At 68.6% G+C, this 56,465-nt stretch carries 49 protein-coding genes and 2 pseudogenes (1 of these 51 running past the window's edge); 17 read left to right on the top strand and 34 right to left on the bottom strand.

The features are described 5' to 3' along the window. From glmS to LIG30_RS18675, 5 genes are all read right to left on the bottom strand, one after another. Positions 1–1,038 carry the 5' portion of a glutamine--fructose-6-phosphate transaminase (isomerizing) gene (glmS, locus tag LIG30_RS18695; protein WP_038714343.1) on the bottom strand. Its footprint begins 780 nt before the window's first position, so 1,038 of the gene's 1,818 nt are visible here — the first part of the coding sequence; the start codon lies at positions 1,036–1,038; its stop codon lies beyond the left edge, outside the window. Between the two features lie 55 nt (positions 1,039–1,093). Continuing rightward, positions 1,094–2,455 carry a bifunctional UDP-N-acetylglucosamine diphosphorylase/glucosamine-1-phosphate N-acetyltransferase GlmU gene (gene glmU / locus LIG30_RS18690; RefSeq protein ID WP_038714342.1) on the bottom strand — a complete coding sequence of 454 codons (1,362 nt, stop codon included), beginning with the start codon at positions 2,453–2,455 and terminating at the stop codon, positions 1,094–1,096. A 124-nt stretch (positions 2,456–2,579) separates the two neighbouring features. After that, entirely contained in the window at positions 2,580–3,575 is a 996-nt protein-coding gene (gene ttcA / locus LIG30_RS18685; RefSeq protein WP_038714340.1) for a tRNA 2-thiocytidine(32) synthetase TtcA, read from the bottom strand. Next, the gene (locus LIG30_RS18680; protein ID WP_038714339.1) at positions 3,572–3,976 is read right to left on the bottom strand and encodes a dihydroneopterin aldolase; all 405 of its coding nucleotides are present in this window, start codon (positions 3,974–3,976) and stop codon (positions 3,572–3,574) included. The genes ttcA and LIG30_RS18680 overlap by 4 nt, the downstream gene beginning before the upstream one ends. A gap of 76 nt (positions 3,977–4,052) precedes the next feature. Further along, entirely contained in the window at positions 4,053–4,802 is a 750-nt protein-coding gene (locus tag LIG30_RS18675) for an SDR family oxidoreductase (protein ID WP_038714338.1), read from the bottom strand. Positions 4,803–4,815: 13 nt separating this feature from the next. Between LIG30_RS18675 and LIG30_RS18670 the strand changes: the two genes are divergently transcribed. Further along, the gene (locus LIG30_RS18670; RefSeq protein ID WP_038714337.1) at positions 4,816–6,006 is read left to right on the top strand and encodes a class I SAM-dependent methyltransferase; all 1,191 of its coding nucleotides are present in this window, start codon (positions 4,816–4,818) and stop codon (positions 6,004–6,006) included. A 14-nt stretch (positions 6,007–6,020) separates the two neighbouring features. Then, positions 6,021–6,215 carry a DUF2905 domain-containing protein gene (locus tag LIG30_RS18665; RefSeq protein WP_038714336.1) on the top strand — a complete coding sequence of 65 codons (195 nt, stop codon included), beginning with the start codon at positions 6,021–6,023 and terminating at the stop codon, positions 6,213–6,215. A 100-nt stretch (positions 6,216–6,315) separates the two neighbouring features. Here the strand turns inward: LIG30_RS18665 and LIG30_RS18660 are convergent, their stop codons facing one another. From LIG30_RS18660 to LIG30_RS18640, 5 genes are all read right to left on the bottom strand, one after another. Then, the gene (locus LIG30_RS18660; RefSeq protein ID WP_038714335.1) at positions 6,316–6,537 is read right to left on the bottom strand and encodes a hypothetical protein; all 222 of its coding nucleotides are present in this window, start codon (positions 6,535–6,537) and stop codon (positions 6,316–6,318) included. A gap of 33 nt (positions 6,538–6,570) precedes the next feature. Further along, positions 6,571–7,509, bottom strand: a complete 939-nt coding sequence (locus tag LIG30_RS18655) for a carbohydrate kinase family protein (protein WP_051995092.1) — start codon at positions 7,507–7,509, stop codon at positions 6,571–6,573. Beyond that, positions 7,506–8,783 (bottom strand): AGE family epimerase/isomerase, encoded by a 1,278-nt coding sequence (locus tag LIG30_RS18650; protein WP_038714332.1) that lies wholly within the window; start codon positions 8,781–8,783, stop codon positions 7,506–7,508. The genes LIG30_RS18655 and LIG30_RS18650 overlap by 4 nt, the downstream gene beginning before the upstream one ends. 81 nt (positions 8,784–8,864) lie before the next feature. Then, positions 8,865–10,712, bottom strand: coding sequence for an EAL domain-containing protein (locus LIG30_RS18645; protein WP_038714330.1), 1,848 nt, complete (start codon positions 10,710–10,712; stop codon positions 8,865–8,867). 181 nt (positions 10,713–10,893) lie between these two features. Then, on the bottom strand, positions 10,894–11,928 hold the full coding sequence (locus LIG30_RS18640) for a bile acid:sodium symporter family protein (protein ID WP_038714328.1): 1,035 nt from the start codon (positions 11,926–11,928) through the stop codon (positions 10,894–10,896). Between the two features lie 351 nt (positions 11,929–12,279). Between LIG30_RS18640 and LIG30_RS18635 the strand changes: the two genes are divergently transcribed. The 3 genes from LIG30_RS18635 (at position 12,280) to LIG30_RS18625 (ending at position 15,311) form a co-directional block, all read left to right on the top strand. After that, positions 12,280–12,756 carry a hypothetical protein gene (locus tag LIG30_RS18635; protein ID WP_038714325.1) on the top strand — a complete coding sequence of 159 codons (477 nt, stop codon included), beginning with the start codon at positions 12,280–12,282 and terminating at the stop codon, positions 12,754–12,756. A gap of 379 nt (positions 12,757–13,135) precedes the next feature. Next, positions 13,136–14,209, top strand: a complete 1,074-nt coding sequence (locus tag LIG30_RS18630) for a porin (RefSeq protein WP_038714324.1) — start codon at positions 13,136–13,138, stop codon at positions 14,207–14,209. Between the two features lie 139 nt (positions 14,210–14,348). Then, positions 14,349–15,311 (top strand): LysR family transcriptional regulator, encoded by a 963-nt coding sequence (locus tag LIG30_RS18625; protein WP_038714322.1) that lies wholly within the window; start codon positions 14,349–14,351, stop codon positions 15,309–15,311. Between the two features lie 95 nt (positions 15,312–15,406). Here LIG30_RS18625 and LIG30_RS18620 read toward each other — a convergent pair whose 3' ends face one another. After that, positions 15,407–16,366 (bottom strand): NAD(P)H-dependent flavin oxidoreductase, encoded by a 960-nt coding sequence (locus LIG30_RS18620; protein ID WP_038714320.1) that lies wholly within the window; start codon positions 16,364–16,366, stop codon positions 15,407–15,409. A gap of 356 nt (positions 16,367–16,722) precedes the next feature. On the opposite strand from LIG30_RS18620, the gene LIG30_RS18615 reads away from it, so the two are divergent. After that, positions 16,723–17,619, top strand: coding sequence for an alpha/beta fold hydrolase (locus LIG30_RS18615; RefSeq protein WP_038714318.1), 897 nt, complete (start codon positions 16,723–16,725; stop codon positions 17,617–17,619). Between the two features lie 158 nt (positions 17,620–17,777). On the opposite strand, the gene LIG30_RS18610 is transcribed toward LIG30_RS18615, so the two are convergent. The 5 genes from LIG30_RS18610 to LIG30_RS18590 are packed head-to-tail and all read right to left on the bottom strand — an operon-like array spanning position 17,778 to position 20,868. Next, the gene (locus tag LIG30_RS18610; protein WP_038714317.1) at positions 17,778–17,981 is read right to left on the bottom strand and encodes a DUF1289 domain-containing protein; all 204 of its coding nucleotides are present in this window, start codon (positions 17,979–17,981) and stop codon (positions 17,778–17,780) included. After that, positions 17,978–18,484, bottom strand: a complete 507-nt coding sequence (locus LIG30_RS18605) for a YbaK/EbsC family protein (protein ID WP_038714372.1) — start codon at positions 18,482–18,484, stop codon at positions 17,978–17,980. The genes LIG30_RS18610 and LIG30_RS18605 overlap by 4 nt, the downstream gene beginning before the upstream one ends. Before the next feature lie 35 nt (positions 18,485–18,519). Continuing rightward, positions 18,520–19,452, bottom strand: a complete 933-nt coding sequence (locus LIG30_RS18600; RefSeq protein ID WP_038714315.1) for a hydroxymethylglutaryl-CoA lyase — start codon at positions 19,450–19,452, stop codon at positions 18,520–18,522. Positions 19,453–19,483: 31 nt separating this feature from the next. After that, entirely contained in the window at positions 19,484–20,425 is a 942-nt protein-coding gene (locus tag LIG30_RS18595) for a 2-hydroxyacid dehydrogenase (protein WP_038714369.1), read from the bottom strand. Positions 20,426–20,430: 5 nt separating this feature from the next. Then, positions 20,431–20,868, bottom strand: a complete 438-nt coding sequence (locus tag LIG30_RS18590) for a VOC family protein (RefSeq protein WP_038714313.1) — start codon at positions 20,866–20,868, stop codon at positions 20,431–20,433. Between the two features lie 156 nt (positions 20,869–21,024). Here LIG30_RS18590 and LIG30_RS18585 point away from each other — a divergent pair, with 156 nt between their 5' ends. Further along, positions 21,025–21,651 (top strand): RBBP9/YdeN family alpha/beta hydrolase, encoded by a 627-nt coding sequence (locus LIG30_RS18585; RefSeq protein WP_038714312.1) that lies wholly within the window; start codon positions 21,025–21,027, stop codon positions 21,649–21,651. Between the two features lie 213 nt (positions 21,652–21,864). Here the strand turns inward: LIG30_RS18585 and dapA are convergent, their stop codons facing one another. Next, positions 21,865–22,758, bottom strand: a complete 894-nt coding sequence (dapA, locus tag LIG30_RS18580) for a 4-hydroxy-tetrahydrodipicolinate synthase (RefSeq protein WP_038714366.1) — start codon at positions 22,756–22,758, stop codon at positions 21,865–21,867. Positions 22,759–23,519: 761 nt separating this feature from the next. On the opposite strand from dapA, the gene LIG30_RS18575 reads away from it, so the two are divergent. The 5 genes and pseudogenes from LIG30_RS18575 to LIG30_RS18565 all read left to right on the top strand — a co-directional run. Beyond that, positions 23,520–23,789 carry a DUF2164 family protein gene (locus LIG30_RS18575; RefSeq protein ID WP_051995091.1) on the top strand — a complete coding sequence of 90 codons (270 nt, stop codon included), beginning with the start codon at positions 23,520–23,522 and terminating at the stop codon, positions 23,787–23,789. After that, positions 23,767–24,165, top strand: a complete 399-nt coding sequence (locus LIG30_RS26540) for a hypothetical protein (RefSeq protein WP_152986150.1) — start codon at positions 23,767–23,769, stop codon at positions 24,163–24,165. The genes LIG30_RS18575 and LIG30_RS26540 overlap by 23 nt, the downstream gene beginning before the upstream one ends. A gap of 76 nt (positions 24,166–24,241) precedes the next feature. Further along, positions 24,242–24,385 (top strand): annotated as a pseudogene (locus LIG30_RS26535) (IS5/IS1182 family transposase); the annotation flags it as partial. 151 nt (positions 24,386–24,536) lie between these two features. Beyond that, positions 24,537–25,556 carry a sulfate ABC transporter substrate-binding protein gene (locus LIG30_RS18570; protein WP_038714309.1) on the top strand — a complete coding sequence of 340 codons (1,020 nt, stop codon included), beginning with the start codon at positions 24,537–24,539 and terminating at the stop codon, positions 25,554–25,556. A 112-nt stretch (positions 25,557–25,668) separates the two neighbouring features. Beyond that, a pseudogene (locus tag LIG30_RS18565) lies at positions 25,669–26,634 on the top strand (ion channel); the annotation flags it as partial. Positions 26,635–26,824: 190 nt separating this feature from the next. On the opposite strand, the gene LIG30_RS18560 reads toward LIG30_RS18565, so the two are convergent. After that, the gene (locus tag LIG30_RS18560; RefSeq protein WP_038714362.1) at positions 26,825–27,442 is read right to left on the bottom strand and encodes a glutathione S-transferase family protein; all 618 of its coding nucleotides are present in this window, start codon (positions 27,440–27,442) and stop codon (positions 26,825–26,827) included. A gap of 350 nt (positions 27,443–27,792) precedes the next feature. On the opposite strand from LIG30_RS18560, the gene LIG30_RS18555 reads away from it, so the two are divergent. Next, positions 27,793–31,365 carry an indolepyruvate ferredoxin oxidoreductase family protein gene (locus LIG30_RS18555; RefSeq protein WP_038714307.1) on the top strand — a complete coding sequence of 1,191 codons (3,573 nt, stop codon included), beginning with the start codon at positions 27,793–27,795 and terminating at the stop codon, positions 31,363–31,365. Positions 31,366–31,480: 115 nt separating this feature from the next. Here the strand turns inward: LIG30_RS18555 and LIG30_RS18550 are convergent, their stop codons facing one another. After that, positions 31,481–33,148: a Na+/H+ antiporter gene (locus LIG30_RS18550; protein WP_038714305.1), complete on the bottom strand. Its 1,668-nt coding sequence runs from the start codon at positions 33,146–33,148 to the stop codon at positions 31,481–31,483. 286 nt (positions 33,149–33,434) lie between these two features. On the opposite strand from LIG30_RS18550, the gene LIG30_RS18545 reads away from it, so the two are divergent. After that, the gene (locus LIG30_RS18545; protein ID WP_038714304.1) at positions 33,435–34,730 is read left to right on the top strand and encodes a sensor domain-containing phosphodiesterase; all 1,296 of its coding nucleotides are present in this window, start codon (positions 33,435–33,437) and stop codon (positions 34,728–34,730) included. 150 nt (positions 34,731–34,880) lie between these two features. Here LIG30_RS18545 and bioB read toward each other — a convergent pair whose 3' ends face one another. From bioB to aceK, 9 genes are all read right to left on the bottom strand, one after another. Next, positions 34,881–35,903: a biotin synthase BioB gene (bioB, locus tag LIG30_RS18540; protein ID WP_038714303.1), complete on the bottom strand. Its 1,023-nt coding sequence runs from the start codon at positions 35,901–35,903 to the stop codon at positions 34,881–34,883. A 33-nt stretch (positions 35,904–35,936) separates the two neighbouring features. Further along, a complete protein-coding gene (gene bioD, locus LIG30_RS18535) occupies positions 35,937–36,656 on the bottom strand; it encodes a dethiobiotin synthase (protein WP_038714300.1) in 720 nt (239 codons plus the stop codon). Further along, positions 36,653–37,846: an 8-amino-7-oxononanoate synthase gene (gene bioF / locus LIG30_RS18530; RefSeq protein WP_038714296.1), complete on the bottom strand. Its 1,194-nt coding sequence runs from the start codon at positions 37,844–37,846 to the stop codon at positions 36,653–36,655. Before bioF ends, bioD begins: the two co-directional genes overlap by 4 nt. Then, positions 37,843–39,189 (bottom strand): adenosylmethionine--8-amino-7-oxononanoate transaminase, encoded by a 1,347-nt coding sequence (gene bioA, locus LIG30_RS18525; protein ID WP_038714293.1) that lies wholly within the window; start codon positions 39,187–39,189, stop codon positions 37,843–37,845. The genes bioF and bioA overlap by 4 nt, the downstream gene beginning before the upstream one ends. Before the next feature lie 735 nt (positions 39,190–39,924). After that, positions 39,925–41,181, bottom strand: a complete 1,257-nt coding sequence (locus LIG30_RS18520) for a dienelactone hydrolase family protein (RefSeq protein WP_038714291.1) — start codon at positions 41,179–41,181, stop codon at positions 39,925–39,927. A gap of 106 nt (positions 41,182–41,287) precedes the next feature. Beyond that, positions 41,288–41,725 carry a YchJ family protein gene (locus tag LIG30_RS18515; protein ID WP_038714290.1) on the bottom strand — a complete coding sequence of 146 codons (438 nt, stop codon included), beginning with the start codon at positions 41,723–41,725 and terminating at the stop codon, positions 41,288–41,290. A 29-nt stretch (positions 41,726–41,754) separates the two neighbouring features. Beyond that, positions 41,755–42,432: an SDR family oxidoreductase gene (locus LIG30_RS18510; protein ID WP_038714288.1), complete on the bottom strand. Its 678-nt coding sequence runs from the start codon at positions 42,430–42,432 to the stop codon at positions 41,755–41,757. A 35-nt stretch (positions 42,433–42,467) separates the two neighbouring features. Next, on the bottom strand, positions 42,468–43,235 hold the full coding sequence (can, locus tag LIG30_RS18505) for a carbonate dehydratase (RefSeq protein ID WP_038714287.1): 768 nt from the start codon (positions 43,233–43,235) through the stop codon (positions 42,468–42,470). Positions 43,236–43,290: 55 nt separating this feature from the next. Further along, positions 43,291–45,102, bottom strand: a complete 1,812-nt coding sequence (gene aceK, locus LIG30_RS18500; protein ID WP_038714286.1) for a bifunctional isocitrate dehydrogenase kinase/phosphatase — start codon at positions 45,100–45,102, stop codon at positions 43,291–43,293. Positions 45,103–45,396: 294 nt separating this feature from the next. Between aceK and LIG30_RS18495 the strand changes: the two genes are divergently transcribed. Beyond that, a complete protein-coding gene (locus LIG30_RS18495; RefSeq protein WP_038714283.1) occupies positions 45,397–46,473 on the top strand; it encodes an MBL fold metallo-hydrolase in 1,077 nt (358 codons plus the stop codon). Between the two features lie 115 nt (positions 46,474–46,588). Here the strand turns inward: LIG30_RS18495 and LIG30_RS18490 are convergent, their stop codons facing one another. The 5 genes from LIG30_RS18490 to argS all read right to left on the bottom strand — a co-directional run bounded on the left by LIG30_RS18490 (position 46,589) and on the right by argS (position 52,624). Next, on the bottom strand, positions 46,589–48,178 hold the full coding sequence (locus LIG30_RS18490; RefSeq protein ID WP_038714280.1) for an ABC transporter substrate-binding protein: 1,590 nt from the start codon (positions 48,176–48,178) through the stop codon (positions 46,589–46,591). A 201-nt stretch (positions 48,179–48,379) separates the two neighbouring features. Continuing rightward, on the bottom strand, positions 48,380–49,153 hold the full coding sequence (locus tag LIG30_RS18485) for an SDR family oxidoreductase (RefSeq protein WP_038714277.1): 774 nt from the start codon (positions 49,151–49,153) through the stop codon (positions 48,380–48,382). 19 nt (positions 49,154–49,172) lie between these two features. Next, on the bottom strand, positions 49,173–49,802 hold the full coding sequence (locus LIG30_RS18480; protein WP_038714276.1) for a thiol:disulfide interchange protein DsbA/DsbL: 630 nt from the start codon (positions 49,800–49,802) through the stop codon (positions 49,173–49,175). A 66-nt stretch (positions 49,803–49,868) separates the two neighbouring features. Then, positions 49,869–50,741 carry an SPOR domain-containing protein gene (locus LIG30_RS18475; protein ID WP_038714274.1) on the bottom strand — a complete coding sequence of 291 codons (873 nt, stop codon included), beginning with the start codon at positions 50,739–50,741 and terminating at the stop codon, positions 49,869–49,871. Positions 50,742–50,839: 98 nt separating this feature from the next. After that, positions 50,840–52,624 carry an arginine--tRNA ligase gene (argS, locus tag LIG30_RS18470; RefSeq protein ID WP_038714273.1) on the bottom strand — a complete coding sequence of 595 codons (1,785 nt, stop codon included), beginning with the start codon at positions 52,622–52,624 and terminating at the stop codon, positions 50,840–50,842. Between the two features lie 202 nt (positions 52,625–52,826). Here argS and LIG30_RS18465 point away from each other — a divergent pair, with 202 nt between their 5' ends. Continuing rightward, positions 52,827–53,150 (top strand): DUF1840 domain-containing protein, encoded by a 324-nt coding sequence (locus LIG30_RS18465; RefSeq protein ID WP_038714271.1) that lies wholly within the window; start codon positions 52,827–52,829, stop codon positions 53,148–53,150. Positions 53,151–53,557: 407 nt separating this feature from the next. Beyond that, entirely contained in the window at positions 53,558–53,791 is a 234-nt protein-coding gene (locus tag LIG30_RS18460) for a hypothetical protein (RefSeq protein ID WP_038714270.1), read from the top strand. Positions 53,792–53,931: 140 nt separating this feature from the next. On the opposite strand, the gene metH is transcribed toward LIG30_RS18460, so the two are convergent. Beyond that, positions 53,932–56,465 (bottom strand): methionine synthase (metH, locus tag LIG30_RS18455; RefSeq protein ID WP_038714268.1); only part of this gene is annotated, 2,534 nt, incomplete at its 5' end.

The following is a 56,465-nucleotide window of genomic DNA, read 5'->3' as shown; positions in this document are numbered from 1 at the left end:
GCCGGATTGCGAGATCACGACCACCAGCTGGCGCGGGTTCGGCACCGATTCGCGGTAGCGGTACTCGCTGGCGATCTCGACCTGGGTCGGGATCTTCGCGATCGATTCGAGCCAGTATTTCGCGGTGACGCCCGAGTAGTAGCTGGTGCCGCACGCGAGGATCAGCAGGCTGTCGATCTTCGCGAAGGTCGCGGCGGCATGCTCGCCGAACAGCGACGCGTCGAACGCGTCCGCGTTCGGGATCGTGTCGCTGATCGCGCGCGGCTGCTCGAAAATTTCCTTCTGCATGAAGTGACGGTACGGGCCCAGCTCGACCGCGCCGCCGTACGCGCTGACGACGCGCCTTTCGCGCTCGACCTTCTGGCCCTGGCGGTCGACGATCGTCACGCCGTCGAGCGACAGCTCGCAGACGTCGCCTTCCTCGAGGAACGTGAAGTGGTCGGTGCTGCCCGCGAGCGCGAGCGCATCGGACGCGAGGAAGTTCTCGCCGTTGCCGTAGCCGACGACGAGCGGCGAGCCCTGGCGCGCGCCGACGACCGTGTGCGGCTGGTCCTTGTGGATCACGGCGATCGCATACGCGCCGTGCAGCTGCTGCACCGCCTCGCGCACCGCGGCGAACAGGTCGCCGCGATACAGGCTGTGCACGAGGTGGGCGATCACTTCGGTGTCGGTCTGCGACACGAACTCGTAGCCCTTCGCGCGCAGCGCTTCGCGCAGCGGCTCGTAATTTTCGATGATGCCGTTGTGGACGAGCGCGAGCGCGTTCGACGAGAAGATCGGGTGCGCGTTGTGCGTGACGGGCGCGCCGTGCGTGGCCCAGCGCGTGTGCGCGATGCCGGTGACGCCTTCGAGGTTCGACTCGCGCACCTGCGCGTCGAGGTCGGCAACGCGTTCGACGCTGCGCGCGCGCTTCGGCGCGCCGGCTTCGAGCACGGCGACGCCGCACGAATCGTAGCCACGGTATTCAAGGCGGCGCAGCCCCTCGATCAGCACCGGAACGATATTACGTTGAGCAACTGCGCCGACAATGCCGCACATGGAGTCAATCCTCAATGGTTTGGCGGGCGCCGTTGCCGGGCGCCCGCGGAAATCTTCAGCTTTTCTTCTTGACCGGCCGCACGTAGCCGCTCTTCGCGGTCTGGGTCTTCTCGTTCAGCGCGAGGAGACCGTCGGGCACGTCCTTCCAGATCGTCGTGCCCGCCGCGATCGTCACGCCGCGGCCGATGCGCACCGGCGCGACGAGCTGCGTGTCGGAGCCGACGAACACGTCGTCCTCGATCACGGTGCGGAACTTGTTCGCGCCGTCGTAGTTGCAGGTGATCGTGCCGGCGCCGATGTTGACGCGCGCGCCGATGTCGGCGTCGCCGATATAGCTGAGGTGGTTCGCCTTCGAGCCGTGGCCGATCACCGCGTTCTTCACTTCGACGAAGTTGCCGACGTGCGCCTCGTCGGCGAGCTGCGCGCCGGGGCGCAGCCGCGCGTACGGGCCGATCACCGTCTGCGCGCCGAGCTCGGCGCCGTCGATGTGGGTGAACGCGTCGATGCGCGTGCCTGCGCCGATCGACGCGTTGCGGATCACGCAGTTCGGGCCGATCGACACGTTGTCGGCGAGCATCACGTTGCCCTCGAACACGCAATTGACGTCGATCGTCACGTCGCGGCCGCACGCGAGCGTGCCGCGCACGTCGAGCCGGGCCGGATCGGCGAGCGTCACGCCGTCGGCGAGCAGTGCGTCGGCGACGTTGCGCTGGTGGATGCGCTCCAGCTCGGCGAGCTGCGCCTTGCTGTTGACGCCGAGGGTTTCCCAGTCGGCGTCGGGCTGCGCGGTGACGACCTCGAAGCCAGCCTCGATCGCGAGCTCGACGACGTCGGTCAGGTAGTACTCGCCCTGCGCGTTGTCGTTGGTCAGCGCGCCGAGCCACATCGCGAGCTGCGCGGTGGGGGCGACGACGATGCCGGTGTTGACCTCGGCGATCTTCAGCTCGTCGGGCGTCGCGTCCTTCTGCTCGACGATGCGCGTGACGAAGCCGGCCGGGTCGCGCACGATGCGCCCGTAGCCGGTCGGATCGTCGAGTGTCACGGTCAGGATGCCGTAGCGGCCTTCGCGCGCGGCGTCGGCGAGGCGCTCGAGCGTGCTCACGCGGGTGAGCGGCACGTCGCCGTACAGCACGAGCGTCGGCTGCGCGGGATCGAGGAGCGGCAGCGCCTGGCGCACGGCATGGCCGGTGCCGAGCTGCTCGGCCTGCACCGCGAACTGTACGTCGGGCGCGGCCACGTCCGCCTGGACCCGTTCGGCCCCGTGGCCGACGACGACCACGAGCCGCGACGGCTGCAGCGCGCGTGCGGTGGCGATGACGTGGGAGAGAAGCGGCCTGCCGGCCAGAGGATGAAGCACCTTGGGCAGCGCGGAACGCATGCGCTTGCCGGTGCCTGCCGCCAAAATCACGATATTCATGGCGCCAGCGTGTCAGAAGAGTTCGAAGCTGGCCATTCTAGCACGCGCTTGTTGCGCCCCGGAGGCCGGCCCGAGAGGTCGGAGGAACCGTGGGGCCGGCGTTGCGCCGGCCCCACGGCGCGGGTCACAGATCGTCGAACTGGACGATCGAGATGGGCTTGGCGCCGGCATCGCCGTCGCCCGTCGCGCACGGCTCCTCGTCGAACGCGATGTCGCCGTTTGGATCGGCCTGGCCGGTCGCGCGCAGCCCGGCGAACGGGAACAGGGTCGTGTCCATCAGGTGCGACGGCACGACCTTCGCGAGCGCGTTGAACATGTTGTCGACGCGGCCCGGGAAGCGCTTGTCCCAGTCGCGGATCAGCGCCTTCATCTCCGCGCGCTTCAGGTTCGGCTGGCTGCCGCACAGGTTGCACGGGATGATCGGGAATTCGCGCAGCTCCGCGTACTTCTCCAGATCGGTTTCCTTCACGTACGCGAGCGGGCGGATCACGACGTTCCTGCCGTCGTCCGACTGCAGCTTCGGCGGCATGCCCTTCAGCTTGCCGCCGTAGAACATGTTCAGCAGCAGCGTCTGCACGATGTCGTCGCGATGGTGGCCGAGCGCGATCTTGGTCGCGCCCAGCTCGCCCGCGACGCGGTACAGGATGCCGCGGCGCAGCCGCGAGCACAGCGAGCAGGTGGTCTTGCCCTCGGGCACGAGGCGCTTGACGATGCTGTAGGTGTCCTGGTTCTCGATGTGGAACGGCACGCCGATTTTCGTCAGGTACTCGGGCAGCACGTGCTCGGGGAAGCCCGGCTGCTTCTGGTCGAGGTTCACGGCGACGATGTCGAAGTCGATCGGCGCGCGCTCGCGCAGCCGCATCAGGATCTCGAGCAGCGCATAGCTGTCCTTGCCGCCGGACAGGCAGACCATCACCTTGTCGCCGTGCTCGATCATGTTGTAGTCGCCGATCGCCTGGCCGACCTGGCGCACGATGCGCTTGTACAGCTTGTTGTTCTCGTAGGCTTCCTTCTGCTCGCGGCGCGTCAGCGCGGGGCGGCCGGTGTCGGCTTCGCCTGCGCCGGGCGCGGCGGCATCGGCCGCGGCGTCATTGAGATTGGGGGTATGGGGCGCATTCATGCTCGCTCCTCGTCCTTGATGCGAAAGACCTCGACGCCGACGGCGTCGCAGTCCGGATAGGCGTCCGGTTTTTCGGTGGAAACGCGCACCGCGCGCACGCTGTCGTGCGCCAGCAGGTGCGCGGCGATCGCGTCGCACAGCGTTTCCTGCAGGTGGATGTGGCCGCGCGCCACGCATAGCGCGACGCTCTGCTTCATCAGATCGTAGTCGACGACCTCGTGCAGCCGGTCGTCGACGGGGGTGCTTTGCGCGAGCGGCACGAACAGGTCGACGTTGATGACGACGCGCTGCTCGCCACGCTTCTCGTGTTCGAAGGCCCCGATGTTGATGTGCACCTCGTAGTCGCGCAGGTAGAGCCTGCGGCAGTCCGCGAGGCGGGGGTGCAGGAGGGCGGAAAACATGGTCGTTCCAGTCAAATTGGCGTGCTCGCACGCAAAGCGGCGCGGGCGGCGGCGGTAAACGCGCGCGCCCGCGCGGTTAATTCGGGCCGGCGGACGGCCGCGCCAGATGCTCGCCGCCGTCGACGGTCAGCGTCGCGCCGGTGATGCCGGGCGCATCCGCCAGGTAACAGGCCGCCGCCGCGAGATCGTCGGCGTGCGGCGCGCGTCCGCGCACCAGGCCCGCGACGCGCACCTTCGGTGCGAGCGCGAGCGCGAGCGCCGAGGTCGCGCGGTTCAGCGCCGCCTGCATCAGCGCATGCGACAGCTGCTCGGGCGCCGGATGAAACAGCGCCTGGTCCAGCATGTGAATCAGGCACGCGCGCAGCGTCTCGTCCGCGCATGCGGCGTCGGGCGTCGCATCGGCGAGCGCGCGCGCGATCGCGAGCGGCGCGGCGACGTTGCGCGCGAGCGCGCCGGCGAGCGTCGCGTGGCACACGGTGCGCGCGTCGTCGCTGCCTGCCGGCGCGCTCTGGAACACGACGCACGCCGGGCGGCCGAGCGCCGCGCCGCATGCGGCGACGAGCCCGGCCGCCTGTACTTCGAGGGTCAGATCGGCATCGAGCAGGACCGCGCGGCGCCCGTGCGCGTCGACCTCGGCCACGAGCGCGTCGGCGGCCTCGCGCGGCGCGCCGGGGCCGCACTGCAGCGCGACGTCCCAGCCGCGCCGGGCGAAGCCGGTGGCGAGCGCGCGCCCGAGGGACGCGGCGTCGCCGGCGCAGCCCAGTGCGCCCGCGATCAGCACCACGCGTGCGGCGCGGCTGCTCGACGTATCGGCGGATGCGGTCATTTACAATGCCGGGATGAACCCGAAATCTCACGAACCCGCTAGTTTACCTGCTCCCGGCCCCGACGCGCTCGCGCAGTCCGAAACCCTCGCGGCGCGCCTGCGTGACGAGATCGCGGCGGCTGGCGGCTGGCTGCCGTTTTCCCGTTTCATGGAACAGTCGCTGTACGCGCCGGGCCTCGGCTATTACAGCGGCGGCGCGCGCAAGTTCGGCCGCCGCGCCGAGGACGGCAGCGATTTCGTCACCGCGCCCGAGCTGTCGCCGCTGTTCGCGCACACGCTCGCGCGGCCGGTGGCCGAGGCGCTCGCGGCGAGCGGCACGCGCCGCGTGATGGAGTTCGGCGCGGGCACGGGCAAGCTCGCGGCGGGGCTGCTCGAGGCGCTCGACGCGCTGCAGGTCGAGCTCGACGAGTATGCGATCGTCGACCTGTCCGGCGAATTGCGCGAGCGGCAGCGCGCGACGATCGAGGCGGCAGCGCCCGGCCTCGCGGCCCGCGTGCGCTGGCTCGACGCGCTGCCCGAGCGGTTCGAGGGCGTGGTGGTCGGCAACGAGGTGCTCGACGCGATGCCGGTGCGGCTGTTCGCGAAGGCGGACGGCGCGTGGCGCGAGCGCGGCGTCGCGCTCGACGCGCAGCAGGCGTTCGTGTTCGCCGACCGGCCGGCCGCGCCGGGCGATACGCCGGCCCTGCTGACGGAGATCGACGCCGGCGACGGCTACGTGACCGAGACGCACGAGGCGGCGCTCGCCTTCACCCGCACCGTCTGCGCGATGCTCGCGCGCGGCGCGGTATTCCTGATCGACTACGGGTTCCCCGAGCACGAGTATTACCACCCGCAGCGCGAGCGCGGCACGCTGATGTGCCACTACCGCCATCGCGCGCATGACGATCCGTTCCTTTATCCGGGCCTGCAGGACATCACCGCGCACGTCGAGTTCACCGGCATCTACGAGGCGGGCGTCGAGACCGGCGCGGACCTGCTCGGCTACACGTCGCAGGCGCGCTTCCTGCTGAACGCGGGCATCACCGACGCGCTCGCCGCGATCGATCCGTCCGACGTCACGCAGTTCCTGCCCGCCGCGAACGCGGTGCAGAAGCTGATCTCGGAGGCGGAGATGGGCGAGCTGTTCAAGGTGATCGCGTTCTCGCGGGGCATCGACGGCACGCTCGACGCGTTCGCGCGCGGCGACCGCTCGCATACCCTCTGACGGGCGCGCCGCCGATGCTGCGCTGGCTGATGGCGTCGTTCGTCGCGGCGATGATCCTGACGCGCTGCTGGCCGTGGCTCGGCAAGCTCGGCGTTGGCCGGCTGCCGGGCGACGTGACGCTCAGGCTCGGCGCGCGGCGCTACCCGTTTCCGTTCATGTCGACGCTCGTGATCACGCTGCTGGTGTCGATGCTCGCGCGGCTCGCCTGACGCGGCGCCGCGCCACGGCGCACCGCGCGCGCGAAGCGCGCGGAACGAAGCCGTGGGGCAGCGGGGCGGGGAAAGCGGGGAAAAGCGCGGCGGCGCGCGGTTACAGCTCGATTTCGCCGAGGATGCGGTGCGCGAGCGCTTTCGCCTCGTTGAACGCTTCCTCTTCGTTCGGGCTGGTCGAGCCGACGTCGTACACGGTGTTGTCGGGGGCTTCCCCTTCGTCGCGCGTCAGGATCACGTAGCCCTCGAACTGCCCGTTCGCGGTTTGACGGGTGTGCGCCTTGGCCGTGTAGATGCCTTTGGTGAAGATGTTCGTGTCCACGATGCTTCTCCCGCAATAGGACACCCCATCGTATCACTGCGCCGCAGCATGTACAGCGGTTCGTGCGTCGGCCGGCAGCAGCGCGAGCACCTCGTCGAGCGCCGGCGCGTGCGCGCCGGTGCGGCGGCACGCGGCGGCGCCCGCCGCGAGCGCGAACGCCAGATGCACGCGCCAGCCGCGCTGCGGCGACGACATCAGGCTGAACAGCAGCCCGCCGATCGATGCGTCGCCCGCGCCGACCGTATCGGCGACGTCCACGCGCGGCGGAAGCGCGTCGTGGATCTCGCCGTCGGCGTACAGCGTCGCCGCCTGCGCGCCGCGCGTGACGAGCAGCGCCGCGCGCGGATTGAAGCCGCGCAGCGTCGCGATCGCGTCCGCCTCGCTGCCGTCGAACAGGTGCCGCAGGTCCTCGTCGGATACCTTGACGAGATCGGCGAGGCCCGCCATCTTCTCCAGCGTCGGCCGGTACGCGGCCGTCATCAGGTTGCGGCAGTTCGGGTCGAAGCTGATCTTCACGCCGTGCGCGCGCAGCGCGGCGGCGAGGCCGACCAGCGTGCCGGCGAGCGGCTCGCGCACGAGGCTGATGCAGCCGAAGTGCGCCCAGCGCACGTGCCCGATCCAGTCGGCCGGCAGCCGGGCCGGATCGAACGCGAGATCGGCGCTGTGCTCGCCGATGAAGAAATATGCGGGCGGGTGGGTTTCGTGGACGATCGCGAGCAGCGGCGGCCGCGCGACGCGCTGCAGGAACCGCAGGTCGAGCCCCGCCGCGTCGCTCGCCTGCCACAGCGCGTCCGAGAAGCAGTCCTCGCCGATCGCGCCCGCGTGCGCGCTCGCGACGCCGAGCCTCGCGACCGCGCGCGCGACGTTCCAGCCCGCGCCGCCCGGCACCGAGGTCCACTGCGTGCCGGCGGTGCGGACCATGTCGGTCAGGATGTCGCCGGCGGACACGAACCACGGGAACGCGGCGTTCATTGCGCGCCTCCGTCCGCGGCCGCGCGCGCCAGCGTCGCGAGCACGTCGTAGCACGCGCCCATCGTGTGATAGTCGGTCTTGCCGGCGGGGCTTTTCTCGTTGCTGTACTTGCGGTTGTCGCAGGTGAGGATCCGGTACCACGCGCCGTAACGGTGATCGACGAAATGCTTCCAGCTGTAGCGCCAGATTTCGTCGTACCAGTCCCAGAAGCGCTCGCTGCCGGTGCGCGCGCCGAGCATCGCGGCGGCCGCGAAGGTTTCCGCCTGTACCCAGAAATGCTTGTCGTGATCGCAGACCGTGTAGTCGGGGCCGAAACCGTAGCAGAGGCCGCCGTGGTCGGCGTCCCACGCGTGCGCGAGCGCCGCGTCGAACAGCTCGGCCGCGCGCGGCGCCAGCCAGCCGAGCGGCCGGTGCCGCTCGAGCAGCAGCAGCAGCTTCGCCCATTCGGCCTGATGGCCCGGCTGGAAGCCCCACGGCCGGAACATGTTCGTGCTGTCGTCGCGGTTGTATGCCCAGTCGACCGACCAGTCCGCGTGATAGTGCTCCCACACGAGCCCGTTCGTCAGCGCCGCCTGCCGCTGCGCGATGTGGGTCGCGATCTTCTCGGCGCGGTCGAGATAGGTGAGGTGGCCCGTCGCCTCGTACGCGGCGAGGAGCGCCTCGGTCATGTGCATGTTCGCGTTCTGGCCGCGGTAGCTCGACACGATCCAGTTCGGCGTCGCGTCGTCCGCGTAGAGGCCGGCGGCAGGGTCCCAGAAGCGGTGCTCGGCCAGCTCGAAGGTCGCGGCGACGAGCGGCCTGGCCTCGTCGACGCCCGCCATCGTCGCGTGCGCGGCCGCGAGCAGCACGAACGCGAGGCCGTAGCAGTGCCGCGTGCCGTCGAGCGTCGCGTGCTTCGCGCCGTCGCGCCAGTCGATTTCCCAGTCGTAGCCGTGCAGCGCGTCGTCCCAGTGCGCGTCGCGCAGGAAGCGCAGCCCGTGGCGCGTGTAGTCCTGGTGGCGCGGATCGCCGAAATGCCGGTACGCCATCGCATGGTTGAAGACGAACCGGCAGCTGCTCACCAGATGCCGCGTCGTGCGGTTGTACACCGTGCCGTCGTCGCGGAAGTAATGGTAGAAGCCGCCCGTCGGATCGAGCGCGTTCGGCGCGTAGAAGCGCAGCGTGGCCTCGACGTGCGACAGCAGGAACGACGGATCGCGGAAGTTCTCGACGGCCGGCGCCGGATGGGCGGCCGTGGCCGGCGTCGCGGAGGCGGGGGGAACCGGAGTGTTCATGATTCGGTGACGGCAGTGGTGTCGGGCGCCGGTGTGGCGGCGCGCGCGTCGACCGTTTCCGGCTCGGTCAATTGTATAGCATCAGCGTCCCGTGGACGGTGACGGCACGCCGCGTGCGCGCAGCGACGCGCCGCCGGCGTCGAGATCGACGACCGCGAGCCCGCCCGGCTGCCGCTTCGCGCGTCGTTTCGCGAGCGCCGCGACCGATGCGATCTCGTCGCTGCCGTAGCGGATCGTGTCGCGCAGGCCGGGCGGCACGCCGACCGCGCCGATCGCCATCGTGACGAAGCCGAAGAACGCCGGGTTGCCGTGGCGGTCCTCGCCGTGCAGGCCGCCCGCGTCCTGGTCCGCCTGCGTGTAGAAGCGCAGCGCGCCCTGGTTGAAGCGGCGGATCGCGGTGGCGGCGCGGGTTTCCCAGTCGTCGCTCTGGAACAGCACCAGGAAATCGTCGCCGCCGACGTGCCCGAGGAAATCCCGCTTCGGGTCGCAGGCGTCGGCGAGCACGCTCGCCGCGAACTTCAGCACCTCGTCGCCCTGCCAGTAGCCGTACTGGTCGTTGAACGGCTTGAACTGGTTGAGATCGACATAGCACGCGTGGAACCCCGCGTCGCGTTCGAGCAGCCGGTCGATGTGCGCGCTGATCGGGATGTTGCCGGGCAGCGACGTCAGCGGATTCGCGTAGCGCGCCGCCTCGATGCGCGCTTCCGTGACCGCGCGCACCAGGTTCTCGCCGGTGCCGAGCCCGAGATAGCGGCCATGCTCGGTGATCACGAAGCCGTCGGCGAGATAGCGCTGATCGTGGTTCGCGAGCAGCCGCACGAGCTGCTCGACCGGCGTCGCGTTCTCGATCAGCAGCGGCGCGTCGTTCGCGAACTGCAGGCACGGCTTCCTGCCGAACACTTCGCTGTGGTACGGCAGCGCGTGGCGATCCATGAAGTGGCGCCGGTTGACGAGCGCGATCGGCCGCGCGTCGTCGTCGACGAGCGCGACCGCGTGCAGCTCCGGCATCCGGTTGAACAGGTCGAGAACGTCGTTATTGGTCGCGTCGCGCGGCAGCGCGGGCGCCGCGACCAGCATCCGCGCGGCGACCGTGCCGCTCGAGTGCGATGTGCGGGCCGCGCGCGGCGTGCCCGGAAACACCGCGATGTGCGGCGTGCGGAGCGCGTCGCGCGCCGCGTGCTCGACGTCGCGCGCCGGCTGCGCGGCCGGGCGCCCGATCAGGAATCCCTGCACGCAGCTGATGCCCATGTCGCGCACGACGATCAGGTCGGCCTCGTTCTCGATGCCCTCGGCGATCAGCCGCGCGCCGCTCGCGTGTGCGAAGTGCTGCATCGCCTTGACCGCCTCGAATTTCAGCGGATCGCGCGCGATGTCGTGGATGAAGAAGCGGTCGATCTTCACGACGTCGGGATGCAGTCGCAGCCACAGGTTCATGCTGGCGTTCGCGGTGCCGTAGTCGTCGAGCGCGAACTGGACGCCCGCTTCGCGCACCGACGCGATCGCCGGCACGAAATCCTCGATGTCGTGAATCGCGTTCTGTTCGGTCAGCTCGATCACGATGCGCTCGACGGCGAACTGCGCGCGAGCGAGCAGCGCGCGGGCGCGCCCGCGTTCGCGCGTGAGCGCGAGGATTGCGGCCGCGCTGAAGTTCAGGAACAGCTTGCCGTCGCAGCCGAGCGCCGCGAACGCGTCGATGCAGGTCGCGGCGGCCGCATGTTCGAGCGCGACAGTTGCGCCTTCGCGCGCGGCCTGCGCGAACAGCGCGGCGGGCGTCTCGAGCGTGCTGCCGCGCGGGCCGCGGATCAGCCCTTCGTAGCCGAAGATGGCGCCCGCGCCAAGATCGACGATCGGCTGAAAGACGGCGGCGAGCGCGCGATCCGCGATCAATCGGGCGATGGTCGCGGGTTCGGGGGCGGCGGTCGAGGACATGGGCGGAGCGGCTGAAACGACGAATCGTCTAGCTTAACGGCCGCGCCGAGCGGGACTTGAATGAACTTTTCGTGAAGCGATGCACCGCCGCGATGCACCGCCGCGATGCACCGCCGCGATGCGTCGCGCGGCGGCGCCGCATGGGGGCAGCGCTTGGCCTGTGCCGAGCGCTGCAGGCGGGTCAGTGCTTGCCTGCGTTGAGCGCCGCGCGCGGGCCGGCGGTGGCGCCGTTCGCGTCGCGCTCGCGGCCCGGGGCGCGCGAGCCCCAGCGCTGCGCGAGCGCCGCGCAGGTCATCAGCTGGATCTGGTGGAACAGCATCAGCGGCAGCACGATCGCGCCGACCGCATGTGCGGAGAAAATCACCTTCGCCATCGGCACGCCGGAGGCCAGGCTCTTCTTCGAGCCGCAGAAGACGATCGTGATCTGGTCGGCGCGACTGAAGCCGAGCCGCTTGCTGACGAACGCGGTGAGCACGAGCGCGATCGCCAGCAGCGTCACGTTGACGACCAGCAGCCCGCCGAGCGCGCGCGGCGGAATCTGGTGCCAGAGCCCCTGGTTGACCGCCTCGCTGAACGCGACGTAGACGACGAGCAGGATCGATCCCTGGTCGACGAAGCGCAGCACGCCTCGATTGCGGTCGATCCACGCGCCGATCACGGGCCGCAGCAGCTGCCCGGCGATGAACGGCACGAGCAGCTGCATCACGATGCTGCCGACCGTGCTCCACGGCGACGCGGACGCGGCGGATTGCGACGTGATCATCAGCCCGACCAGCGCCGGCGTGATGAAGATCCCGAGCAGGCTCGACGCCGATGCCGAGCAGACGGCGGCGGGCACGTTGCCCTTCGCGATCGACGTGAACGCGATCGACGACTGCACGGTGGACGGCAGCGTGCAGAGGAACAGCACGCCCGCGTACAGCGCCGGCGTGACGAGCGGCTGCAGCACCGGCTTCAGCGCGAGGCCGAGCAGCGGGAACAGCGCAAAGGTGCTCGCCAGCACGACCGCGTGCAGGCGCCAGTGCGTCGCGCCGGCGACGACCGCTTCGCGCGACAGCTTCGCGCCGTGCAGGAAGAACAGCAGGCCGACCGCGATGTTGGTCGCCCAGTTGAACGCGTGCGCGGCGGCGCCGTGGCACGGCAGCAGGCTCGCGAGCACGACGGTGCCGACGAGGGCGAGCGTGAAGTTGTCGGGGAGGAAACGGGGACGGGCCATCGGAATCTCGTTCGATACGACAGGGAACGCGTGCCGGGCACGCGACGAATGGGCGTATTGTCCCGGTTGCTCATTCAATAGGCAAATTCATTGTATGAATCGATTGATGAGTTTGTTGCATGTTCCGGCCCGGAATTCCCGGCTGCGCGGCGGCGAAAAAAGGCCCCGGAACGGACGTCCGCGATCGGTCTCCGTCATGGAAAAAGTCAGCGGTAACACGGTGTTACACCGGTGCCCGCGGCCTAACACTTTTCGGCTCGACACACTTTCGCCCCGCTCATACATTACTGCTGGACGGCTTGCGCCCCTCTCGGGGGGCGCGCGCCGAGGCGTGCAATCAGGCATGGAACGATGACGGAACGGGTGAAGCGGAAGATCGGACGATGGGTGGCGGGCGCGCTGGGCGTGCTGCTGATGCCGCTCGCGCTCGCGCAGCCCCCGCACGGCGGGCACGGCGGCGGTGGCGCGCATGCGTACGGTTCCGAGCCCGGCGGCCATGCGGGCTGGCGCCGCGATCCTTTCGCGGGCGGCGGCCGCGAGCGCGGCGGCGCGCGGCTCGGCATGAACGGCTACGGCTCGCGCTGGGGGCTGCGGCCGACGCCATCGTACGGCCATTACGCCACGCGGAGCCCGTACCGTCCGATCAGCGCCGATGCGCGCCAGATGCCGCATCCGCCGGGCAGCGCGAACGTACCGGTACGCAACGGTTCGATCCGCGCGGACGTCGCGCGCTACAACGAGGAGCGCGGCGGCCGACCGATGCCGCCGCCCCGCTCGCAGGAAGAGCCCGCGCGCTCGCCATTCTTTTCGCCGTTCTACCGAAACTGAGCGCGACGCGGGCCCCGTGCCCGCCGGTTGATGCGATTTCGCCACAGTCGCGCGCAGATTTTCGCCGTTTCCCCGTCACATTGCGCTATCTTTCGCGCCCGGCTCGCGCGGCTTGCGTCGTGCGAGCCGAAGTGCCGTCGATGCCGGCGCGCCGCCGCCGCGCATGACGCGCCGTGCGCGGCCGCCGCCTGCGCGCCTGCCTGTCCCCGTATCACCACCGCGAAGTCGATGCCGCCGCTCTACCCGCAATAAAAGCCGTCGTTTCCGACTGGCTTCGTGATCCGAAAAGATGGCCGCGCCCCGGCCCGACGCACGCACTGACCTCATAACAACGACGCGTGCGCCGCTCGCTTCGATTTCGACAATACCTGGAGATCCCATGCATTCATTCGCTGGCCGTGCGCAGGGCGCGGCCGTCATGCTGATCGCGGCCGCCGCGTGCGCCGTCGCCGTTCCCGCCCGCGCGCAATCGAGCGTGTCGCTCTATGGTCAGGTGGACGAATGGATCGGCGCGCAGAAGTTTCCGGGCAGCGAGCGCGCATGGGGCATCCAGGGCGGCGGCATGTCGACGTCCTACTGGGGCGTACACGGCTCCGAGGATCTCGGCGGCGGCTATCAGGCGATCTTCACGATCGAGAGCTTCTTTCGCGCGGAGAACGGCCATTACGGCCGCTTCGACGGCGACACGTATTTCGCGCGCAACGCGTACGTCGGCATCAATTCGCCATACGGCACCGTGACCGCCGGCCGCCTGACGACGCACCTGTTCCTGTCGACGATCCTGTTCAATCCGTTCTTCGACTCGTACGAATTCTCGCCGATGGTCTATCACGCGTTCCTCGGGCTCGGCACGTATCCGGCCTATCCGAGCGATCAGGGCGCGGTCGGCGACTCGGGCTGGAACAACGCGGTGTCGTACACGTCGCCGAACCTCGCGGGCTTCACCGCGGGCGCGATGTACGCGTTCGGCAACCAGGCCGGCGGAAACGGCGCGAAGAAGTGGAGCGCACAGTTCAACTACGCGAGCGGGCCGTTCGCCGCGACTGCCGTCTACCAGTACGTGAACTTCAACAACAACGCGCAGGATCTCGGCGCGCTGGTCGCGGGGATGAAGGGGCAGGGCATCGCACAAGTCGGGATGACTTACGATCTGAAATACGCGAAGCTGTTCGGCCAGTACATGTACACGAAGAACGACCAGGCCAGCGGCGGCTGGCACGTCAACACCGCGCAAGGCGGCATGACGGTGCCGCTCGGCGCGGGGTGCGCGATGGCGTCGTATGCGTACTCGCGCGATGCGGGCGGCCTGAACCAGACCCGCCAGACCTGGGCCGTCGGCTACGACTATCCGCTGTCGAAACGCACCGACGTCTATGCCGCGTACATGAACGATCACCTGAGCGGCCTGTCGAACGGCAATAGCTTCGGCGGTGGCCTGCGGGCGAAATTCTGACGTGCGGCGCCGCGCATTTTCGTGGTGAACGCGCGTCGTCCGCGCCGTGCTGTTTTGCTTTTGTTGACCTTTCGATCACACAGCTTTTGCTAAAGTTGTCCGGAATTGAATCATCCGTTGGGATTGCGAGCCTGGATCGATGGATACCCTCGTCAGCATGAATGTGTTTCGCTACGTCGTCGAAGTGGGCAGCTTCGTCGGCGCGGCGGAGCGCATGCAGATGTCGGCGGCGATGGCGAGCAAGCACGTGATGCATCTCGAGCAGCAGCTCGGCGCGCGGCTGCTTCACCGCACGACGCGCCGCGTCGCGCCGACCGAGGCGGGGCGCGAATATTACGAGCGCCTCGTGCAGGCGCTGTCCGAGCTGGACGAAGCGGGCCAGGCGGTCAGCGCCGCGAGCGTCGTGCCGCAAGGTCGGCTGCGCGTGACGTCGCTGTCCGCGTTCGGGCTGCGGCACGTGATGCAGGCCGTGACCGACTACGCCGCGCACTATCCCGAGGTCACGGTCGAGATCACGCTGTCCGACCGTGTCGTCGAATTGATCGACGAAGGCTATGACGTCGCGGTGCGGGCCGCGCCGGGCGGCCTCAAGTCGTCGTCGCTGGTCGCACGGCAGATCGCCACCGCGCACATCCTGCTTGTCGCGTCGCCCGACTACCTCGCGAAGCGCGGCACGCCGGAGACGATCGCCGATCTGGCCCGGCACAACTATTTGCGCCGCGAGCCGAACGCGTCGTCGCTCGATTCGATGGTGCTCGACGCGGCCGCCGCGTCGCGCGTGAGCCTCGCCGGCAACCTGATCGTCAACCACCTCGAAGGCTTGCGCGAGGCCGTGCTCGGCGGTGCGGGCATCGCGCTGCTCGGCACCGAAGTCGCCGGCGACGACATCGAGGCGGGCCGCCTCGTGCCGGTGCTGCTCGACGCGGTGCCGCCGCGCGAGCTGCCGATCTACGCGGTGTATGCGAGCCGCCGTCACGTGTCGGCGAAGGTGCGCTCGTTCGTCGATTTCCTCGTCGCGCGCTTCGAAGGGCAGTCGCTGTGCCCGTCGATCGAGGCGCGGCTGCGCGTGCGGCCGATCACGCGGATCAAGCGCGCCGGTTGATCGCCGCGTCGCCCACCGCACCGCACCACCGCACCACCGCACCACCGCACCACCGCACCACCGCACCACCGCACCACCGCACCACCGCGCGCGTATTAGCGCGCGATCCCGAGCCGCGCGCGCGTCTCGTCGTATTCGCGCTTCAGGCGCGCGACGAGCGTCGCGACGCTGGGCAGGTCGTCCATCAGGCCGACGCCCTGGCCCGCGCCCCAGATATCCTTCCACGCCTTCGCCTTGTCGCTGCCGAAGTTCATCTTCGACTTGTCGGATTCCGGCAGCGCGTCCGGATCGAGCCCCGCCTTCTCGATGCTCTCGCGGATGTAGTTGCCGTGCACGCCGGTGAACAGATTCGTGTAGACGATGTCGGCGGCCGTCGCGCCGAGGATCGCGCGCTTGTAGTCGTCGATCGCGTGCGCTTCCTGCGTCGCGATGAAGCGCGTGCCCATGTAGGCGAGATCGGCGCCCATCGCCTGCGCGGCGAGGATCGAGCCGCCGTTCGCGATCGCGCCGGACAGCACGATCGGACCGTCGAAGATCCTGCGCACTTCACCGACCAGCGCGAACGGCGACGTGGTGCCTGCGTGGCCGCCCGCGCCGGCCGCGACGAGGATCAGCCCGTCGACGCCCGCGTCGAGCGCCTTTTGCGCGTGGCGCAGGTTGATCACGTCGTGCAGCACGATGCCGCCGTAGCTGTGCACCGCGTCGACGATCTCGCGCGCGGGCGCGCGCAGGCTCGTGATGAAGATCGGCACCTTGTGGTCGACGCACACGCGGACGTCGTGCTCGAGCCGCGCGTTCGACTGGTGGACGATCTGGTTGACCGCGATCGGGCCGATCACCGCATCCGGATGCTTCGCCCGGTGGTCGGCGAGTTCCGCCTGGATCTGCGTGAGCCACTCGTCGAGCAGCTCGGCGGGGCGTGCGTTGAGCGCCGGAAACGAGCCGACGATGCCGGCCTTGCATTGCGCGAGGACGAGTTCCGGATAGCTGACGATGAACATCGGCGACGCGATGACGGGCAGCGTCAGATGCTGCAGGACGGCGGGCAGTGCCATGTTGTGTCTCCATTGTCGACCAGGGTTGGCGCTTTGGCGCTTGTGTCGGCCCGGCCCAAAGTGCATCGGCACTTGTCGCGGGTCCGTGCTTCGCACACTGGCCTCATGCAAAGCGGATCGTGCCGGCCGCGGCCGCGCGAACGGCGCCGTGAATGCAGCCGATGCGCGGCGGCCGGACAGCCGGTGAAGCATGGTGTTGCGAACGACCGTTCGATTATAGGCGAGCTTCGCGGCGCGCGTGGCGCGCGGGCAATCGAGCGAGTCCTCGGTTTCCCTGATTCCGGCCGCGGGCACGCTGTGCGGCGGCGCGCACGCGCCTACAATGGCCGCACGACAAACCAACGAGAAACCACACCATGTCGTTCGAGGCATTCGCACCGTTTCGCGTAGCGGTGCAGGACACCGACATCTTCGGCGTCAAAGGAGGCGCGGGGCCGCCGCTGCTGCTGCTGCACGGCCATCCGCAGACCCACATGATCTGGCATCGCGTTGCGGCGACCCTCGCGCGCCACTTCACGGTGATCGCGACCGACCTGCGCGGCTACGGCGCGTCGGGCAAGCCGACGAGCGATCCTCAGCACACACCTTACTCGAAGCGCGCGATGGCCACCGATCAGGTCGCGGTGATGCGGCATTTCGGCTTCACGCGCTTTTACGTGTGCGCGCACGATCGCGGCGCGCGCGTCGCGCACCGGATGGCGCTCGATCATCCGGACGCCGTCGAGCGCATGCTGCTGCTCGACATCGCGCCGACGCTCGCGATGTACGAGAAAACCGATCGCGCGTTCGCGACCGCGTATTTCCACTGGTTTTTCCTGATCCAGCCCGAGCCGTTGCCGGAGACGCTGATCGGCGGCAACACCGATGCGTACATCGAGCGCGTGATGGGAAACCGCTCGGCCGGCCTCGCGCCGTTCGAGCCCGAGGCGCTGCGCGCGTATCGCGATGCGCTCGCGCAGCCGGGGGCGGTGCATGCGATGTGCGAGGACTACCGCGCATCGGCGACGATCGACCTCGAGCACGACCGTGCGGATCTCGAACGCGGCAACAAGGTTGCGTGCCCGCTGCGCGTGCTGTGGGGCGAGAACGGCATCGTCGCGCGCTGTTTCGATCCGCTCGACGAGTGGCGGCAGGTCGCCCGCGACGTCAGCGGCCGCGCCATCGAATGCGGGCACTACATTCCCGAGGAAGCGCCGGTGCCGTTGATCGAGGAAGTGCTCGCGTTCTTCGAGGCGCGCGACCCGTCGCGCTGACGCGCGGCGGCGTGTCAGCGTGCCGCAGGAATCCGTAGGGAAAGACCTGATGCGATGCCGCACGCGCCGACCGTATGATTCGTCCTGTGACGTTGATCACGTTCACGGGATTCCGAAATCCAGATTGCCGTTCGACCGTCAGGCTGAACGGCATTTTTTTATGCGTCGCTGCTGCTGGCCGCGCCTGTGCGCCGGCCGGCGAGCACCGCCAGCACCGCGCGCTTCGCGTCGTCGTCCGACGCGCGCCATCCCTTGATTTCCTCGCGCGTGCGCAGGCAGCCCGCGCACCAGCCGGTGCCCGGATCGATCCGGCACACGCCGGTGCACGGCGACGCGACCGTGACGACCGACGCGTCGCTCATGCGGTTTCCCGCAGCGCGACGTCGGCGACCGGCGCGCCGGTCAACGCGACGAGCTCCTGCGGCGACAGGTTGAACACCGCATGCGGATGGCCGGCGGCGGCCCACAGGCTGTCGAGTTCGAGCAGGTCGGCATCGATCAGCGTGACCGGTTCGACCGCGTGCCCGATCGGGCACACGCCGCCGATCGCGTAGCCGGTGTTGTCGCGCACGAATTTCGCGTCCGCTCGGCCGATCTCGCCGACCTGCGCGGCGACCTTCTTCTCGTCGACACGGTTCGCGCCGCTCGCGACCACCAGCACCGGCGCGTCGTCGGCGCGGCGCCGGAACAGGATCGACTTCGCGATCTGCGCGACCGAGCAGCCGAGGCCGGCCGCCGCCTCGGCGGACGTCTTGCCCGTTTCGGCAAGCATCACGATGCCTTTCGCATGGCCGCGCTCGCGCAGCAGCAGCGCGACGCGGCGCGCGGAATCGGGGAGGGAATCGAATGGAGCGGGTGTTGCCATGTTCTGGTATCCGTTGAAAGTGCGATGCGCGAGCGTCAGACGCAAGGCTGTGCGTCGGCCGCGCTTTGCGCTTTCGCGATCAGCGCGCGGCCCGCACGCGACGCGTTCGCGCGGCCGATCGCGTTCGAGATGAACTCGCCGGCCGCGACGACCTGCGCGAGATCGACGCCGGTGTCGATGCCGAGCCCCTGCAGCAGGTACAGCACGTCCTCGGTCGCGACGTTGCCGGTCGCGCCCTTCGCGTACGGGCAGCCGCCGAGGCCCGCGACCGACGCGTGGAAGATCTCGATGCCTTCGAACAGCGCCGCGTAGATGTTCGCGAGCGCCTGCCCGTAGGTGTCGTGGAAGTGCCCGGACAGCCGCTCGCGCGGAAACACGCGCGTGACGGCGGCGAGCACTTCGCGCGTGCGGCGCGGCGTGCCGACGCCGATCGTGTCGGCGATGTCGATCTCGTCGCAGCCGAGCGCCGCGAAGCGCTCGACGACGTCGACCACCGACGCGACCGGCACTTCGCCCTGGTACGGGCAGCCGAGCGCGCACGACACGCTGCCGCGCAGCCGCAGGCCCGCGTCCTTCGCGGCCTTCGCGACCGGCTCGAAGCGCGCGATGCTCTCGGCGATGCCGCAGTTGATGTTGCGCTGCGAGAACGCTTCGCTCGCCGCGCCGAAGATCACGACTTCGTCCGCGCGCGCGGCGAGCGCATTCTCGAAGCCTTTCAGGTTCGGCGTGAGCACCGAGTAGATCGTCCCCTCGCGCCGTTCGATGCCGGCCATCACGTCGGCGCCGTCGGCCATCTGCGGCACCCATTTCGGCGACACGAACGATGCCGCCTCGATGTTGCGGAAGCCGGCGCGCGACAGGCGGTCGACCAGCGCGATCTTCACGTCGGTCGGCACGAAGGTCTTCTCGTTCTGCAGGCCGTCGCGCGGGCCGACTTCGACAATCTTCACGGCTGAGGGGAACGTCATGGTTGTCTCCTGTTTTTGGAATGCATGGAATTCAGTAGCCGCGCGCGATGTCGACGACGCCGCTGACCGGCTCGCCGCGCTCGAGCGCGCGAATCTTGCCCGCGATCTGCTCGATCGCCTCGGCGCGCAGCGTTTCCGCCGAGCAGTGCGGCGTGATCGTGATGCGCGGCGTGCGCCAGAACGGATGATCGTCCGGCAGCGGCTCGTGCCGGAACACGTCGAGCGTCGCGGCGGCGATGCGGCCGCTCGCGAGCGCGTCGAGCAGGTCGGCGTCGACGAGATGTGCGCCGCGCGCGACGTTGATCAGGTACGCGCCCGGTGCGAGACGCGCGAAGGTGCGCGCGTCGAGCAGGCCGTCGGTGTCGGGCGTGCTCGGCAGCAGGTTGACGAGCACCTTCACGCCGTCGACGAATGCGTCGAATTCCGCGTCGCCCGCATAGGTCGCGATGCCGTCGATCCGTTTCGGGCTGCGGCTGTAGCCGCGCACCGGCAGGCCGAGTGCGGCGAGCGCGCGCGCGACCTGCGCGCCGAGCACGCCGAGACCGAGTACGCCGACGGTGAAGGTCGCGCGCGGATGCGGCTCCAGCACCTGCCAGCGGCGCGCGCGCTGCAGCGCTTCGTATTCGTCGAAGCGGCGCAGGTAGCGCAGCACTGCGTGCGTCACATATTCGACCATTTGCTGCGCCATGCCGGAATCTTCGAGGCGCACCAGCGGCACGCGCGGCGGCAGCGTGCCGGGATGCGCGCGTTCGAGCGCGAGCAGCGCGTCGACGCCCGCGCCGAGATTGAATATCGCGCGCAGGCCGTCGCGCGGCGCGAACAGTTCACGCGGCGCGCGCCACACGAGCGCGTAATCGGCGGCGGCCGCGTCGCCCGGCTGCCAGGCGCGCAGCTCGGCGTCGGGCAGCGCCTGCGCGAGCTCGGCGCGCCATGCGTCGGCTTCCTGGTAAGGCGAGTAGAACAGGACCTTCATGCCGGTCACTTCGCGAACAGCTGGCCGATATCGGCGAAGGCCTTGAATTCGAGTGCGTTGCCGCACGGATCGAGGAAGAACATCGTCGCCTGCTCGCCGACTTCGCCCTTGAAGCGGAGGTGCGGCTCGATCACGAAGCGGATCTGCGCGGCCTTCAGCTTGTCGGCGAGCGCGTGCCATTCGTCCATCGACAGCACGACGCCGAAATGGCGCACCGGCACGTCGTCGCCGTCGACCGGGTTGACCGCGCTCCTGCCGGTTTCGTCCGGCGCGAGGTGCGCGACGAGCTGGTGCCCGAAGAAGTCGAAATCGACCCAGTGAGAGGAACTGCGCCCTTCGGGGCACCCGAGCAGCTCGCCGTAGAACGCGCGCGCGTCGGCGAGGCTCGACACGGGGAAGGCGAGATGGAACGGGCGCAGCGCGCCGGTGGGCATAGCGGGCATCGGGCGTCTCCTGAATGAAGACCTCATTCTACGGGTTTACGGTGCCGTGGCGGATTGCCCCGTCGCCCGCCGAAATGCAAAGCACAATAAATTGGTTCGGCCGCCGCGCGCCGCGCGTCACAATCGTTCCCAGTCATCCTGGTAGCGAGGGCAATCATGCGCGCATGCAGCAAATCGGCCTGGCCGCCGCGGCTTGTGACCGTCCCCGGCCTGCACGGCAGCGAGGGGGCGCACTGGCAAAGCTGGCTCGAGCGGCAGTATTCGCGCTCGCTGCGTGTCGAGCAGGACGATTGGGATGCACCGCACCTGGCGCGCTGGGCGCAGTCGGTGCGCGCGCTCGTCGAACGCGAGCGCGGGCCGTTCGTGCTCGCCGCGCACAGCTTCGGCTGCCTCGCTGCCGCGCACGCGCTCGCGCAGTGGCCGCACGCGGGCGACATCGTCGGCGTGCTGTTCGTCGCGCCGGCCAGTCCGGCCAAGTTCACGTTCGCCGGGCCGTTCGACGCGCGGCGTCTGGGCGTGCCGTCGATCCTGATCGGCAGTGAAAGCGATCCGTGGATGCCGCTCGCCGACGCGCGCACGCTCGCGCAGCGGCTCGGCAGCGCGTTCGTCAACCTCGGCGACGCGGGACACATCAACACCGCGGCCGGCTTCGGGCCGTGGCCGCGTGCGAAGTATTTCGTCGATACGCTCGTCCATTGCGCGGCGCCGCTGCGGTTTCGCGACGACGCGGAGGAATGGGGCGGCGTGTCGGGGCCTCTTCAGGCGCTCACGGCGGTGATCTGAACGCGGGGAGTGGGTCGCCGCGGTGCCCCATCGGGCAGCCGCGTGGCCGCGCTTGTCCCTTGCCGGATTCGCGCCTCCAGCGTGCTCGCGGGATGCCGCGTCAGCGTTACGCGCATGAGGCCGCGGCAGCGTCCTGCGTGTGAGGCAGGCGTTGCAGCGGGCCGAACGAACCGATCGAATCGTCCGGTTCGCGCAACCCGTCCGCCGCGCCGCTCAGGCCGGCGTGCCGCTGTCTTCCTCACGCCGCAGCGCGGCAACGTGCGCGACGAGCCGCGCGCGCAGCGCATCGCTCGCCGGCACGAACGGCAGGCGCAGGCCATCGTCGAACCAGCCTTGCGCGGCGAGCAGCGCCTTGACGGGCGCGGGGTTCGGCTCCGCGAACAGATCCGCGACGAGCGGCTGCAACGCCGCGGCGAGACGCCGCGCGGCTGCAAACTCGCCATCGCGCAGCAACGCGTAGATGCGCACGTGCCACTCCGGCAGCACGTGCGCGCTGCTCGCGATCGTGCCGTGCGCGCCCGCGCACAGGGCGGCGAAGTTCTGGTTGTCGTCGCCGGAGAACACCCGCAGCGGCGTGTCGTGGACGAGCCGCATCATCCGGTCGATGCTCCCGCCGCACTCCTTGACGCCCGCGACGCGCGGGTCGCGCGCGAGCGCGCCGAGCGTGTCCAGTTCGACGTTCACGCCGGTGCGGTACGGGATGTTGTAGACGATGAGCGGCAGGTCCGACGCTTCGACGATCGCTTCGATGTGCCGCCGGATGCCGTCCTGCGTCGGACGCACGTAGACCGGCGGAGTCGCGAGCAGGCCGTCGGGGCGCAGCGCGGCGAGCTCGCGCGCACGCGCGGCGGCCATGTGCGTCGCGCTGGCCGTCAGCCCGAGCACGATCGGGTGATCCGGCACCGCGTCGCGCAGCGTCGCGAAGACCGCGTCCTGTTCGTGCGGATCGAGCAGCGCGCCTTCGCCCGTCGTCGCGCCGGCGATGAAGCCGGCGATGCCGACCTGCGCGTAGTGGCGCGCGAGCCGGGCGAGCGCCGCGTGGTCGACTTCGCCGTGATGGAACGGCGTGACGATCGGCAGCCAGATTCCTTCGAAACGTGTATGCATGTTGAGCCTCATGGTGGATACGGATGGTGGGAAACCGTTCCGCCGGCGGATTGCCGGAGCGAGGCGTGCGAGCGAGGAAGAAAAAACGAACCTGCGTGCATCCCGTCCGGCGATCGCCTGACGGGACGCGACATCCCCGTCAGTCGAGGAGCCGTTTTTTGAGTTTCAGCCCGGCCGCGCGCGCGCCTGCCGCGACGGCGGCAATGAGCGGGAGCGAGCGCAGGTGAGCGGACATGGATGAACCGGGAAAGGGGCTGAACGGGGATCTTAGCATTCCCGGCGGCAGTGTGTGAGATGAGATGACGGGATGGCACGCGACCGGCGGCGCATGGCGTGAGCAGCACGTGAGGCGCGGGCGAACCGTTCGAGCCGAACGAATTCGACTCACCACGTGTATGCCAACCGCCTAGCTCACAAGCGTTGAATCCTCATGACGTTTCACGTGAACGCTCTATGCTAATTCCGCAGCGCCGCAATTTTCGTACTTTTCTTATAGACGCACCAGTATTGTCATTACACCATTGATTTGTATTGAATAATGAATGACTTTGTCGCCAATTTTTGGAGGCGATCCGCAACTCCTGAGTCGGCAGAAGAGGGGGGTGGCAAGGGTGGGTTATTCCTGAAATTATTTGCCGGGCGATGCTGCGTGGTTGCGCAGTCGTAATCGATCAATGTGAGCTTTTCTTTTATGTCATAAAAGACCTTATTTAAGAAGTGGGTGGGGGCTGTGTTGCGTATGGGTGAGTCTTCATCGGAGGATGCAAAAATTTTATTTTCTAAACATCGGGGGTTATGTGGCTTCTGAAAAATTTGACATGGTTAAGTTCTCGTCGAAGGTTCGCGATCTTCTTTCGAGTGAGATAGACGTTGTTGTTGGAAATATGGAGGTCATACCTCTCGCCGAGAAGTTATATAAATTGGTTCGGGCTCAAGCGTACAACGAAGGACTGGCAGCAGCAAAGGCGGTCATCGAGCAAAAGATGCTTAACTTGTCTGACGAGTTGGATGTTCTGGCGCAATATGAATAATGAGTATTCGCTGCTGGATGTAAGGGCGGTCTGGATCGATTCTTATCGGAAGGGGTTGCTTGACTGGCTCTCGTATCTTGAGTCTCCTTTCTTTTTTGTGAGAAGAGGGGATAAGGTAATGTCGAGGCGTGAGCAATTGGCGGTCATGGAGAGAAGTCGATCGGCCTCATTATTTGGATTGGCTGGTGACCTTGATTTTAATGAGTCTATAGAGGAAATTCGTGATTTTTCGGGTTGGTCAACCGTGTTTGGGTCGGCTACGTTTTCCAGAAAGGGAGAGGTCGTAGGAAAGTATCGATTCTTCGAGCTGTGGCTTATTTCAGAGGGGCGGTGGCAGATTGCATCGCTTTGTTATGATGATATTCCATTGGGCTAGGGAAGCTAGCCCGTTGGAATTCCAGGAAGGTGCCATCCCATTGGATGAGTTATTGGGCTTTGGTGGAAAATATCGACGCACTGGGTGCATCGAGCGTGCCTTCGGCTGGATGGTTCGCTGGCGTCGTCTGGTGCGCGACTATGAGCAACGCGCCGATGTGTCCGAGGCCACGACCCATGTCGTGATGGGTAGGTTGCTACGCAGAACCGCTCATCCTTGAATTTTCAAACGGGCCCTAAGCAGATTTCCTCCTTTGCTTTCCACGACAGATTGGAAGGCCCGGCCCGATCGGCCGCTAGAATTTCCGCTTACGTTTGCATGACACGGCGCACCGCCGTCACGAATCCATCACTCTAGGCAGGACATATCAGATGAAACATACGAAGGGGATCGGCCGCCGTCTGCTGACGGGCGCGGCGGCCGCGCTGCTGGTCGCGGCCGGGGCCGCGCGGGCCGACACGTCGCTGCTGAACGTCTCGTACGACGTGACGCGCGAGCTGTACAAGGACATCAACGCGAGCTTCGTCGCCGCGTACAAGCAGAAGACGAGCGAGACCGTGACGGTCAGGCAGTCGCACGGCGCGTCGAGCGCGCAGGCGCTGTCGGTGCTGCAGGGGCTGCAGGCCGACGTCGTGACGATGAACCAGCCGAACGACATCGACCTGCTCGCCGAGCGCGGCCAGCTGCTGCCGAAGGACTGGCGCGCGCGGCTGCCGGACAACAGCTCGCCGTACTCGACGACGATGGTGTTCCTCGTCCGAAAGGGCAACCCGAAGCAGATCAGGGACTGGAGCGATCTCGCGAAGCCGGGCGTGCAGGTGATCATCGCCAACCCGAAGACGTCGGGCAATGGCCGCTACGCGTACCTGGCCGCGTGGGGCTACCAGAAGCTGAAGGGCGCGACCGACCAGCAGGCGCTCGATTTCGAGAAGGCGATCCTGCGCAACGTGCCGGTGCTCGACTCCGGCGGCCGCGGCGCGACGACGACGTTCACGCAGCGCGGCATCGGCGACGTGCTCGTCACGTTCGAAAACGAGGTCGCGCTGATGGACACCGGCGCGTCGGGCGCGCAGTTCGACGCGGTGTATCCGTCGGCGAGCATTCTCGCCGAGCCGCCGGTGGCGGTCGTCGACAAGGTGGTCGACAAGAAGGGCACGCGGAAGGTCGCGCAGGCGTACCTCGAGTATCTGTACACGCCGGCCGCGCAGGAGATCATCGCGCAGCACCATCTGCGTCCGCGCGATCCGAACGTGCTGAAGAAGCATGCGGCGGAGTTCAAGCCGCTGAAGACGTTCAGCGTCGAACAGGTGTTCGGCAGCTGGGCGAACGCGCAGAAGACGCACTTCGCGGATGGCGGGACGTTCGACCGGGTGGTCGTCGACCGGAAGTGACACGCCGAAGGCCGGCGGCGCGCGCCGTCGGCCTTTCATCGCGCGCCTCGGCGCATTCCCGCCCCGCATCCCCCGTGCTACGCTCGTCGCTTCCCGTCTGCAGCGATGCGCGATGAACGTCGATCCTTCCCCCCTTCCACCCCGAGGCCGAGGCCGCACGATCTGGTCGGGCACCCGCCACGTGGTCGCGTACGGCATGCCGCCGCTCGGCTGGCGCGACCTGTACCACCATGCGCTGACGGTCAGCTGGCCGGCGTTCTTCCTGTCGCTCGCGGTGATGTTCCTCGTCATCAACGGACTCTTCGCGAGCCTGTACATGCTCGGCACCGCGCCGATCGCGAACCTGGCGCCGGGCGGGTTCGGCGGCGCGTTCTTCTTCAGCGTCGAGACGCTCGCCACCGTCGGCTACGGCGACATGCACCCGCAGACGGTGTACGCGCACCTGGTCGCGACGTTCGAGATCTTCATCGGGATGTCGGGGATCGCGCTGGCCACGGGGCTCGTGTTCGCGCGCTTCTCGCGGCCGCGCGCGAAGTTCCTGTTCGCGCGCAGTGCGATCGTTCGGCCGCTGAACGGCCGGATGACGCTGATGGTGCGGGTCGCGAACGCGCGCCAGAACGTGATCGCCGAGGCGCGCGCGAAGCTGCGGCTGATGCGCGTCGAGGGCACGCGGGAAGGCTATACGCTGCGCAAGATCCATGACCTTGCGCTCGTACGCAGCGAGCATCCGGTCTTCCTGCTCGGCTGGAACCTGATGCACGTGATCGACGAAACGAGCCCGCTGGCCGGCGACACCGCCGAATCGCTCGCCGCGTGCGACGCGCAGTTGCTGATCACGATCGAAGGCTCGGACGAGACGACGTCGCAGGTGATGCAGGCGCGCTACACATGGGCGCACGGCGACATTCGCTGGTCTCACCGCTACGTCGATCTGATGCACGAAGAAGACGGCGTCGCGCACATCGACTACACGCGCTTTCACGACATCGAGCCGGTCGGGGACGATGCAGATACCGGCGTGCCGGGCGCGACCGCGCCCGACACCGCGCCCTCGTGCGACACGCCGGCTCCGGTCGCGACCGCAGCCACCGCAGCCACCGCAGCCACCGCAGCCACCGCAGCCACCGCAGCCACCGCAGCCACCGCAGCCGGTGCGGCCACCGCAGCCGGTGCGGCCACCGCAGCCGGTGCGGCCACCGCAGCCGGTGCGGCCACCGCACCCGGCACGCACCACGAAAGCGGCCCTCACGCGTGACGCAGCCGCCTCCTCACGCGTGATGCAGCAACCGCTCCGCTTCGCGCCGCTCGATCTCCATCGCGCGGCGGTAGCCGTCGCGGTCCTCCGCGCGCGCGACGTACTCGCCAAGCACGCCCTCGTGCGGCAGCAGGTGCGCGTCGAACGCGACCTTCAGCGTGCTCGCGAGCAGCAGGTCGGCGGCGGTGAAATGGCCGCCGACGAGCCACGGCGTATCGGCGAGGGTCTGAACGAGCGCGCGCTGCACGCGCGCGATGTCGCCCCAGCCGAACGCGACCGGGTTGCCTGACGCGCCGGTGAATTTCTCCGCCATCGCCGGCTCGACGCACGACGGTGTGAAGAACAGCCATTGCAGGAACCGGCCGCGCAGCGGATCGCCGGGCGCAATGCCGAGGCGTGTGCCGGGAAAGCGGTCGGCGAGATACAGCAGCACCGCGCCGGATTCGGCGAACGGCACGCCGCCGTCGTCGAGCGCGGGCAGCTTCGCCATCGGATTGACGCGCGTGAACGCGTCGCTGCCTTGTTCGTTCGCACGCAGGTCGATCGGCACCAGTTCGTACTGCGTGCCGATCTCCTCCAGCATCCAGAGCGCCCGGAACGCCCGGGTCTTCGGCCAGTAATAGAGTTTCATCACGCCTCCGCACGGTCGAGTGATCTTCCAGCGTACTCGATGCGCCGCCGCGCGGACAGGGGCGCCGACCCTCGTGCGATGACGTGCGCCGATTCGTCGCGCGGCGGCCAGGGCGTCGTGCGCCCGATCGACGATGCGCCGCCGGGGTGCGCGAAATTCTCCTCAATCCGGCCGTAAACGCTGCATGGTTCTTCTCGCTGGCCGCGCATTCGAGCAAGATAAGAAAAAAACATTCTCCGCGCGGCGCTAAAAAATAGAGACCATCCGGCTGCCCCCGCAAAGGGCGCGCAGCGGCGCACCGCGCCGCCCGCCACGGCAGCCCCAGAACAGCATAATCAGGAGACTTCCCCATGACCGCCCGCCTGCCCGTCGACGGCACGCCCGCTCTATCCGCCTATCGTCTGACCGACAACCTCACCGCGACGCGCGGCCGGATCTTCCTCACCGGCACGCAAGCGCTGGTGCGCCTGCTGCTGATGCAGCGCGCGGCCGATGCCGCGCAGGGCCTGAACACGGCCGGCTTCGTCAGCGGCTATCGCGGCTCGCCGCTCGGCATGGTCGACCAGCAGCTGTGGAAGGCGAAGAAGCTGCTCGATGCCGGCGGCGTGCGCTTCATGCCGGCGATCAACGAGGAACTGGGCGGCACCGCGGTGCTCGGCACGCAGCGTGTCGAGGCCGATCCGGAGCGCACCGTCGATGGCGTGTACGCGATGTGGTACGGCAAGGGGCCGGGCGTCGATCGCGCGGCCGACGCGCTGAAGCACGGCAACGCCTACGGCTCGTCGCAGCACGGCGGCGTGCTGGTCGTCGCGGGCGACGATCACGGCTGCGTGTCGTCGTCGATGCCGCATCAGAGCGACTTCGCGATGATGGCGTGGCACATGCCGGTCGTGAATCCGTCGAACATCGCCGACATGCTCGAATTCGGCCTGTACGGCTGGGCGCTGTCGCGCTTCTCGGGCGCGTGGGTCGGCTTCAAGGCGATCTCCGAGACGGTCGAATCCGGCTCGACCGTCGATCTCGACGCGTTGCAGACGCAGTGGCCCGCGCCGGCCGGCTATACGCCGCCTGCGGGCGGCCTGCACAACCGCTGGCCCGATCTGCCGAGCCTGTCGATCGAAGCGCGCCTCGCGGCGAAGCTCGACGCGGTGCGCCACTTCGCGCGCACCCACAGCATCGACAAGTGGATCGCGCCCGCCGCGCACGCGAACGTCGGCATCGTCACCTGCGGCAAGGCGCACCTCGACCTGATGGAAGCGCTGCGCCGCCTCGATCTCACCGTCGCCGATCTCGAAGCGGCCGGCGTGCGGATCTACAAGGTCGGCCTGTCGTATCCGCTCGAGATGACGCGCATCGAAACCTTCGTCGACGGTCTCTCCGAAGTGCTCGTGATCGAAGAGAAAGGCCCGGTGATCGAGCAGCAGATCAAGGACTACCTGTACAACCGCGCCGACGGCGCACGCCCACGCGTGCTCGGCAAGCACGACGCCGACGGCGCGTGCCTGCTGTCCGATCTCGGCGAGCTGCGGCCGTCGCGGATCCTGCCGGTGTTCGCCGCGTGGCTCGCGCGCCACAAGCCGGCGCTCGACCGCCGCGCGCGCGTCGTCGATCTGGTCGCGCCGCAGATCCTGTCGAACGAGGCGGACGCGGTGCGCCGCACGCCGTATTTCTGCTCGGGCTGCCCGCACAACACGTCGACGAAGGTGCCGGAAGGCTCGATCGCGCAGGCCGGCATCGGCTGCCACTTCATGGCGTCGTGGATGGAGCGCGACACCACCGGCCTGATCCAGATGGGTGGCGAAGGCGTCGACTGGGCCGCGCATTCGATGTTCACGAACATGCGCCACGTGTTCCAGAACCTCGGCGACGGCACCTATTTCCACTCGGGCATCCTCGCGATCCGCCAGGCGGTGGCCGCGAAGGCGAACATCACCTACAAGATCCTGTACAACGACGCGGTCGCGATGACGGGCGGCCAGCCGGTCGACGGCAGCATCTCGGTGCCGCAGATCGCGCGGCAGGTCGAGGCGGAAGGCGTGTCGCGCTTCGTCGTGGTGTCCGACGAGCCGCAGAAGTACGACGGCCATCACGACCTGTTTCCGAAGGGCACGACGTTCCACCACCGCAGCGAGCTCGATGCTGTGCAGCGCGAGTTGCGCGAAACGCCGGGTGTCACCGTGCTGATCTACGACCAGACCTGCGCGGCGGAGAAGCGCCGCCGCCGCAAGAAGGGCGAGTTCCCCGACCCGGACAAGCGCCTGTTCATCAACGACGCGGTGTGCGAGGGCTGCGGCGACTGCGGCGTGCAGTCGAACTGCCTGTCGGTCGAGCCGCTCGAGACGCCGCTCGGGCGCAAGCGCCGGATCGACCAGTCGTCGTGCAACAAGGATTTCTCGTGCGTGAACGGCTTCTGCCCGAGCTTCGTGACGGTGGAAGGCGCGGCGCTGAAGAAGGCCGCGGGCGCGGCGTTCGACGAGGCGGCGCTCGCCGCGCGCGTCGGCGCGCTGCCGCTGCCGGCCACGCATCTCGACGCGGCGCCGTTCGACATGCTGGTGACGGGCGTCGGCGGCACGGGCGTCGTGACGGTCGGCGCGCTGATCAGCATGGCCGCGCACCTCGAAGGCAAGAGCGCGTCGGTGCTCGACTTCATGGGCTTCGCGCAGAAGGGCGGCTCGGTGCTGTCGTTCGTGCGGGTCGCCGCGCGCGACGAATGGCTCAATCAGGTGCGGATCGACACGCAGCAGGCGGACGTGCTGCTCGCGTGCGACATGGTCGTCGGCGCGAGCGCGGATGCGCTGCAGACGGTGCGCCACGAACGCACGCGGATCGTCGTCAACACGCACGCGATCCCGAACGCGTCGTTCGTGCAGAACCCGGATGCGAACCTGCACGCGGATGCGCTGCTCGCGAAGATGCGACACGCGGCGGGCGAGCGCTTCCTGTCGAGTTGCGACGCGCAGGCGCTCGCCGCGAAGTACCTCGGCGACACGATCGGCGCGAACATCCTGATGCTCGGTTTCGCATGGCAGCTCGGCCTCGTGCCGGTGTCGCTCGAGGCGATGATGCGCGCGATCGAGCTGAACAACGTCGCGGTGCCGATGAACAAGCTCGCGTTTTCGATCGGCCGGATGGCCGCGGGCGACCCGGCGGCGCTCGACGCGCTCTGGAACGCGCGCCATGCGGCGCCTGCGGCGGTGGCGGCCGAGACGCTCGGCGAGCTGATCGCCGACCGCGAGGCGCGTCTTGCCGAATACGGCGGCGCGCGCTACGCAGCGCGCTACCGCGCGCTGGTGTCGGCGGCGCGCGCGAAGGGCGACGATGCACTCACGCGCGCGGTCGCGGCGACGTTCTACCGGCTGCTCGCGGTCAAGGACGAATACGAAGTCGCGCGCCTGTACAGCGACGGCGCGTTCCGCACCGCGCTCGAAGCGCAATTCGAGGGCACGCCCGGCCAGGATTACCGCGTGAAGTTCAATCTGGCGCCGCCCGCGCTCGCGAAGGCGGGCCGCGACGGCGGCGCGCCGAAGAAGCGCGTGTTCGGCCAGTGGATGTGGCCGGTGTTCGGGGTGCTGGCGCGCGTGCGCGGCCTGCGCGGCACCTGGCTCGATCCGTTCGGCGGTACCGTCGAGCGCAAGATGGAGCGCGCGCTCGCCGACGACTACGAGGCGACCCTGGGCCGCGCGCTGGCGGTGCTGACGGCGGACAACGCGGCACGCGTCGCGCAGCTCGCCGAGCTGCATGCGCGCGTGCGCGGCTTCGGCCACGTGAAGCTGCGCAACCTCGCGGGCGTGAAGCGCGCGGAGCGCGAGCTGGCGATGCAGCTCGGCATCGACGCTGCGACGAGTGCGGCGGTGCAGCATGCGCTCGACGAGGTGAAGGGCGCGGGGACGCTGAAGGGCATCCCGGTCGTCGTCGCGAAGTAGCGCGGCGGCCAGCACAAGCCCGTTGCCGGCGTGAACGGGCACTGGCACCCGAATGGAAAACGGCGGCGCTCGCTTCGGCGGGCGTCGCCGTTTTCACATGCGCGCGCGCCGCGCGTCAGACCAGCCCTTTCTTGCGCGTGGACAGCGCCGTTTCCGACAGGTCGATCTCGCGGATCAGCTTGGTGAGGGTCTCGTCGCTGATCTTGTGCTCGCCGCGCATCCGGTACAGCACCGTGCGCTCCGCGCGCAGCGCGGCGATCCGCATCTGCAGCTCCATCGACTCCGCCAGCTTCGCCTGCGTGCGCGGCGTCGCGCCGCCGTCGGCGAGCGCGGCGAGGCGGCGGCGGTACAGGTCCATCACGCGCGCGGCGACGTCCGCGCAGCGCGCGGCGCCCGTTTCGTCGAGATCGGTGGCGATCGCGTCGTGCGCCGAATCGACCGCGCGGATCGCCGACTGCGCGGCGGCCGCGCGCGCGGCGCGCTCTTCCTCGGCGAGCGGATTGCGCGTCGAGCGCACGCCGCGCAGCAGCATCGGCAGGCCGACGACGGCCACCAGCAGCGAGCCGACGATCACGCCCGACGCGACGAAGATCGCGGTGTCGCGCCCGGCGAGCGGCGCGCCGTCGCTCAGCGCGACCGGGATTGACAGCACGCCGGCGAGCGTCACCGCGCCGCGCACGCCGCCGACCGTCATCACCGCGATCGTGCGCACCCCGGCCATCGTGCCGGCCAGCCCCTGGCGCGCCGCGCGGCGGCTCGCGAACCAGCGCAGCAGCCATACCCAGACGAAGCGGATCGCATAGAGCGCGCTCATGATCGCGAGCACGTGGACGATCATCATGCCGACCAGCGCGTCGCTCGTGTGATGCGCGTCGACGAGCGCGCGGCCGATGATGTGCGGCAGCTGCAGCCCGAGCATGATGAACACCATGCCGTTGAACACGAACTCGATCATCGCCCACGTGCTCTCCGCGCGCACCCGCGCGGCGACGGTGCTTTTGCGGGAGAAGCTGGTGTAATTCATCATCATCCCGGCCGACACCGCGGCCAGCACGCCGGACAGGTCCAGATGCTCGGCGAACAGGTACGCGGCGAACGGCACGAGCAGCGTCATCACGATACCGGGCGCCGGGTCGCCTTCCTGCTCGGCGTTCAGGAAGCGCGTCGACAGCGCGCTGAACAGCCACGCGACCGCCGCGCCCGTCGCGAGCCCGCCCGCGGCGACGATCAGGAACGTCACCGATGCGTCGCGTATCGAGAACATGCCGGTGAGCGCGGCCGCGACCGCGAACTTCAGCGCGACGAGGCCGGACGCGTCGTTCATCAGCGCCTCGCCTTCGAGGATGTGCATCAGCTGCGGCGGGATCCGCCCCTTTCCGGCGATGCCCGACAGCGCGACCGCGTCGGTCGGCGACAGCACCGCGGCCAGCGCGAACGCGACGGACAGCGGCAACTCGGGAATCAGCCAATGCGCGAAGTAGCCGACCGCGAGTACCGTGATGAACACGAGACCGAACGCGAGCATCAGGATCGCGCGGCGCTGCAGGTACAGCTCGCGCTTCGGAATCCGCCAGCCGTCCGCGAACAGCAGCGGCGGAATGAACAGCAGCATGAAGATCTCGGGGTCGAACGCCACGTGCAGGTTGAACTTCGGCCACGCGAGGATCGCGCCGAACGCGATCTGCATCAGCGGCAGCGGCGGCTGCCACGGCAGCACGCGGGTCAGCGCTCCCGACAGCGCGACGGTGAGCAGCAGGATCAGGACAGTGAAGACGATTTCCATCGATACGGCGGTCGGCAAATGAAACGATCGGACGAGTTTAGCGTGCTGTGCCGATGCATGACGCCAAGCGCCGCGGTGCGTCTGCACCGAAGTGGTGCGCGCGGCGTGCCCGACGACGGTGCGCAGGCCACGCGCGGGCCGCGCACGGCCGTGCCTCGACCGCGCACGGAGCTTGCTTAACCCTGACGGCAACGAAGATGAAAAGACCGAGGGTAGATCAATGAAACACTGCGAGACGCCTTGTTCGTCAGCCGCCGCGTCCGCCGGTATCAGGAGGAGGGCCGTTATGACGACCGCGCAACACGAGCGTCCCGTCACCGCGTCGCCGTATCGATTCGAGCGCGAGGTGACGTCCGGGTTCGAGCGCCTCGCGACGCAGCACCACGACCTGACGCTCACGAGCGTGTTCCAGCCGATTTTCAGCTTGTCGCACCAGCGTGCGGTCGGCTACGAAGCGCTGCTGCGCGCGCACGACACGCTCGACCGGCCGGTGTCGCCGCTCGACGTGTTCGGCGAGGCCGCGCGCCACGGCGAGCTGCTGCAGCTCGACCGGCTCGCGCAGGCGCTGCATCTCGAGAATTTCGCGCTGCTCGGCGCGGAGCGCGAGTGGCTGTTCCTCAACGTGCATCCGGGCGTGCTGACCGATCCGTTCCAGGCGGCGGCACTGATGGCGAACCTGAAGCGGCTCGGCATGCCGCCGCGACGGATCGTGCTCGAAGTGCTGGAGCAGCGCGCCGACGATATCGAGCGGCTGGCCGACGCGGTGCGCGAATTCCGCGCACAGGGCTTTCTGATCGCGCTCGACGATTTCGGCGCCGGTCACTCGAACATCGAGCGGGTCTGGCACCTGAATCCGGACATCGTGAAGCTCGACCGGATCATGCTGTCGCAGGCCGCGCACCGCGACGGGCTGACGGCGATCCTGCACGGGCTGGTCACGCTGCTGCACGAGGCGGGCAAGCTGGTGCTGCTCGAAGGGATCGAGACCGAGCACGAGGCGCAGATCGCGCTGTCGTGCGAGGCCGATTTCGTGCAGGGCTATTTCTTCGGCCGTCCGGCGCCGGGCCTGCCGGATGGCGCGGCGGCGAGCACCAGCATCGGCGAGCTGACCGAGCGGTTCCGCGTGCAGGCGGAAGCGCGCGAGCGGCGCGACGCGCAACGTCTCGCGCCGTATCTGCGCGCGTTCCAGCGCGCGGCGGAGCGGCTCGCGGCCGGCGAGGCGCTCGACGAGGTGTGCTGGAATTTCCTTGCGCTCGACGACGCGGCGCGCTGCTTCCTGCTCGACGCGCACGGGCGGCAGGCGGGCCGCAACGTCGTGCTGCGCGCCGATCGCGCAGTGCGCGAGGCACGCTTCCTGCCGCTCGCGGACGCGCAGGGCGCGAACTGGCTGCGGCGGCCGTATTTCCGCGGGGCGATCAGCGAGCCGGGCCGCGTGCAGGTGACCCGGCCCTATCTGTCGATCAACGAGGCGCAGCCGTGCGTGACGCTGTCGATCGCGTTGCGGATCGGCGATTCGCTGCGCGTGCTGTGCGGCGACATCGATTGGCCGGATACCGACGCGATGCCGAACGCGGCCGCATGACCGGCCACCGCGAGCGACGGTGAGCCCGCCGATGCGGGCGACGCGCACGGCGCCGGGCAGGCATCGGGCTGGCCATCCCGCGGGGCCGGGTGCGTCCCGGCCCTGGCGGGAAAGCGGCGTGCGCAGGGGGATGCGCGCGCCGCGCGGGCATTACGACGCCGCGCCGGGCTGCTCCGACTGGCTCGCGTTGATGCCGAGCCGCGCGAACAGGTTGCGGTCGCGCTCGGTCTGCGGGTTGCTGGTCGTCAGCAGCTGGTCGCCGTAGAACATCGAGTTCGCGCCGGCGAGGAAGCACAGCGCCTGCATCGCGTCGTCGAGCTGCTCGCGGCCGGCGGACAGCCGCACCATCGCCTTCGGCATCGTGATCCGCGCGACAGCGATCGTGCGGACGAACTCGAACGGATCGAGCGGCTCGACGTTCTCGAGCGGCGTGCCTTCGATTGCAACCAGGTTGTTGATCGGCACCGAGTCCGGATACGGATTCAGGTTCGCGAGCTGCGCGATCAGGCCGGCGCGTTCGCGGCGCGATTCGCCCATGCCGATGATGCCGCCGCAGCACACGTTGATGCCCGCGTCACGCACGCGGTCGAGCGTGTCGAGGCGTTCCTGGTAGCTGCGCGTCGAGATGATCTGGCCGTAGAACTCGGGCGACGTGTCGAGGTTGTGGTTGTAGTAGTCGAGGCCGGCGTCGGCGAGCTGCTGCGCTTGCGCGTCTTCCAGCATGCCGAGCGTCATGCAGGTCTCGAGACCCATTTCCTTCACGCCGCGAACCATCGCGGCGAGCGGCTCCATGTGCCGTTCCTTTGGGTTGCGCCAGGCGGCGCCCATGCAGAATCGGCTCGCGCCGCTCGCCTTCGCGGCGCGCGCGGCGTCGAGCACCGCGTCGACGTCCATCAGCTTCTCCGCCTTCAGGCCGGTGTCGTGATGCGACGATTGGGAGCAGTAGCCGCAGTCTTCCTCGCAGCCGCCCGTCTTGATCGACAGCAGCGTCGACAGCTGCACGGCGTTCGCGTCGAAGTGCTCGCGGTGCACTTGCTGCGCGCGGAACAGCAGATCGTTGAACGGCAGGGCGAAGAGCGCCACCACGTCGGCGACGCGCCAGCGCGGCGCGGTGGGCGCGGCGACCGGCGTGGCGTCGGGCGTCGTCGTGGCGGCATTCTGGGCTTGGGTCATAGCGGTCATCCTGGATACGGGAAAGCGGTGAAATCAACGCCGCGCGGCGCGCAGCGTGTTGACGAGGGCGGCGATGTCGAGCATCGCCGCGGCGGATTCGGGCGCGGGCGGCGTCATGTGCGCGATGCGGCCGATGAGCGGCGCGCGGTGCTCGCGCGCGAGCCAGTCGCGGATGGTGTCGACGTTCTCGTCGGCGAACGACATCGCCGGATCGACGTGGTTCGCGATCCAGCCGGCGAGCGGCAGGCCGCGCGCGGCGATCGCGTCGGCGGTCAGCAGCGCGTGGCTGATGCAGCCGAGCCGCACGCCGACCACGAGCACCACGGGCAGGCCGAGCGCGACCGCGAGATCGGCGGTGTCGCGGGTGCCGTCGAGCGGCACGCGGAAGCCGCCGACGCCTTCGACGACCACGACGTCCGCGCGCCGCATCGCGTCGCGGTGGCACGCGACGATCGTGTCGATGTCGAGCGCGACGCCGTCCTGCGCGGCGGCGAGGTGCGGTGCGGCCGGCGCCTTGAGCAGGAACGGCGTGCGCACCTCGGGCGGCAGCGCGACGTTGGCGGCGGCGTCGAGCTGGTCGGCGTCTTCGTTGTGCCACACGCCGTCGCGCAGGAATGCGCCGGCAGCGATGGGTTTCATCGCGGCGGCGCGCAGGCCGGCGTGTGCGAAGCCGTGCAGCAGCGCGGCGGACACGAAGGTCTTGCCGATCTCGGTGTCGGTGCCGGTGACGAACAGCGAAAGCGGCGCGCTCATCGGGCGGCCTCGCTGGTTTCGCTGGCCTCGATCAGCGCGGCTTCGAGCCGCGCGAGATCGTCGAACGAATGCGCGGCCGACAGCGAGATCCGCAGCCGCGACGTGCCGGCCGGCACCGTCGGCGGCCGGATCGCGGGCACCCACAGGCCGTGCGCGTCGAGCGCGCGCATCGCGGCGAGCGTCGCGTCGTTGCTGCCGATCACGAGCGGCTGCACGGCGGTGTGCGAATCGACCGGCTGCCAGCGCGTCTTGCGCAGCAGCGCGCGGGTGCGCTCGATCAGTGCGGCCAGATGCGCGCGGCGCGCGTCGCCTTCGTCGCCGCCGATGACGGCGAGGCTCGCCGACACCGCATGCGCGACCGCCGGCGGCGACGCCGTCGTGAAGATGTAGCTGCGCGCGCGCTGGATCAGCCATTCGATCACGGTCTCGTGCGCGACGACGAACGCGCCCGAGACGCCCGCCGCCTTGCCGAGCGTGCCGACGTAGACGAGATGCGGCGAGCGCAGCGCGGCGGCCGCGAGCGCGCCGCGCCCTTGCGGGCCGAGCACGCCGAAGCCGTGCGCGTCGTCGACGACGAGCCACGCGCCGTGGCGTTCCGCGAGCGCGACCAGCTCGGCGAGCGGCGCGAGGTCGCCGTCCATGCTGAACACGGTGTCGCTGACGATCAGCTTGGTGCGCGCGTCGGAGGCGTCGAGCAGCGCGCCGAGCGCCGCGATGTCCGCGTGCGGATAGACCTGCACGTTCGCGCGCGACAGGCGCGCGCCGTCGATCAGCGACGCGTGGTTGAGCGCATCGGAGAAGATCGTCGCGTCCTTGCCGGTGAGCGCGGTGAGCGCGGCGAGGTTCGCCATGTAGCCGGTGCTGAAGTACAGCGCGCGCGGCGCGTCGGAGAAGCCGCCCGCGAACGCGGCGAGTTCGTCCTCGAGCCGTGCGTGCGCGCGCGAATGGCCGCCGAGCAAGTGCGAGCCGCCGCTGCCGGAGCCGTAGCGCTGCGCGCCGTCGGCGAACGCGGCGACGAGCGCCGGATGCGCGGCCAGGCCAAGGTAGTCGTTGCTCGCGAAGCCGACGATCTCGCGGCCGTCGACCGTCATGTGCGCGTCGCACGCGGTGTCGGCGGTGCGGCGCACGCGGCGCAGGCCGTGCGCGTCGAGCTCTGCGAGGCCGCGCTGCAGGGTGTCGAGCAGGTTCATCGGCCAACCTCCGCGAGCGTCGCGTCGAGGGTGTCGCGCGTGCGGGCCGCGAGCCACGCAATCTCCGTATCGTCGAGGATGTAGGGTGGCATCAGGTAGACGGTGGTGCCGATCGGGCGCAGCAGCAGCTCGCGTTCGAGCGCGTGCTCGAAGAAGCGGCGCGAGAAGCCGCGCGCGGCGTCGCCGTCGAGCGCGACGTCGAACGCGAACAGCGTGCCGCGCTCGCGCAGATGGCGCACCTGGGGGTGCCCGGCGAGCGGCGCGAGCGCGTCGCGCATCCGCGCCGACTTGCGCGCGTTGCTCGCGAGCACGTCGTCGCGCGCGAACAGGTCGAGCGTCGCGAGCGCCGCGCGGCACGCGAGCGGGTTGCCGGTGTACGAGTGCGAATGCAGGAAGCCGCGCGCGGTGTCGTCGTCGTAGAACGCGGCGAAGATGTCGTCGCGCGACAGCACGAGCGACAGCGGCAGGTAGCCGCCGCTGATGCCCTTCGACAGGCACAGGAAGTCCGGCCACACGCCGGCCTGCTCGCATGCGAAGAACGTGCCGGTGCGGCCGCAGCCGACCGCGATCTCGTCGGCGATCAGGTGCACGCCGAATTCGTCGCACAGCGCGCGCAGGCCGCGCACATACGACGGATCGTGCATCGCCATGCCGGCCGCGCACTGCACGAGCGGCTCGACGATCAGCGCGGCGATGTGCGCGGCGCGCTCGGCGAACAGGCGACGCACATCGGCAAGCGCGCGGCCCGCGACGTCGGCCGCCGTCTCGCCGGGCAGCGCCTGGCGCGCATCGGGCGACGCGACCACGTGCGCGTGGCGGATCAGCGGATCGTAGGCATCCTTGAACAGCGCGACGTCGGTGACGCCGAGCGCGCCGATCGTCTCGCCGTGGTAGCCGTTCGCGACGCAGACGAATTCGCGCTTGTCCGCGTGGCCGCGATTGCGCCATGCGTGAAAGCTCATCTTCAGCGCGATCTCGACGGCGGATGCGCCGTCCGACGCGAAGAACGCATGACCGAGCGTGTGCGCGGTGAGCGCGGACAGCCGCTCGGCCAGCTCGACCGCCGGCGCGTGCGTGCAGCCGGCGAGCATCGCGTGCTCGAGCGTGTCGAGCTGGTCCTTCAGCGCCGCGTTGATGTCCGGGTTCGCATGGCCGAACAGGTTGACCCACCACGAGCTGATCGCGTCGAGGTAGCGGCGGCCGTCGCTGTCGTACAGCCACGGGCCTTTGCCGCGCGCGACCGGGATCAGCGGCAGCCGCTCGTGATGCTTCATCTGGGTGCAGGGGTGCCAGACCGCGCGCAGGCTGCGCGCAACCCAGGCGTCGGTTGCTTGCGTACTCAAAACGGCTCCGGAACGTAACGCGCGGCGCGGCATCGTGTGCGGTGCGCTCGCGCGAGGGGAATGCGGTCGTGTCCGCCGGCATGCGGACACGCGAAACACAAAAACGCGCTGAGATTAGCGTGTTCCGCGCGCCGATGCACTAGGGGTTACAAGCGCCGCAAAGCCTTGCCGGACGGGAGTTCGGCGCAGATCGGCGCGGCTCGGAACGGTTCGGTTCGAATGCCCGGAAATGCCCGCAGATGACGACGTCCGAGTCATGCACCCCAGTAGAAAAAATCGTGCGGCGTGCGGGGCGGCCGGCGATGAAAACGGGGGTGACGAGCGACGATCGACGAGCGGCAGACGGCAGACGGCAGACGGCAGACGGCAGACGGCAGACGGCAGACGGCAGACGGCAGACGGCAGACATGCGGCGTGGCTTGCCGCGCGCGCAACGGTCAGGAAAGCGGCGGGGGCGCGACGCGATGTCGCGGCGGTGGCATGCCGTCTTTCGGCGGGCGGACGACGTGGATGAACGGGCGTGCGCAAGGGCGCATGGGCGCAGCGTGAGCCGGCGCGCGAACGGGGGCGATGCGGGAGTCAGGCCAGGACGAACGGACAACCGCGCGGCTTGCCGCCGCGCGATCGGTTATGAGCGAAAGGGAAAACGGTGAAAGGTGAAGAGTGGACAGCGAACATTGAGCGTGAGCGGGAGAAAGCCGTGGACAGTGAACGGCGAACGCGAGAAAGCCCCGCTCAGCGTGCCGCGAGCGCGCGTGCGTCGCCGTTTTGCTCTGCGTCGCTGTTCGCCGTTTGGGCATCCTGCGCGTTCCACACCACGCGCTCGTTGACCGCATACAGCCGGCACGGTCCCGTGCCTTGCTTCGCGCAGTTGTCGAGCGCGAGCGCCATCGGATCGTCGCCGCCCTCGGCCCACGACCACGCGCCTTCCGCCGACACCGCGAACGCGCGGCTCGGGTGCTGGTTCAGGAACCGGCGATAGCCTTCGCGGCCGGCTTCGTCGAGGAACGGCACCGAGCTGACCGCGTCGATCGATGCGTAGCCGGATGCCTTCGGCTCGTGCGGATTCGCCACTGCGTAGCGCACCGCGGTCGGCAGGTTCAGCTCGGCGAGGAACGCGTTGACGGCCGGCCACCAGACCGACACGGCGTCGCGGTCGACGATCAGCCGGTGCGCGTCGTCCTTGTAGCTGCCGAAGTCGACGAACTGGGCGCGCGTGCCGTGCGCCACGTAGGCGTCGTGCATTTGCGCGACGAGCGACGGCGTCCAGACGGAGTCGTTGTCGCCGTAGAGCCAGAGCGACGGCACGGCGGTGTGCGCGCCGTACTGGCCGAACGCGTCGACGAGGTTGTGCTGCCAGCCGTCGCACAGATCCTGACGCAGGCCGCCGGAGATGTTGATGATGCCGCGCACGCCGCGCGTCGCCTCGGTGCCGTACGCGAGCGACGCGAGCCCGCCGTGTGATGTGCCCGCGACGACGATGCGCGATGTGTCGACGTACGACTGATGCGACATGTAGCGGACCGTCGCACCGATGTCGTCTGCCTGCGCGATGCCGTTCTTCGCGACGTTGCAGCCTTCCTGCCGATACGCGCCGCCGGAGCCGGCGAAGCCCTGGCGGTTCGGCGCGATCACCGCATAGCCACGGCGCACGAATTCGCGTGCGAACGCGAGCGGCCGGCTGCGCGGCTGCAGATGCAGGTCGCCCTGGTTCTTGCCATGATTGAACACGACGAGCGGGAACGGGCCGGGGCCGTCCGGCTTGAACAGCGTCGCCTCGAGCGTGACCGCACCCGACGCATCGGTCGGAATGCGAATGATCTGCTCATTCAGGTTTGCCGCGACTTGCGGCAGGCCCGAGTCGCCGTAGTCGAAGCGCTCGGCGCGGGCGAGCGGGCCGCCAGCGGTATTGGCGCCCGGCAGCGTATCGGCCAGAGCGGCCGACAGCGCACACGCCGCCATCCATCCCACCAATACCTTGCTGAACGCCATACGTTGCACCTGTCTTGCTTACGACTGAACTGAGGCTCATCGTAGCCTGACAATTTTGGGTAGTGCAATGCAGGAATAACCCTGCGTATGACACAGCAAGTATTTGTCAGCGTTCGCTTACATCGCCGTCGATATAGCGCCAGAAACCCTGCTCGTCGCGCTCGAAGCGGCTGACCTCGTGCAGCCGGTGCGCGCGTCCGCCGACCTTGTAGCGGGCGACGAACTCGACCTCTGCGTGCCGTTCGTCGAGGGGTGTATGGCGCTTGATCGACAGGCCGAGCCAGCGCGGCGCGCCGGGCGCGGCCGGCGCGTCGTCGAGATCGGCGGGACAGGTGCGCGCGTCCCACGTCGCGCGCAGGTAGCTGGTCGCGCCGAGCACGTACGCGCTGTACCGCGAACGCATCAGTTCGAGCGCGGTCGGGGCGGCCTCGCCGCCGTCGATGAAGCGGCCGCAGCAGGCCGCATACGCGGGCGCACGCGCCTGGCCGGTCGCGTCGGGCGACGCGCCGCCGCACGGGCAGGTGTCGGGTCGTGTCGAATTCATGCGAAATGTGAATTAACGACGGCGCGTTCTTACCAGCTCAGCTCGACGCCGTCGTATTGGAAAAAGCGGCCGTTCGCGAGCGCGACGTCCGCGGCGGCCTCGGCGATCACGTGCCGCATGCCGGTCACGCTCGTCTCCGGGTCGATCGCCGCCTGCGCGCCGCCCATGTCGGTGCGCACCCAGCCGGGATGCAGCGAGATGCACGCGGCATGGCGGGTCTGCAGCGACGCGATGCGCAGCACGTCGTTCAGCGCGGCCTTGCTCGCGCGATACAGCCAGCCGGTCGTGCCGCTCGCCTCCGCGATGCTGCCCATGCGGCTCGACACGACCGCGAGCACGCCGCGGGTGTCCTCGACGAGCGGCAGCAGGATCGGCAGCAGTTGCATCGGCCCGCGCACGTTGGTGTGCATCACCGCGTCGAACTCGTCGGCGGTGACGGTTTCGACCCCTTCGGTGTGCGGCCCGTAGACGCCCGACACGACGACGGCGGCATCGAGCCGCTCGCCGTCGATCGCCGCGCCGAGCGCGGCGATCTGCCCGGGCTGCGCGACGTCGAGCGGGTGCGCGTGCGCGCCGAGGGCGCGCAGTGCGGCGAGCGACGCATCGTCGCGCGCGGTGGCGATCACGTTCCAGCCGTCACGCCGGTATTGTCGGACGAATTCGCGGCCGAGGCCGCGCGACGCGCCGACGATCAGTACGGTCTTCATGTTCGCACTCCTTGCGGTGATGCCGTTGCCGGCGCTCAGCAGCCGTCGTGGCCCGTCGTCTTCAGCGTCTGAGTGACGGATTGCGCGACGTCGTTGAGTTCCTTCGCATCGGCGGCGACCATGTCGTTGGGCGCGTGCGTGCCGTGCGCGGTGAGCGCGGCGACGCAGCGCCGGTAGGTCGCGTCGAGCGCGTCCGCGGATGACACCGACATGCCGAGGTTGCGGATCCGGCCGTCATGCACGCCGTACACGAGCCCGTGCACGGTGAGCGCCTGGCCGCGCGCCCATGCGTCGTTGACGATCGTGGTCCGGCACACGTTGACCACCTGCTCGATCGCGTTGAGCTCGATCAGGCGGCGGTAGCGCGCCTCGCCGAGCGGCCATTCCTCGAGCAGCGCTGCGTGCTTCGCGCGCACGTCCTGCACGTGGTGCAGCCAGTTGTCCGCGAGGCCGACGCGGCGGTTGTGCAGCGCGGCGTTCACGCCCGAGCAGCCGTAGTGGCCGACCACCATGATGTGCTTCACGCGCAGCAGGTCGACCGCGAACTGGATCACCGACAGGCAGTTCAGGTCGGTGTGCACGACGACGTTCGCGATGTTGCGGTGAACGAACACTTCGCCAGGCGGCAGGCCGATGATCTGGTTCGCGGGCACGCGCGAATCCGAGCAGCCGATCCACAGATATTCCGGCGCCTGCTGGTCGGCGAGACGCGAGAAGTACTGCGGGTCGTCTTCGAGCTTGCGCTTGACCCAGGCGTCGTTGTTGTCGAACAGGTGAGTGAGCGGGTTGTCTTGAGTGTTCATCGGTGTGGGATTCCGTGAGCGGAAAACGGGTCAATAGGCCGGCGGCACGCCGGATTCACGCGGCACGCTGGGCGTCGCCGTCTGCCTCCAGTTCCGTGCCGAAGCGGTCGGGATAGCGCACGCAAAAACGCAGCGACGCGTCGTACGCGAAGAAATCGGGCAGTTCGCCCTGCAGCAGCTTGTCCTTGCTGGACTGCCACAGCTCCGGCCCGAAGAAATCCGCGTGATGCCGGAGAAATGCGTCGCGCACGCGCGGATCGCCGAGCAGGAACGGGCCGTAGGTTTCGGGAAAGATGTCGTGCGGGCCGACGGTATACCACGGCTCGCCGGACAGTTCATCCTCTTCGTTGCGCGGCGACGGCACGCGGCGGATGTTGCAGTCGGTCAGGTACTCGATTTCATCATAGTCGTAGAACACGACGCGGCCGTGGCGCGTGACGCCGAAGTTCTTGTACAGCATGTCGCCGGGGAAGATGTTCGCCTTCATCAGCTCCTTTACCGCGTTGCCGTACTCCTTCACGCCGTGCTCGATCTCGTCGTCGGTGCCGTTCTGCAGGTACAGGTTGAGCGGGGTCATCCGGCGCTCGATGTACAGATGCTTGATGACGAGGTTGTCGCCCTCGTATTCGAGCAGCGACGGCACCTCCTTTTCCAGCTCGCGCACGAGCGCGTGGTCGAGCCGCGCGAGCGGCAGCGCGACGCTCGAGTATTCGAGCGTGTCGGCCATCCGCCCGAGGCGGTCGTGGCGCTTCACGAGCTGGTACTTCTCCATGATCTGCGCGCGCGTGGTGTCCTTCGGCGGCGGGAACTGGTCCTTGATGATCTTGAACACGTACGGGAACGACGGCAGCGTGAACACGAGCATCACGAGGCCGCGGATGCCGGGCGCGATGATGAAGCGGTCGCTCGAATGCGACAGGTGATGCAGCAGGTCGCGGTAGAACAGGTTCTTGCCCTGCTTCTGCAGCCCGACCGACGTGTAGATCTCCGCCTTCGGCTTGCCCGGCAGGATCGAGCACAGGAATTCGACGTACGCCGACGGCACGTTCATGTCGACGAGGAAGTACGAATGCGAGAAGCTGAAGATGACCTGCAGCGGCTCGCGGCGCAGCAGCACCGCGTCGAGCGCGAGCAGGCCCGGGCGCGTGTGGCGGATCGGCACCGCGAACGGCGCCACGCGGTCGCCGTTGATGATGCGGCCGATGATGTACGCGGTCTTGTTGCGGTAGAACAGCGACGACAGCACGTGGATCTGGAAATTCGCCGCTTCGCTGAACGTGCCGAATTCGTCGCGTATCGCCTGCATGATGCACGCGATGTCGCGTTCGAGATCCTCGAACGGCGGGTGCAGCTGGAAATTCGTGACGATGCGCTCGAGCGCCACCGCGAGCCCTTCGGTGCCGGGGTAGTACGCGCGATAGGTCGGCTTCCCGGCCGGCTCGTCGTTCTCGATGTATTCGGTCGAGATCGCCGGGCGCACGAACAGGAAGTCGTTGTTGAAGTACGACCGGTGCAGGATCTTGCAGCACACCGAGTTGAAGAACGTCTCCGCGCACTCCGGCTGGCGGTGCGACGTCAGCAGGCCGATGTAGTGCAGCTTGATCTGCTGCCAGACCTCGTCGTCGATGTTCTCCGCGTCGTACTCGTCCTCCAGCAGCTCGACGCACTCCTTCACGCGATCGTCGTACGACGCGATGCGCTCGCGCGCGAGCCGCTGCAATCCGTGCCAGTCGGCGCGCTCGAACAGCGTCTTCGCGGCGACCGCCGCGTCGCGGAAGATCCGGTAGTGGCGGTCGAAGTTCTCGAGCATGGTCTGCGCGACATCGAAGCCGATCTGCGACGACAGCAGTTTGGGAAAGTGATTCATTGGCGTGCAGGCTCAGGAGCGGGAGGCACTCGACATTTTAGCGCCGGGACGCCGCCAGCGGCGTTCGCGGCGGTGCCTGCACGGGGCGCGAGGCGCCACGTTGGACGGCGTTCGATGATGTTCGGTGCATCTTCACGTAAAGATGCGCGTACGCAAACGATTGTGACATGAACTTTTTTTGCGGCGCCGGCGGGCCGGATCACGCGCGCCGCGCGTGCGCGATAGAATCGTCGGCACGCTGGCGGCCGCGTGGGCCGGCCGCACACCACACCATAACGACGAGACACCCCGCCGATGAACGCACTCGAACACCAGCTCGACTATCCCTTCGCCGACACGCTGCCCGCCGCGGGCGACACGTTCGAGGTCGCGCCCGGCGTGCGGTGGCTGCGCATGCCGCTGCCGTTCTCGCTCGATCACATCAATCTCTGGTTGCTGCGCGACGAGATCGACGGGCAGGCGGGCTGGACGGTCGTCGATTGCGGGATCGCGACGGACGTGATCCGCACCCACTGGGAGCAGATCTTCGACACGCATCTCGACGGTCTGCCGGTGCTGCGCGTGATCGTCACGCACTGCCACCCGGATCACTTCGGGCTCGCGAACTGGATCTGCGAAGGCGGCGACCATGCGCGCTGGAAGGTGCGGCTCTGGATGACGCTCGGCGAATACATGTTCGGCTGCCTGATGGCCGCCGGCAACGGCTCGAACGCCGGCGGCCCCGGCGCCGCCGCGCATTTCGCGCGGCACGGCCTCACCGATCCCGCCGCGCTCGACACGCTGCGCAATCGCCGCAGCTACTACTCGGATCTGGTGCCCGCGGTGCCGCCGCGCTACCGCCGCCTGCGCGAGGGCGACACGCTGACGATCGGCGCGCGCATCTGGCGGGTCGTGACGGGCTATGGCCATTCGCCCGAGCATTGCGCGCTCCACTGCGACGCGGACGGCGTGCTGATCTCCGGCGACATGGTGCTGCCGCGCATCTCGACGAACGTGTCGGTGTTCGATCTGGAGCCGGAAGCGAATCCGCTCGCGCTGTATCTGGAGTCGCTCGGCCGCTACGAGACGATGGCGGACGACACGCTGGTGTTGCCGTCGCACGGCAAGCCGTTTCGCGGGCTGCGCACCCGCGTCGCGCAGCTGCGCGCGCATCACGACGCGCGGCTTGACGAGGTGCGCGCCGCCTGCGCGGAGCGGCCGATGAGCGCGGCCGACGTGGTGCCGATCATGTTCCGGCGCCGCGAACTGGACATTCACCAGATGACGTTCGCGCTCGGCGAGGCGATCGCGCACCTGAACCTGCTGTGGCTGGCGGGGGAATTGAAGCGCGCCGAGGCGGCGGACGGCGTGATCCGCTTCTCGCCGGCTTGAGCGGGGCGGCGGGCGCGCCGCGCGCAGCGGCGCGCGACCGGCAACGCGCGCGGCAATCCGGTGGCGCGCGTGCCGCGCAGGCGGCGCCGGGCAGGGCGCCCGGCGTGCCGCCGCGTCACTGCACCGACACCGCCGCGAAGTTCTGCCGTCCGAACGGGCTCACGCGATAGCCGCTGACGTTCGTGCGCGTGAGCGCTGCCGCGGTCGGATGACCGAGCGGAATCCACAGCGCCTGATCGTGGATGATCTTCTGCGCCGCCTCGTACAGCTTCGTGCGCTTCTGCAGGTCGGCGGTTTCCTTGCCGTCGGCAATCAGCTTGTCCAGCTTCGGGTCGCAGTAGCGCGCGAAGTTGATGCCCGATTTCACCGCATTGCAGCTGAATTGCGGGGTCAGATAGTTGTCCGGGTCGCCGTTGTCGCCCGCCCAGCCCATGAACAGGATGTCGTGCTGGCCGAGCTTCGCCTGCTTGATCAGCTCGCCCCATTCGATCACCTTCACGTCGGCCTTCACGCCGATCTTCGCGAGATCCGCCTGCAGCAGTTCCGCGCCCGCCTTCGGGTTCGGGTTCAGCACGCTGCCCGTCGGGCGCACCCAGATCGTCGTCGAGAAGCCGTTCGGGAAACCCGCCGCCGCGAGCAGCTGCTTCGCCTTCGCCGGATCGTACGCGTACGGCGCGACGTTCTTCGCATAGCTCCACGTATTCGGCGGATACGGGTTGTTCGCCGCCGTCGCGGTGTTGTCGAACACCACGCGCAGGTAGGTCGCGCGGTCGAACGCGAGGTTCAGCGCCTGACGCACCTTGTCGTTGTCGAGCGGCTTCTTCTGCGTGTTGAGCGCGACGAACGCGGTCATGAACGCGGGCGTCTGCACGACCTTCAACGCGCCGTCGCCCTTCGCCGCGAGCACGTCCTGCGGCTTCGGCGACAGTGCGATCTGGCATTCGCCCGCCTTCACCTTCTGCGCGCGCACCGACGGATCGGGCGTGATCGCGTAGATCAGCCGCTCGACCTTCGGCTTCGGCCCCCAATAGGACGGGTTCGCGTCGTAGCGGATCACCGCGTCCTTCGTGTAGCTCTTCAGCACGAACGGGCCGGTGCCGACCGGTTTCGCGTTCAGGTCCGCCTGCCTGCCGGCCTTCAGCAGCTGGTCCGCATACTCGGCCGAATAGATCGACGCGAAGCCCATCGTCAGGATCGGCACGAAGGTCGCGTTCGGCTCGTTCAGCACGAATTTCACCGTGCTGTCGTCGACCTTCACGATCGCCTTCACGAGCTTCGTCAGCCCCATCGACTGCGCGTGCGGGAAGCCGCTCGCGCCGGCGACCTTGTGCCACGGGTTGCCGTCGTCGAGCATCCGGTTGAAGGTGAACACGACGTCGTCGGCGTTCAGCGCGCGGGTCGGCTTGAACGCGTCGGTGGTCTGGAACGCGACGTTCGGGCGCAGATGGAACGTGTAGATCAGGCCGTCGGCGCTGGCTTCCCACTTGTCTGCGAGCGCCGGCACGACCTTCTTCGCGGCTTCGTCGTACGAGACGAGCGTGTTGAAGATGACGTCGGCCGATGCGTTGGTGGTGACGAGCGAGTTGTATTGCACGACGTCGAAGCCGTCCGGGCTCGACTCGGTGCAGACGGTGAGCGGCTTGGCGGCTGCGATGGCCGGCGCGGCGGCGAGCAGCGCGGCCGTGGCGAACAGCTTGAGGCGCATGAGATCTCCCACGTGGTGTGTGTTTTTTTGCTGGATGACGGAATGCGAGAACCCCGCCCGAGGGCGGCGAACCTGACGAATAGCATACCGTCAAAGCGCGGGCCGCGCGGAAAAAGGCGCCGGAACGGGGGCGCGGAACGCGGAGACGGATGCGATAACGGAAGAACCGCCGTTCGGGCGGCGGGGCGGGCTGCCCGTCGCTTACCTGGACGGCGCCCGCGGCTTGCGCGGCGCCTTTTCGAACAGGCGGTCGTAGAGCCAGCGCGGCATCACGTGCAGCAGCCTCGCGACGATGCCCATCTGCCACGGAATCACGCGGAATGCGCGGCGCTGCGCGATCGCACGGGCGGCGCGGGCCGCGAAGCGGCTGGCGTCCATCAGGAACGGCATCGGATACGGATTGTGCTCCGTCATCGGCGTGCGGATGTAGCCGGGCGCGATCGTCACGACGCTGACGTGCTGCGGGCGCAATTCGACGCGCAGCGATTCGAGGTACTTGGTCGCCGCCGATTTCGACGCGCTGTACGCGCCGGAGCCGGGCAGGCCGCGCACGCCGGCGACGCTCGCGATGCCGACGAGCGTGCCGTGCCGGGCGGCCGTCATCGGGCCGACGAACGGCTCGAACGTCGCGACCATCCCGAAGTAATTGATGTCCATCACGTTGCGGAACGTGGCGAGGTCGCCGTGGCCGGTGACCGCGCCCTGGCTGATGCCGGCGTTCGCGATCACGACGTCCGGACAGCCGTGCGCCGCGATGAACGACTCGGCCGCGCCCGCGAGCGCGGCGGCGTCGCGCACGTCGACGGAATAGACCGAGATGGACAGGGCGGGAAAGCGCCGCGCGAACGCGGCGAGCGAATCGCCGCGCCGCGCGACGAGGCCGAGCGTCGCGCCCTGGCGGGCGTATTCCTCGGCCAGCGCGAGGCCGAGACCGCTCGACGCGCCGGTGATGAAGACCTTGAGCGGGGATGTCATGCCGGCGCCTGGACGGGACTCAGAGCTTCTTGTCCTGGACCTGCTTCACGAGATAGTCGAGCGTCTGCGCGGTGCCCTCGAGGCTGTTCGTGTAGGCCGGGCCGGTCTTGTACTTGCCCTGCACGACGATCGTCGGCACGCCGTCGATGTTGTATTTCTTCAGGAGCTCGGCCGACTGCTTGACCTGGCCCTGCACGCTGAACGAGTTGTACGCGTCCATGAACTTCTTCTTGTCGACACCCTGGGTCGCGAGGAAGTCGGCCTGCGCCTGCGGCGTCAGCAGATAGTTCTTCTGCTTGTGGATCGCGTCGAACACGGCCGGCGTGACCTTCTCCGACACGCCGAGCGCGGCCAGCGCATAGAACAGCTTCGAGTGCGGCACGAAGTCGTCGCGGAACGCGACCGGGACCCGCTTGAAGTCGATCTTGTCGCCCTGCTTCTTCACCCAGGCCTCGATCGTCGGCTCGAACTCGTAGCAGTGCGGGCAGCCGTACCAGAAGAACTCGATCACCTCGACCTTGCCGGCCGGCGCGGACACCGGCTGCGGCGACTTCATCACTTCGAAATCCTTGCCGGAGGCCGGCGCGGCCTGCGCGAAACCGGCGACGAGGCTCAGGGACAAAAGGAGCGTGCTAAACAGTTTTTTCATATTGTGAACGTCGGTCAGTTGCTTGTGGAGCAATAGGTAACGGGATCTGCGCGAGCGCGGCCGGTCTTACTGCTTGGTGAAGCGGATCACCGCCGTGTCGACACCAGCGTCGGACAGACGCTGGCGCGCCGAGTTCATATCCTCGAATTTCGAGAACGGACCCACGCGCACGCGGTAGTAGGTCACGCCGCTGACGTCGCGCTTCGACACCTTCGACTCGAAACCCTGGAAGCCGAGGCGTGCGCGCTGCTGCTCCGCGTCGGTTTCCGTCTTGTACGCGCCGACCTGCAGGAAGTAGCCGCTGTTCGCGTCGGCTGCCGGCGGCTTCGCCGCGTTGTTGGCGGCGCTGGCCGACGACGTGGCCTTCGGCGCGGCGGCCTGGGCCGGCTGCTGCTCAGGCTTCTGTGCGGTCTGGGCCGGCGCCGGTTTTTGCACGGGCTTCGGCGCGGCCGTGCGCGGCGCTTCCTCGCCGTCGTCACTCGGCTGCGGCTGCGCCTTCTTCTGCGGCGCGGGCTTCGGCGCGGGCTTCGGGGCGGGCGTCGGCGCGATGTCGGCCGGGGCCGGCGGGGCCGTCACGCCGTTGTTCGCCGGCGAGCCGGGCACCTCGACGATCTGCGGCTCGGGCAGCAGGCCCGGCTGGCTCGGGCTCGCGGACTGGCCCGGCGCGGTGTTCTGCGGCTCTGGCTGCGCGGCCTGCGGCACCGCCACGCCGGGCGTCTTGCCCTGCAGTGCGCGGTTCGGGTCGAACTGCTGCGGCTGGCTTGCCGCGTTCTCCGCCGGCGGCGGCGCGACCTTCGCCACGAACGGCGACGGCGAGTGCGTGATGTAGAGCGCCACCACCACCGCGATCGCCAGGCCGACGATCAGGCCCAGCACGATTCCGAGAAACGTTCCCCCGGCTTGTTTCGACTGTTTCGAAGTGCGGCGTGGTTGTGCCATTGCTTGAGTCACCTGCAAAAAGAATCGTGAAAAGGTCGCGGCGGGCATCCGACGGCGGGCGCGGCCGCGGCCTGTCGATGCCCGGCTCGGGCGGTGTCTTACATCTTGGCGGGCGCGGATACGCCGAGCATCGCCAGGCCGTTCTCGAGCACCTGGCGGGTTGCGGCAAGCAGCGCGACGCGCGCATTGCGCGGCGCTTCGTCGTCGACCAGCACGCGCTCCGCATTGTAGAACGAGTGAAACTCGCCAGCGAGGTCGCGCAGGTAGAACGCAACCGCGTGCGGCGCCAGCTCGTTCGCCGCGTGCGTGAGCATGTCCGGATACTCGGCGAGCTTCTGCATCAGCGACTCGGCCTGCTTGCTCGACAGCTGCGACAGGTCGGCGCCCGGCAGTTGCGCGGCGTCGCCGCCGTGGCGCGACTTCCATTCGTTGAGCACCGAGCAGATCCGCGCATGCGCGTACTGCACGTAATAGACCGGGTTCTCGTCGTTCTGTTTCAGCGCGAGGTCGATGTCGAACACGAATTCGGTGTCCGCCTTACGCGAGATCAGGAAGAAGCGCACCGCGTCGCGGCCGCGCGTGATCATCGCTTCGTCGAGCTGGTCCGGCGACACTTCCGAGCCCGGCGCCGCGCCGCCCGACCATTCGATCAGGTCGCGCACCGTCACGTAGCTGCCCGCGCGCTTCGAGATCTTCACTTCCTGGCCGTCGCGCATCACCGTGACCATCTTGTGCAGCACGTAGTCGGGGTAGCCCTTCGGAATGCCGATGTGCAGCCCCTGCAGGCCCGCGCGCACCCGCGCGATCGTGCCGTGGTGGTCCGAGCCCTGGATGTTGATGACCTTCGTGAAGCCGCGCTCCCACTTGGTCACGTGATACGCGACGTCCGGCACGAAGTACGTGTAGGTGCCGTCGGACTTGCGCATCACGCGGTCCTTGTCGTCGCCTTCGTCGGTCGTGCGCAGCCACAGCGCGCCTTCCTGCTCGTAAGTCATGCCGGCCTTGACCAGCGCGTCGACCGTCTTCTCGACCCGGCCTTCCGTGTACAGCGACGATTCGAGGTAGTAGCGGTCGAACTTCACGCCGAACGCCTGCAGATCCATGTCCTGCTCGTGGCGCAGGTACGCGACCGCGAACTTGCGGATCGCCTCCAGATCCTCGACGTCGCCCCGGCCCTTGACCGGCTCGCCGTCCTTCGCGGCGACCGTCTCGCCGTTCAGGTAGTCGCGCGCGATGTCGGCGATGTATTCGCCGTTGTACGCGGCTTCCGGCCAGCCCGCGTCGCCCGGCTTCAGGCCGCGCGCGCGCGCCTGCGTCGAGATCGCGAGATTGCCGATCTGCACGCCGGCGTCGTTGTAGTAGAACTCGCGGTGCACCGCGTAGCCCTGGCTGCCGAGCACGTTCGACAGCGCGTCGCCGAGCGCCGCCTGGCGGCCGTGGCCGACGTGCAGCGGGCCGGTCGGGTTCGCCGACACGAATTCGACCAGCACGCGCTTGCCTTGCTCGCGGGTGGACGCGCCGAACGCGCTGCCCTGTGCGAGCACCGCGCCGATCACCGCCTGCTTCGCGGCGGCCGTCAGGCGCAGGTTGATGAAGCCGGGGCCGGCGATCTCGGCGGCGTCGACGAGGCCCTGCGCGGCCGGATGCGCGGAAATCGCCGCGACGATCTTTTCGGCGAGCTGACGGGGATTCGACCCGAGCGGCTTGGCGAGCTGCATCGCGACGTTGCACGCGACGTCGCCGTGCGCGGCGACCTTCGGACGCTCCAGCGTGATCGCGGGTGCGACGAACGCCGCGTCGGCATCGCCCTTCAGGGCTTGTGCCACCTGCTTGACGCAATCGGCGAGCAGGGTTTCGAGAGTCAGTTTGTGTGCTGGCAGCATGCTGGTAGAAGGCTTCGTTGGTGGCCCGCGGCGAAGGCCGGCGCGCCGGCGCGCTTTCGGGCGCGCGTTTCAGGGATCGCAGAATTTTAACAGGGTGCTAAACTGCCGCTCAGGTGCCCCGCGCGCATGCGGCCGGACGCCCGCCTGCCGGCGTCCTCGCAACGGCGTCTGGCGAGCACAACAAGATGAAAAGGGATTTGTCATGATTACGTTCAAGAGCAAGGCGGCACAGGATCTCGACGTGCTGAAGGATTTCGCCGTATATGTGCTGGGCCTCGTCGGCAAGCAGCTGGGCGAGCGCGGCGTGATTACGTCGGAGGAACTGGAGGGCGCGATCGCCCGCCTGGAAAGCGCCGTCACGCAGGCGAAGCAGGAGCGTGCCGAGCACGCCGGCCACTTCCATGAGCACGAGGAAGATCACGCGCACCACGAAGTGCCGGCGAGCCTCGCGCAGCGTGTTGCGCCGTTCCTGTTGATGCTGCGTGAGGCGAAGGCGCAGAACGCCGACATCCACTGGGGCTTCTGATCCCGATACGCGGCCGAATCCGCCTGCGATAGCCCGCCTTTGAGCGGGCTTTTTTGTCTGATGAAAGGCGGGGTTCCGGCCGCCATCCTCTCCGATTCTCCGAAATATGCCCGCACCGTCTTGTCTTGTTCGGACGGGTGGAATTTTCGGTCTTGTCTGATATCGCCCAGCACCCGCCGTTGATAAGTTGTCCGGCTTGCCGTTCCGGTGCTCGCGCATGCGATGCCTCCCCGCCGTTTCCCACCTTTGGCGCCGGCCGCTCACGCGAGCCGCATCAGGTGTCGTGGTCTCGGCCGGGCGCGCCCGGACGGCCTGTCGAACTTCGGCCGGACGATCATCCGGCACGAAGTACCCGGACCGGCCAGGTGCCGCGTCCGTTTTTCAAATGGCTACAAGGAGTATCAAACATGCGTGATCTGAACATGATCGAAAGACAAACCGTGTCGGGCGGCGCGCTCATCATCGGCGGCGGCCTCAACGGCAACACCGGAAGCGGCAGCGGCGTCGTGATCAACTTCGGCAGGCCGGGCGACAGCAGCAACGGCGGCAAGGGCGGCAACGGCTTCGGCGTGGTGATCAAGGGCGCCGGCGGGAAGCTCCCCGGCAACGGCTCGTCGTGGCTGTCGAAGTTCTTCAAGTAAGGTGAGCGTTCACGCCGGCAGCAGGCCGGCGTGACTCGGCGCGTCGTGCGACGCGCGCGCCGGTCGGCCGCACGCCCGTTGGCCGGGCGCGCGGCGGAGCAGGATGGAAGGGGGTGCGTGAAGCCGCGCGAAGCGGCGGATCAGAGCTGCGGCGCGAGCGCGCGCCGCGCGTCGTCGAGCGACAGCGACATTCGCTTCGCGTAGTCCTCCAGCTGGTCCTGGCCGATTTTCCCGACCGAGAAGTACGTGCTGTCCGGGTGCGCGAGATAGAAGCCCGACACGCTCGCGGCCGGCAGCATCGCCAGCGAGTCGGTGACGCTCATGCCGATCTCGTCCGCGTGAAGCACGTCGAACATGTCGCGCTTCACCAGATGGTCCGGGCACGCCGGGTAACCCGGCGCCGGGCGAATGCCGGCATATTTCTCCGCGATCAGCGCGTCGTTGTCGAGCGTCTCGCCGCTCGCATAGCCCCACAGCTCGCGCCGCACGCGCGCGTGCATCGCCTCGGCGAACGCTTCCGCGAAGCGGTCGGCGAGCGCTTTCAGCATGATCGCGCTGTAATCGTCGTGATCGGCCTCGAACTGCTTTTCCTTCACGTCGACGCCGAGTCCCGCCGTCACCGCGAACATGCCGATGTAGTCGGCGACGCCGGAATCCTTCGGCGCGATGAAGTCCGCGAGCGAGCGGTTCGGCCGCATCACGCCGTCGACCACCGGCCGCACGCTCTGCTGGCGCAGGTTGCGCCACGTCATCAGCACTTCCGAGCGCGATTCGTCCTTGTAGATCTCGATGTCGTCGTCGTTGACGGTGTTGGCCGGCAGCAGCGCGATCACGCCGTTCGCGGTCAGCCAGCGGCCCTGGATCAGCCGCGCGAGCATCGACTTCGCGTCGGAGAACACGCGCCGCGCCGATTCGCCGACGATCTCGTCGTTCAGGATCGCCGGGTACGGGCCGGCGAGATCCCAGGTCTGGAAGAACGGGCCCCAGTCGATGTAGTTCGCCAGCTCGTTCAGGTCGTAGTTCCTGAACTCGCGGCGGCCGATGAATTTCGGCTTGACCGGCCGGTAGCCCGCCCAGTCGACCTTCGTCCGGTTCGCGCGGGCCTCGGCCAGCGTGACCATCGGCTGCGCCTTGCGGTTCGCGTGCTGGTCGCGGATGCGGTCGTAGTCGGCCTTCAGCTCGTCGACGTACTTCGCCGCGCCTTCGTCCGACAGCAGGCTCGACGCGACCGACACCGAGCGCGACGCGTCCGGCACGTAGACGACCGGCCCTTCGTAGTGCGGCGCGATCTTCACCGCGGTGTGCACGCGCGAGGTCGTCGCGCCGCCGATCAGGAGCGGGATCTTCTTCACGCGGAAATAGTCGTCGCGCTGCATCTCGGACGCGACGTACGCCATCTCCTCGAGGCTCGGCGTGATGAGGCCCGACAGCCCGATGATGTCCGCGCCCTCGACCTTCGCCTTCGCGAGGATCTCGTTGCACGGGACCATCACGCCCATGTTGACCACTTCGAAGTTGTTGCACTGGAGCACGACCGACACGATGTTCTTGCCGATGTCGTGCACGTCGCCCTTCACGGTCGCGATGACGATCTTGCCCTTCGCGCGCACGTCGCCGCCCGCCGCGGCGAGCTGGCGCTTCTCTTCCTCGATGAACGGCACGAGGTGCGCGACCGCCTGCTTCATCACGCGCGCGGACTTCACGACCTGTGGCAGGAACATCTTGCCCTGGCCGAACAGGTCGCCGACGATGTTCATGCCGTCCATCAGCGGGCCTTCGATCACGCTGATCGGACGGCCGCCTGCGGCGGCGATCTTCGCGCGCGCTTCTTCCGTATCCTCGACGATGAAGGTCGTGATGCCGTGCACGAGCGCGTGCGCGAGGCGCTTCTCGACCGGCTGGTTGCGCCATTCGAGGTTCTCTTCCTTCTTCGCCGCGCCGGTCTTGAACTTGTCGGCGATCTCGAGCAGGCGGTCGGTCCCGTCGGCGCGGCGGTTCAGGATCACGTCCTCGACACGCTCGCGCAGCTCCGGATTCAGCTCCGCGTACACGCCGAGCTGGCCGGCGTTGACGATGCCCATGTCCATCCCCGCCTGGATCGCGTGGTACAGGAACACGGTATGGATCGCCTCGCGCACCGGGTCGTTGCCGCGGAACGAGAACGACACGTTCGACACGCCGCCGCTCACCTTCGCGTACGGCAGGTTCGCCTTGATCCAGCGGGTCGCCTCGATGAAGTCGACCGCGTAGTTGTTGTGCTCCTCGATGCCGGTCGCGACCGCGAAGATGTTCGGGTCGAAGATGATGTCCTCGGGCGGGAAGCCCACTTCGTTGACGAGGAAGTCATACGATCGCTTGCAGATCTCGGTCTTGCGCGCGTAGGTGTCCGCCTGGCCCTGCTCGTCGAACGCCATCACGACGGCCGCCGCGCCGTAGCGGCGGATCAGCGTCGCATGGTGGCGGAACGCCTCCTCGCCTTCCTTGAGCGAGATCGAGTTGACGATCGCCTTGCCCTGCACGCACTTGAGGCCGGCCTCGATCACGTCCCACTTCGACGAGTCGATCATGATCGGCACGCGCGCGATGTCCGGCTCCGACGCGATCAGATTCAGGAAGCGGACCATCGCCGCCTTCGAATCGAGCATCGCCTCGTCCATGTTGATGTCGATGATCT

The organism is Burkholderia sp. lig30 (assembly GCF_000687455.2).
Lineage (GTDB): Bacteria > Pseudomonadota > Gammaproteobacteria > Burkholderiales > Burkholderiaceae > Burkholderia.
Note: the sequence above shows the minus strand (reverse complement) of the source record. Positions and strands in the feature narration are given on the sequence as shown.

Excerpts from the sequence above, each read along its gene's own strand:
- glmU (WP_038714342.1), bottom strand. The coding sequence starts at position 2,455 with ATGAATATCGTGATTTTGGCGGCAGGCACCGGCAAGCGCATGCGTTCC.
- ttcA (WP_038714340.1), bottom strand. The coding sequence starts at position 3,575 with ATGAATGCGCCCCATACCCCCAATCTCAATGACGCCGCGGCCGATGCC.
- LIG30_RS18680 (WP_038714339.1), bottom strand. The coding sequence starts at position 3,976 with ATGTTTTCCGCCCTCCTGCACCCCCGCCTCGCGGACTGCCGCAGGCTC.
- LIG30_RS18675 (WP_038714338.1), bottom strand. The coding sequence starts at position 4,802 with ATGACCGCATCCGCCGATACGTCGAGCAGCCGCGCCGCACGCGTGGTG.
- LIG30_RS18670 (WP_038714337.1), top strand. The coding sequence starts at position 4,816 with ATGAACCCGAAATCTCACGAACCCGCTAGTTTACCTGCTCCCGGCCCC.
- LIG30_RS18665 (WP_038714336.1), top strand. The coding sequence starts at position 6,021 with ATGCTGCGCTGGCTGATGGCGTCGTTCGTCGCGGCGATGATCCTGACG.
- LIG30_RS18655 (WP_051995092.1), bottom strand. The coding sequence starts at position 7,509 with ATGAACGCCGCGTTCCCGTGGTTCGTGTCCGCCGGCGACATCCTGACC.
- LIG30_RS18650 (WP_038714332.1), bottom strand. The coding sequence starts at position 8,783 with ATGAACACTCCGGTTCCCCCCGCCTCCGCGACGCCGGCCACGGCCGCC.
- LIG30_RS18645 (WP_038714330.1), bottom strand. The coding sequence starts at position 10,712 with ATGTCCTCGACCGCCGCCCCCGAACCCGCGACCATCGCCCGATTGATC.
- LIG30_RS18640 (WP_038714328.1), bottom strand. The coding sequence starts at position 11,928 with ATGGCCCGTCCCCGTTTCCTCCCCGACAACTTCACGCTCGCCCTCGTC.
- LIG30_RS18635 (WP_038714325.1), top strand. The coding sequence starts at position 12,280 with ATGACGGAACGGGTGAAGCGGAAGATCGGACGATGGGTGGCGGGCGCG.
- LIG30_RS18630 (WP_038714324.1), top strand. The coding sequence starts at position 13,136 with ATGCATTCATTCGCTGGCCGTGCGCAGGGCGCGGCCGTCATGCTGATC.
- LIG30_RS18625 (WP_038714322.1), top strand. The coding sequence starts at position 14,349 with ATGGATACCCTCGTCAGCATGAATGTGTTTCGCTACGTCGTCGAAGTG.
- LIG30_RS18620 (WP_038714320.1), bottom strand. The coding sequence starts at position 16,366 with ATGGCACTGCCCGCCGTCCTGCAGCATCTGACGCTGCCCGTCATCGCG.
- LIG30_RS18615 (WP_038714318.1), top strand. The coding sequence starts at position 16,723 with ATGTCGTTCGAGGCATTCGCACCGTTTCGCGTAGCGGTGCAGGACACC.
- LIG30_RS18610 (WP_038714317.1), bottom strand. The coding sequence starts at position 17,981 with ATGAGCGACGCGTCGGTCGTCACGGTCGCGTCGCCGTGCACCGGCGTG.
- LIG30_RS18605 (WP_038714372.1), bottom strand. The coding sequence starts at position 18,484 with ATGGCAACACCCGCTCCATTCGATTCCCTCCCCGATTCCGCGCGCCGC.
- LIG30_RS18600 (WP_038714315.1), bottom strand. The coding sequence starts at position 19,452 with ATGACGTTCCCCTCAGCCGTGAAGATTGTCGAAGTCGGCCCGCGCGAC.
- LIG30_RS18595 (WP_038714369.1), bottom strand. The coding sequence starts at position 20,425 with ATGAAGGTCCTGTTCTACTCGCCTTACCAGGAAGCCGACGCATGGCGC.
- LIG30_RS18590 (WP_038714313.1), bottom strand. The coding sequence starts at position 20,868 with ATGCCCGCTATGCCCACCGGCGCGCTGCGCCCGTTCCATCTCGCCTTC.
- LIG30_RS18585 (WP_038714312.1), top strand. The coding sequence starts at position 21,025 with ATGCGCGCATGCAGCAAATCGGCCTGGCCGCCGCGGCTTGTGACCGTC.
- dapA (WP_038714366.1), bottom strand. The coding sequence starts at position 22,758 with ATGCATACACGTTTCGAAGGAATCTGGCTGCCGATCGTCACGCCGTTC.
- LIG30_RS18575 (WP_051995091.1), top strand. The coding sequence starts at position 23,520 with ATGCAAAAATTTTATTTTCTAAACATCGGGGGTTATGTGGCTTCTGAA.
- LIG30_RS26540 (WP_152986150.1), top strand. The coding sequence starts at position 23,767 with ATGTTCTGGCGCAATATGAATAATGAGTATTCGCTGCTGGATGTAAGG.
- LIG30_RS18570 (WP_038714309.1), top strand. The coding sequence starts at position 24,537 with ATGAAACATACGAAGGGGATCGGCCGCCGTCTGCTGACGGGCGCGGCG.
- LIG30_RS18560 (WP_038714362.1), bottom strand. The coding sequence starts at position 27,442 with ATGAAACTCTATTACTGGCCGAAGACCCGGGCGTTCCGGGCGCTCTGG.
- LIG30_RS18555 (WP_038714307.1), top strand. The coding sequence starts at position 27,793 with ATGACCGCCCGCCTGCCCGTCGACGGCACGCCCGCTCTATCCGCCTAT.
- LIG30_RS18550 (WP_038714305.1), bottom strand. The coding sequence starts at position 33,148 with ATGGAAATCGTCTTCACTGTCCTGATCCTGCTGCTCACCGTCGCGCTG.
- LIG30_RS18545 (WP_038714304.1), top strand. The coding sequence starts at position 33,435 with ATGACGACCGCGCAACACGAGCGTCCCGTCACCGCGTCGCCGTATCGA.
- bioB (WP_038714303.1), bottom strand. The coding sequence starts at position 35,903 with ATGACCCAAGCCCAGAATGCCGCCACGACGACGCCCGACGCCACGCCG.
- bioD (WP_038714300.1), bottom strand. The coding sequence starts at position 36,656 with ATGAGCGCGCCGCTTTCGCTGTTCGTCACCGGCACCGACACCGAGATC.
- bioF (WP_038714296.1), bottom strand. The coding sequence starts at position 37,846 with ATGAACCTGCTCGACACCCTGCAGCGCGGCCTCGCAGAGCTCGACGCG.
- LIG30_RS18520 (WP_038714291.1), bottom strand. The coding sequence starts at position 41,181 with ATGGCGTTCAGCAAGGTATTGGTGGGATGGATGGCGGCGTGTGCGCTG.
- LIG30_RS18515 (WP_038714290.1), bottom strand. The coding sequence starts at position 41,725 with ATGAATTCGACACGACCCGACACCTGCCCGTGCGGCGGCGCGTCGCCC.
- LIG30_RS18510 (WP_038714288.1), bottom strand. The coding sequence starts at position 42,432 with ATGAAGACCGTACTGATCGTCGGCGCGTCGCGCGGCCTCGGCCGCGAA.
- can (WP_038714287.1), bottom strand. The coding sequence starts at position 43,235 with ATGAACACTCAAGACAACCCGCTCACTCACCTGTTCGACAACAACGAC.
- aceK (WP_038714286.1), bottom strand. The coding sequence starts at position 45,102 with ATGAATCACTTTCCCAAACTGCTGTCGTCGCAGATCGGCTTCGATGTC.
- LIG30_RS18495 (WP_038714283.1), top strand. The coding sequence starts at position 45,397 with ATGAACGCACTCGAACACCAGCTCGACTATCCCTTCGCCGACACGCTG.
- LIG30_RS18490 (WP_038714280.1), bottom strand. The coding sequence starts at position 48,178 with ATGCGCCTCAAGCTGTTCGCCACGGCCGCGCTGCTCGCCGCCGCGCCG.
- LIG30_RS18485 (WP_038714277.1), bottom strand. The coding sequence starts at position 49,153 with ATGACATCCCCGCTCAAGGTCTTCATCACCGGCGCGTCGAGCGGTCTC.
- LIG30_RS18480 (WP_038714276.1), bottom strand. The coding sequence starts at position 49,802 with ATGAAAAAACTGTTTAGCACGCTCCTTTTGTCCCTGAGCCTCGTCGCC.
- LIG30_RS18475 (WP_038714274.1), bottom strand. The coding sequence starts at position 50,741 with ATGGCACAACCACGCCGCACTTCGAAACAGTCGAAACAAGCCGGGGGA.
- argS (WP_038714273.1), bottom strand. The coding sequence starts at position 52,624 with ATGCTGCCAGCACACAAACTGACTCTCGAAACCCTGCTCGCCGATTGC.
- LIG30_RS18465 (WP_038714271.1), top strand. The coding sequence starts at position 52,827 with ATGATTACGTTCAAGAGCAAGGCGGCACAGGATCTCGACGTGCTGAAG.
- LIG30_RS18460 (WP_038714270.1), top strand. The coding sequence starts at position 53,558 with ATGCGTGATCTGAACATGATCGAAAGACAAACCGTGTCGGGCGGCGCG.